We start from the raw sequence: 57,671 nt of genomic DNA on the forward strand, positions 1-57,671 counted from the left end.
GCCGTCGGTGTTGCGCCACGGCCTGCCCGCCCAACTCGACGCCGTGGTGGCCAAAGGGATGGCCAAAAACCCCGACGACCGCTACGACACCACCAAGGAATTGACCGCCGCAGCCCGCGCGGCCATCACCGGCCCTCCTACCGGACCGCAACCCGTGATGACTCCGCAACCGATTCCGCCCGGGCCGGGCGGGGTGGATCCGAGATTCGCCCCCGCTGCCGGGCCGTGGCACGGCGCCCCCGCGGCCGCGCCGTGGCCACCACCCGGGCCCCGACAGCAACCCGTGGCGTTCGCCGCCGGCGGTCAGGTTGGTCGGTGGCAGCGGCACGCGGTCGCTGTCACCGCGGGTTGCGCCGTTGTCGCCGTCGCGATCGCGGTGCCGATCATCTTCGTGGCCACCGGGTCCTCCGAAGCGGCGGGACCGGCGTTGCTGTCGGTGCAGCAGGTCAACAACGTCATGGGTGAAAAGAACTATCGGCTCATCGACTCGGCACGCAAACTCACCGAGCCCGGCTTCACCGTCACGCCGCAACAGTGCGGAGCAATTCAGTCGATCGATATGAAAGCGGCATTCGCTGCCGTCGGCATCAACACGGCCGATTCCCAGACGTTGCACGCCACCGGAAACGACATCCGGGGCAGCGTGGATCAATATCTGGCGAACGCGCCATCGGTGTCGGCGGCGAATCGCTTTCTGCAACAACGACTGCAGGCCTGGCGCAGCTGCAACAACCTCGATTACTCGGCCGGTGGCGTCAAGATGAAAGCGACGATCGTCGCGGACGGACGCACCAAAATATCCGCGCAATACCATTTCGTCGACGACAGCAGCTTCCTGTGTCAACAGAACGTGGCCACGTCCGACACCGCCATTGCGACCGTCATCGTCTGTGACAACCGGGCCGGCGTCGAGTCGAAGGCAGACACCCTCGTTTCCAAAATCCTGGCGGCATCATGAATCGCAAACTGCTGACATGCGCGCTGATCGCGGTCGCCGCTGTCGCGATCATCGTCACCACCGTCGTCCTGCGGGCCGGTAACAGCCGGGCCAAGCCATCGACCGAGCAACCGTTGGCCCCGGCGCTCACCGTCTCAACGCTGACCGAGGCAGAGATCCGGTCGGCGGTCGGCGACAACTCGTTCGTGACCTCGAGTCGGTTCAGCCGGCTGTCGAAGGATCCGGTCCGGGTGAATCCCGCCACCTGTATCGGAATTTCCATGATCGTGCCGCCCGATTCCCTGACCGGCATCGACTGGGTGGCGCTCAGGGGCGCGGTGGGATCGTCCCCGCAAGGTGAACGGACGCATTACGTCGCGCAGGGAATGGTCGCCCTCGGCACCGAAGACAAGGCCAAGACATATCTCCGGACGGCGACGCAGTCGTGGCAGAAATGCAACGGCCAGTCATACACCGTCGACGCCAGCGGCACCGTCGGCCATTGGCTGATGAAGTCGATGAAACAGACCGACACCACCCTGACCGCGGCCATTTCGCAGGAGAATTCGCGATACACCTGCCAGCACGTGCTGACATACCAAACGCAGTATGTCGTCGACGTGGTGGCGTGCGGTTACGACACCGTCGACCAGGCTCAGGTTGTCGCCAACCGCATCACGAGCAAATTGAGCAGCAATCTCGCCAACCCGTGACGGCTAGCGGTTCTGGAATTGCGGCTTGCGCTTCTCGGCGAATGCGCGCGGGCCCTCTTTCGCGTCGTCGGAGAGAAACACCGAGACCCCGATCTGGGTGTCGATCTTGAAGGCTTCGTTTTCGTGCATGCCTTCGGTTTCGCGAATGGTGCGCAGGATTGCCTGGACCGCCAGCGGCCCGTTGTTCTCGATGATCTCGGCGAGTTCGAGGGCCTTGGTCAGCGCCTGGCCGTCCGGGACGACATGCCCGATCAGCCCCATCTCCCTGGCCTCGGCGGCGGTGATGTGCCGACCGGTCAGCAGCAGGTCGCAGGCCACCGTGTAGGGAATCTGGCGCACCAGTCGCACGGCCGAACCGCCCATCGGGTACAGACTCCACTTCGCCTCGGAGATGCCGAACTTCGCGCTCTCGCCGGCGATACGTATATCGGTGCCCTGCAAGATCTCGGTGCCGCCGGCGATCGCGGGTCCTTCGACGGCGGCGATCAACGGTTTGGTGAGTCGGCGCCCCTTGAGTAGCGCATCGATGCGCGACGGGTCGTAGCTGCCGTCCTTGAACGAATCCCCCGGCGGCTTCTGCGTCGCCGTTTTGAGGTCCATGCCTGCGCAGAAGTAGCCACCGGCGCCGGTCAGGATGGCGCACCGAATGTCGGGGTCGTTGTCCACCCGGTCCCAGGCCTCGACCATGATCCGCATCATTTCGGTGCTCAGAGCGTTGCGACGGGCCGGCCGATTCATCGTGACGATCAGCGTGTGACCGCGCTGCTCGACCAGCGCGTCGGCTTCCGAAGAACCGGATTCGTTTGCTGGGCTCTCGCTCACCGGGACCGCCTTTCGCGCGACATCGGGCATCAGCTTGTCAAGAAATGTAACACGTTCTAATTTGGTGGCCGTGGCCCTGAATATTGCTGACCTCGCCGAGCACGCCATCGACGCTGTGCCGGACCGCGTAGCGCTCATCTCCGGTGACGAGCAGTTGACCTACGCCGAACTGGAAGAGAAGGCCAACCGCCTCGGGCACTACCTGATCGACCAGGGTGTGCAGAAGGGCGACAAGGTGGGCCTGTACTGCCGCAACCGCATCGAGATCGTCATCGCGATGCTGGGCATCATCAAGGCGGGCGCGATCCTGGTCAACGTCAACTTCCGCTATGTCGAGGGCGAACTACGCTACCTGTTCGAGAACTCCGACATGGTGGCGCTGGTGCACGAGCGGCAGTACGCCGACCGGGTCGCCAACGTGCTGCCCGACACCCCCGACGTCAAGACGATCCTGGTGGTCGAGGACGGCTCCGACAACGACTATCAGCGCTACGGCGGCGTCGAGTTCTACGCCGCGCTGGAGCAGGGGTCCCCCGAGCGCGACTTCGACGAGCGCAGCGCCGACGACATCTACCTGCTCTACACCGGCGGCACCACCGGCTTCCCCAAGGGCGTGATGTGGCGGCACGAGGACATCTACCGCGTGCTGTTCGGCGGCACCGACTTCGCCACCGGCGAATTCATCAAGGACGAGTACGACCTGGCCAAAGCGGCCGCCGCGAACCCGCCGATGGTCCGCTACCCGATCCCGCCGATGATTCACGGCGCCACCCAGTCGGCCACCTGGATGTCGCTGTTCTCGGGCCAAACCACCGTGCTGGCACCGGAATTCAACGCCGACGAGGTATGGCGGACGATCCACCAGCACAAAGTCAACCTGCTGTTCTTCACCGGTGACGCGATGGCGCGCCCGTTGCTCGACGCGCTGTTGGCACACCAGGACGCCGGCAACGAGTACGACCTGTCGTCGCTGTTCCTGCTCGCGTCGACGGCCGCGCTGTTCTCACCGAGCATCAAGGAGAAGTTCCTCGAGCTGCTGCCCAATCGCGTCATCACCGACTCCATCGGGTCGTCGGAGACCGGTTTCGGCGGCACCAGCATCGTCGCCAAGGACGCGCCGCACAGCGGCGGTCCCCGGGTCACCATCGACCACCGCACGGTGGTCCTGGACGAGGACGGCAACGAGGTCAAGCCCGGCTCGGGCGTGCGCGGCTTCCTCGCCAAGAGAGGCAACATCCCGCTCGGCTACTACAAGGACGAGAAGAAGACCGCCGAGACGTTCCGGACCATCAACGGGGTCCGCTACGCGATCCCCGGCGACTGGGCGCTGGTCGAGGAGGACGGCAGCGTCACCATGCTGGGACGCGGTTCGGTGTCGATCAACAGTGGCGGGGAGAAGATCTACCCCGAGGAGGTCGAGGCCGCCTTGAAAGGCCACCCCGACGTGTTCGACGCGCTGGTGGTCGGGGTGCCCGACCCGCGCTACGGCCAGCACGTCGCCGCCGTGGTGCAGGCCCGGCAGGGGGCGCGGCCGACCCTGGCGGAGCTGGACAGCTTCGTGCGGTCGGAGATCGCGGGATACAAAGTGCCGCGCAGCCTTTGGTTCGTCGACGAGGTGAAGCGCTCGCCCGCGGGCAAGCCGGACTACCGCTGGGCCAAGGAGCAGACCGAGGCCCGGCCGGCCGACGACGTGCATGCCGCGCACGTAACCGCCTGACCAGCCGGCGATCAGCCCGGGGCGCCCACCGTGCCCCGGGGGCCGGTGTTCCCGGCGTCGCCGTCGATGCCGTCGACTCCCGGCGCACCCAGATGAGCAGGATTGGCGGCGGTGCCCGGGGCATTGCCCGCGCCGCCGTCCCCGCCCGCTCCGCCGAGCCCACCGAAGCCGGCGCCGCCGCCCGAGCCGCCGGCGGCCTGACCGTTGGGACCGATTCCGCCGGCCCCGCCCTGCCCGCCGTTCCCGCCCCGGCCGCCGTCGGCGCCGTTTCCGCCATCGCCGCCGTTTCCGCCGTTGCCGCTGTAGGCATTGGATGCGGCGGGACCACCCTTGCCGCCGTCACCGCCGGCGCCACCGGCCGCGCCTACTCCTCCGGTGCCGCCGTCGCCGCCCAGGCCGCCGACGCCACCGACCGCGCCGGTGAGATCGCCGACGGTGCCGGCGTTGCCCCCGGTGCCGCCCGCGCCGCCGTCGCCGCCGGTGCCGCCGGTGCTGGTCAGTCCGCCGGCGTCGCCGCCGCGGCCACCGGTTCCGCCGTTACCGCCGGGCTCGTAGGCGCTGTAGCTGAGCCCGCCGTTTCCACCGTTTCCGCCGCGTCCGCCCGTCCCCCCGGCGCCACCGTCGCCGCCGTCGCCCGCGTGGTAGTAGAAGTCGATATCCCAGGCGTTCGGACTGAGGACTTCTCCGCCGTCGCCGCCGTTTCCACCGTTTCCGCCGGCACCGCCCCGGCCGCCGTCGCCGCCCTGGCCGCCCTGGCTGGGAAAGTTGTTGTTGACGGTACGGTCGGCGTCGCCGCCGCGCCCGCCGTTTCCGCCGTTCGCGCCGGTGCCGCCGTCGCCGCCGTTGCCGCCGTCGCCACCGACGGCAACGATCATGTTGCCACTGGTGCCGGTGCCGCCACTGCCACCGTTGCCGCCTTGCTGGCCGGTCGTCACGCCGTTTGCGCCACTCTCACCGTTCGCCCCCCAGGGGATGCCGTCGGCACCGTCGGCACCGTCGGCGGCGTTGTCGATGTGTATCGGCGGGGGATTGGTGCCCTCACCGCCGGTACCGCCCGACCCGCCCTGGCCGCCGGCCCCGCCGTTGCCGACGGTGCCGGCCTTGCCTTCGACGCCGCCGCCGGCGCCGCCCGCGCCGGCCAAGCCACCGTTGCCGCCGTCCCCGCCGATCCCGCCGCGGCCGCCGTCACCGCCGGTGACGTGCACCGCCGCTCCGGTGCTGGTTCCGCCGGTGCCGCCGGTGCCGCCATCGCCGGCCTTGCCGCCGTTGCCTCCGGTGCCGCCACCCACACCGCCGACACCGTCGCCACCGTCGCCGCCATCACCACCGTTACCGCCCTGGCCGCCGGTGCCACCGGTGCCGCCGGTGCCGCCGTCAGTGCTGTCGGTACCGCGGTAGCCGACAGCGCCCCGACCCCCGTTTCCGCCGTTTCCGCCGAGACCACCCTTGCCAACAGCCCCGGCGGTGCCGTCCGGGCCTGCGTCACCGCCGGCGCCGGCGTCGCCGCCGCGGCCGCCGTCGCCACCGTCGCCGCCGTGCGCGCCGTCGGTGGTGCCGGCCCCGGCCCGGGCGCCTGCACCGCCCTTGCCACCCGAACCGCCCTCCCCGCCGCGGCCGCCGCCGGAGCCGGCAGCGCCGCCCTTGCCAGCGTTGCCACCGTCACCCCCGTCGCCGCCGTCGCCGCCGGGCTGACCGCCGGCGCCGCCGTTGTTGCCGCCGACACCGTCACCGCCTTGGCCGCCGTTGCCGCCGGCCCCGCCGTTGCCGCCGCCCGCGCCACCCCGGCCGCCGGTTCCGCCGTCGCCCCCGGCAAACCCGGAGGCACCCGCTGCGCCCGGCGTGCTGGTCGACGTGCCGCCGAGGCCGCCGCCGCCGCCGTCGCCACCCCTGCCGCCGTCGGCGCCGCCGCCTCGTAGTCCGTGTTCGCCGGTGTCGCCGCCGGTTCCGCCGCTGCCGACTGTGCCGCCGCTCCCGCCGTCGCCCGCATCGCCGCCTGCGCCCCCGTTGCCGGCGTCACCCCCGATGCCCGTGTCGTTGGCGACGCCCGACCCGCCGTTGCCGCCATAGCCGCCGTTGCCGCCCTGACCGCCTTTACCGCCGCTGCCGTTCGTACCCCCGGCGCCCGAGTTGCCGCCCTGGCCACCTCCACCGCCCTTGCCGCCGGCGAAGCCGTCGGTGCCGTCTGCGCCGGTATTCGACGCCGCGCTGATGCCGTTGCCGCCGGTCCCGCCCGTGCCCCCGGTCCCGCCGGTACCACCGGTGCCGGCATCGCCTCGGGCGCCGTCGGCACCCCCGTGCCCGCCGCTGCCCGCGCCACCGCCTGCACCGCCTTGACCAGCGTCTCCGCCGGTGCCACCGGTGCCACCCTGGTGGCCGACCCCGCTGGAGTTGTCGGCGCCCGATCCGCCCTGTCCACCGGTGCCGCCCTGCCCGCCGGTGCCGCCCTGGCCGCCGCTGCCGTTGGTTCCGCCCGCGCCGGTCTTACCGCCTGCCCCGCCCTCACCACCGGTACCGCCGACGAAACCGGTGTCGCCCGTGGCGCCGCTGCCCGCAGCCGCGTCGGCACCCTTGCTGCCGGTGCCGCCGTCCCCGCCCCGACCACCGGTGCCGCCGGTGCCGGCGTTGCCGGCCACCCCGCCCTGCCCGCCGGTTCCCGCCGCACCACCGAGCCCGGCATCGCCGCCCGCCCCGCCCTTTCCTCCGGTGGCGCCGTCGTTGCCGGCGACGGTCGCACCACCGGTGCCACCCTTGCCACCCGTGCCACCGTTTCCGCCGACGCCACCCGAACCGTTGATTCCGCCGTCGACCGCGTTGCCACCCTGGCCACCGTCGCCCCCGGGGCCCCCGGCGAACCCGTCGCCGCCGGTGAGCCCGGCGGCGGATTTGGTACCGGCTAAGCCGCTGCCACCAGCACCCCCGGCGCCTCCGGTGCCACCGGTGCCGGTGCTGCCTGCGTGGCCGGCCACACCGAACAATCCGCCTGCCTCCCCGCCGGCACCGCCGTGACCGGACACCCCGCCCACACCGCCCTGGCCTCCGGTGCCCCCGATGCCACCCAGACCGGCGACCGCGCCGTCCGCACCAGTTCCGCCGGCGCCCCCGGTGCCGCCCGCTCCGGCCGCCCCGCCGGTACCGCCCGGGCCCAGCAGCAGGGCGCCGTGACCGCCGGCGCCGCCGTCTCCGCCGATACCACCGGTGCCGCCGACCGCTGCGGTGGCGCCGGCACCGCCGGTGCCACCCACACCTCCAGCACCGCCGGCACCACCGCGGGCCAGCAGTCCGCCCGCACCGCCGACTCCACCACGCCCGCCGTCGCCACCGGTACCACCACCCTCGGATCCCGGGTCGCCCGCGCCGCCGGTCCCGCCGGCCCCGCCGGCGCCGAACAGCCATTCCGCGCGCCCGCCTGCCCCGCCCGTGCCGCCACCGGAACCACCGGTGCCACCGGCGCCGCCACCACCCCACAGCAGTCCGCCGTTGCCGCCGGCGCCACCCGTGCCACCGCCGGATCCACCGGTGCCGCCGGCACCTCCGACGCCGAGCAGCCAGCCCCCGCTGCCACCGGCGCCGCCGTGGCTGCCGGCACCGCCGGTACCGCCCGTACCGCCCCGGCCCAGTAGTCCAGCCGACCCGCCGTTGCCGCCGGCCTGCCCGGCGGCCCCGGCCGCACCGTTACCGCCGTCACCGAACAACCAGCCGCCGTCGCCGCCGCTGCCACCGGGCGTGGTGGCGTCGGCCCCGTTGCCGAACAGCGGCCGGCCGAAGATGGCCGGCGGGGTGATCGCGGCAGCCGATGCGGACTCGGTGCCCGAGTAGGCCACGGCCGCCGCGCTGAGCGCACCGGCGAATTCCTGCTGGAACGCGGCCACCTGCGTGCTGACCGCCTGGTAGGCGGTGCCGTGCGCACCGAACAACGCACCGATCTGCGCCGACACCTCGTCGGCCGCCGCTGCGGCCAGCTGGGTGGTGGCCTGCGCGGCGGCAGCGTTCGCGTGCTGCAGGGCCGACCGGATCTCGGCCAAGTTTTCTGTCGCAGTGGCGATCAGATCGGGTGCGGCGGAAAGGAACGTCATCACGCGACTCCGGCATTGTGCACGACTATTCGAGAATCGACGTTTCCGTCAATTGTCTCGGAAATCTATCGCGATTTCGCCGGGCACGTAGTGGTTTCGGCGAGAGAACCAGTTCGTCGGACTCAACTCCGGGCCGGTGTCTACAGTCGCGTCGTGAGCGACTTCGTCAAGAGCCGGGTGGGCGCGCCGGACCGTTTCTTCGCGTGGGAGGCCGCCGGTCTGGGTTGGCTCGCCGACGTCGACGGCGGCGTGCCGTGCGCGCGGGTGGTGTCCGTGGACGCGACCAGCCTCACCCTGCAACGACTCGAATCGGTGCGGCCCAGCGGCGCGGCGGCGCGGGAGTTCGGCAGCAGGCTGGCCGTCACCCACGACGCCGGAGCGGCGGCCTTCGGCGTCGGGCCCGACGGCTGGGACGGCCCGGGATTTTTCGGGCCACTGTCCCAGCCGCTGCCGATGTCGCTGCGCGGGCACCGCAGTTGGGGTCTTTGCTACGCCGACGAACGGCTGGCCCCGATGGCCGAGCTGGCCGGCGGCCAACTCGATGGCAGCACCCGTGACGCCGTCGATGCGGTCGTGCGGCGTTGTCGTGCAGGCGACTTCGACGACGACGACCCGCCCGCCCGGCTGCACGGCGATCTGTGGAGTGGCAACGTGATGTGGACACCGGCCGGTGTGGTGTTGATCGACCCCGCCGCGCACGGCGGCCACCGTGAGACCGACCTGGCGATGCTTGCGCTGTTCGGCTGTCCGCATCTGGACGCGGTGATCGCCGGGTACCAGCACGTGCGACCGCTGCGACCCGGATGGCGCAGTCGAGTGCGGCTGCATCAACTGTTCCCGCTGCTGGCGCACGTGGTGCTGTTCGGCGGCGGTTATCTGAGTCAAACGCACGCGGCTGCACGCGAGGCGTTGCAGGCGTGACCTGTTGCCGCTCCGCGGCCGGCATCGTCAGCGAGTTAGAGTCAACGCGCGATGGCGATCGACGTGTGGATGCAGCATCCGACTCAGCGGTTCCTGCGCAACGAGATGCTGGCCTCGCTGCGACGCTGGACCGGGGGGTCGATCCCAGATGCCGAGATACCCATCGCGGCCACGGTGGCCTCGATGGACGCCGGCGGCGTGCAGCTCGGCCTGCTGAGCGCGTGGACCGGACCGGGTGGGTTAGATCTGGTCTCCAATGACGAGGTAGCCCAATGGGTTTCGCTGTACCCGGATAGGCTGGCCGGGTTGGCGGCGGTGGACCTGGACCGTCCGATGCGGGCCGTACGAGAACTGCGTCGCCGCGTCGCCGACGGCTTCGTCGGGCTGCGGGTGGTGCCGTGGCTGTGGAACGCACCGCCCACCGACCGGCGCTACTATCCACTGTTCGCCCAGTGCGTCGAGTCCGGCGTGCCGTTCTGCACCCAGGTCGGACACACGGGTCCGTTGCAGCCGTCGGAGACCGGTCGACCCATTCCATATGTCGACCAGGTGGCACTGGACTTCCCGGAACTGGTCATCGTGTGCGGCCACGTCGGCTATCCGTGGACCGAGGAAATGGTCGCCGTGGCCCGCAAGCACGAGAACGTCTACATCGACACCTCCGCCTACACGGTGCGTCGCCTTCCCGACGAACTCGTCCGATTCATGAAAACCGGTACGGGGCAACGCAAAGTGTTGTTCGGCACCAACTATCCGATGATCTCCCATTCGCACGCCCTCGCCGGCATCGACCAACTCGGACTCAGCGACGAGGCGCGGCGCGACTTCCTGCACGGCAATGCCGAGCGGGTCTTCAGGCTGCAACGAAAGGCGGACAGATGAACGGAGCCCAGGCACTGATCAACACCCTGGTCGACGGTGGCGTCGACGTGTGCTTCTCGAACCCGGGCACCTCGGAGATGCACTTCGTCGCCGCCCTGGACACCGTGGACCGAATGCGGGGCGTACTAACCCTTTTCGAGGGTGTGGCCACCGGCGCCGCCGACGGTTACGCGCGCATCACCGGTCGGCCCGCCGCCGTACTGCTGCATCTGGGACCCGGACTGGGCAACGGGTTGGCCAACCTGCACAACGCGCGGCGCGCCCGCGTCCCGATGGTGGTGGTCGTCGGCGACCACGCCACGTACCACAAGAAGTACGACGCCCCACTGGAATCCGACATCGACGCCGTCGCCGGCACCGTCTCGGGCTGGGTGCGCCGCACCACCGACGTCGCCGAAGTGGGGGCCGACACCGCCGATGCCATCGCCGCCTGCGTGTCCGGCTCGATGTCCTCGGCGCTGATCCTGCCCGCCGACGTGTCCTGGTCCGACGGCGGCCGGCCGGCCAAGACGGTCGCTTCCTCGTTCTCCGGCGGGCACGTCGACAACGGTTCGGTGGCTGAGGTTCTGCGCTCGGATGAACCCACCACCATCCTGATCGGCGGCGACGCCACCCGCGGGCCGGGGCTGGCCGCGGCCGCGCGGATCGCCGCAGCCACCGGTGCCCGCCTGCTGTGCGAGACCTTCCCCACGCGGCTCGAACGCGGTGCCGGCGTTCCGGCCGTCGAACGTCTGGGGTACTTCGCCGAAGCCGCGGCCGCCCAACTCGAGGGCAGCAAGCATCTGATACTGGCCGGGGCCAGGTCGCCGGTCTCGTTCTTCGCTTACCCGGACCTGCCCAGCGACCTCGTGCCGCCGGGTTGTCAAGTCCATCGGCTCGCTGAATTCGGTTGCGCTGGAATAGCTTTGGTTGCCCTGGCCGAGGAGTTGGCGCCGGGAACCGAGGTGCCGGTGGCGGTGGCGTCGCGTCCGGAGCTACCGTGCGGGCCGTTGACGGCGGCATCGGCGGCCGACGTGATCGGAGCGCTGCTGCCCGAGCGCGCGATCGTCGTCGACGAATCCAACACCTCAGGTCTGTTGCTGCCCGCCGCCACCGCCGGCGCCCCGGCGCATGACTGGCTCACACTGACCGGCGGCGCGATCGGCTACGGCATCCCGACCGCGGTGGGCGCCGCCGTCGCGGCACCGGACCGTCCGGTGCTGTGTCTGGAGTCGGATGGTTCTGCGATGTACACGATTTCGGGATTGTGGACCCAGGCCCGGGAGAACCTCGACGTCACCACCGTCATCTACAACAACGGCAAGTACGACATCCTGCGCCTGGAACTGCAACGTGTCGGCGCCGGGTCGGCGCCCGGCCCCAAAGCCCTCGACCTGCTCGACATATCACGTCCCACAATGGATTTCGTGCAGATCGCGCAAGGCATGGGCGTGCCGGCGCGACGGGCCGGCACCGCCGAAGAACTGGCTGACGCGCTGCGCGACGCCTTCGCCGAACCCGGGCCACACCTGATCGACGCCGTGGTGCCGTCGCTGCTGGGATAGCCGTGCTCAGGTGACCTGACCGTCCTGGCCCGGGTTGCCGGGCGACCCGCCCGAGCCGTTGATGTTGCCACCGCTGATACCGCCGTCGCCACCCTCGCCGCCGTCGCCACCGTTGCCGCCGGGCGAGCCGACGCCGTTGCCGCCGTCGCCCCCTCTGCCGCCGTCGCCGCCGTCGCCGCCTCGGTCGTACTGCGAACCACCGCCCTCGCCGCCCTCGCCGCCGGTGCCACCGGGGCCTCCCCTTCCGCCGGTGCCGCCCGGGCTGGGGTTGCCGCCGTTTCCACCCCGGCCGCCCTGGCCGCCCGTGCCCCCGTCGCCACCGTCATACCCATTCGCCCCGTAGCCGCCCGTGCCACCGGTCCCACCGAGGCCGCCTTTACCCGCGTCGCCACCATCGCCGGGCGCCCCGCTGCCCAGGCCGGCGTCACCGCCGTCGCCGCCATCGCCGCCGTAGCCGCCGGGCGAGGCTGATCCACCCGTGCCATCGGCACCTGGGAAGCCGATCCCACCGGTCCCGCCTGCACCGCCTACCCCACCGTTGCCGTTGGTGCCGCCCAGCGCGGCCGATCCCCCGCCGCCGCCGTCTCCACCGCGACCACCCACGTCGGCGTCATGACCGTTGCCGCCTCTACCTCCGGTCCCGCCTTCTCCGCCGACACCGGCGTTGCCGTTGGTGCCGCCGGTATTGGCCAGCCCGCCGGCACCGGCGTCGCCGCCTTCGCCGCCCCGACCACCCGCGGCAGCCACGCCGGCACCCGCGTCACCGCCGCGGCCGCCTTCCCCGCCCTTGCCACCGTTGCCACCGAGACCGCTGGCCGCGCTACCCTGCGCGCCGGTGTTCAGGCCACCGATGCCGCCATTCCCGCCGCCACCGCCGTCGCCACCGACTCCGCCCGGAATGGTCGGGAAGCCGTTACTGCCGCGACCGCCGTCGCCACCGTCACCGCCAGTGCCCGCGCCGCCACCGAGAGCGGCCGCACCGACGCCGGTACCGGCATTGCCGCCCTGGCCACCTTCCCCGCCGCTCCCACCGTTTCCGCCGGGAACACCGATCGGGGCCTCCGGCGCGTCACCCCCGTCGCCTCCGTCACCGCCGCGCCCGCCCTCGCCGCCGTTACCGTTGGCGCCGCCGATACCGGCCCGGCCGCCGTCGCCGCCGCGCCCCCCGGTACCGCCGTTCTGGCCGCCGTCACCGTTGCCGTCGGCTGCGTTCGCTCCGTTGCCGCCGTCGCCGCCGCGGCCGCCGTCACCGGCGGTTCCGTCGTAACCCTGCGCTCCGCCGACATTGGCGTCCCCGCCCGCTCCCGCATTCCCGCCGGTCCCGCCCGTGCCACCGGACCCGGCGGCACCCAGGGGCCCCGATCCGCCCTTGCCACCGGTACCGCCCAGGCCACCGTCGCCGCCGTTGCCACTGTTGACACTGCTGACACCGTCGGTGTTGAGGCCGCCTCGACCGCCCTGGCCGCCGTCGCCGCCGTTGCCGCCGAAGCCACCTTCGGAGTAGGCGTCTCCGGCTCCGCCCCGGGCGCCGCCACCACCGTTGCCGCCCTCGCCGCCTAGTCCGCCGCTGCCGCTGGCGCCGTTGCCGGTGCCGGCGTTCCCGCCGTCGCCACCATTGCCGCCGTTGCCGCCATACCCTCCGACGCCGCCCGAAGTGACGACTCCATCCGCGCCGATTCTGCCGTCGCCGCCGTCGCCGCCATGGCCACCGGCGCCGCCGTCGCCGTTGGTGCCGCCGACGCCGGCGTTGCCGCCGTTGCCGCCCAGGCCGCCGTTCCCGCCGTAAAAGCCGCTCTGGCCCAGGTTGGGACCGTCGTTGCCTTCTCCGCCCTTCCCCCCGCTGCCTCCGTTGCCTCCCGTGCCGGCGTTACCCTCAGTACCGCCGAGGTTGGCGACGCCGCCCGCGCCTGCGTCGCCGCCATACCCGCCATCACCACCCGAACCCCCGTTAGTGGTGCTGCCGGCCCCACCCGTGCCGCCGTCACCGCCGCGGCCACCGTTACCGCCGGTTCCGCTTGCGACACTGGTCGGGCTGCCGGACGCGGGGTTGTTCAAGCCGCCGACTCCACCTCGGCCGCCCTGACCGCCGTTGCCGCCCAACCCGCCGGATTGAGTCGGGGCACCGTTGCCACCCCGGCCACCCTCGCCACCGTCGCCGCCGGTTCCGGCTGCGCCGCCACTGGCGACCGCGCCGAGTCCCGAGCCGGCATTTCCGCCGTAGCCCCCTTCTCCGCCGTTGCCACCCTGACCGCCGGTACCGCTGAATCCGTTGGCAGCCGCTTTGCCGGCACCACCGTGGCCGCCGTCGCCGCCGCTGCCGCCGGCACCATTGGTACCGCCTGCGCCGGCATAACCGCCATTACCCCCCAGGCCGCCGCCACCGCCCCCGTAGCCCGCCTGGCCCGCAGCAGAGCCCGCAGCACCGACTCCACCATCGCCACCGTCGCCACCCTTGCCCCCGATCCCGGCGCTGCCTTCGGCACCGCCGACATTGGCGAAGCCGCCCTGCCCGGCGTCACCGCCGTTACCGCCGGTTCCACCCAACCCCGCGGTGTCGAGGGTGCCGGTGCCGCCGGTACCGCCCTCGCCGCCTTGACCGCCGTTCCCACCGGTTCCGCTGCCGGTGCTGCTGAGGGCACCGGTGTCGAGGCCGCCCCGGCCGCCCTGACCGCCCTGGCCGCCGTCGCCGCCTTGGCCGCCACCCTGGTTGAGGCTGCCGTTACCACCGCGGCCGCCACCGCCACCGTTGCCGCCGGTGCCGGCCGCGCCGCCGACCGCCCCTGCACCCACTCCGTCGCCACCGTCGCCACCGTCGCCGCCGGCACCGCCGTCGCCGCCTTCGCCGCCCTGTCCGCCGAAGCCGGCGGCTGCGGCCTTCCCGGCACCGCCATTACCGCCGGTGCCGCCGGTGCCGCCAACTCCATTGGTGCCACCGGCACCCGCAGCACCGCCGTCGCCACCCCGGCCGCCCTCTCCGCCCTGGTAGCCGGCCTGACCGGCACCGCTGCCGCCGACTCCGACGCCACCGTTACCGCCGCCGCCGCCTTTGCCGCCGGTCCCTGCTTTGCCCTCGATGCCGCCGACGTTGGCCGCACCGCCCGCGCCGGCGTCGCCACCCTCGCCACCGACGCCGCCCGAGCCCGCGGTGCCGATGGTGCCGGTCCCGCCGGTCCCACCGTCTCCGCCCTGTCCGCCGGTGCCGCCGGTTCCGCTGACGGCGCTGCTGGCAGAGCCGGTATCCAGGCCACCGGTGCCACCCTGTCCGCCGCGGCCGCCCGCGCCACCCTGGCCGCCACCCTGGTTGAGGCTGCCGTTACCACCGCGGCCACCTTCGCCGGCGTCGCCGCCGGCACCTGCCGCGCCCCCGCGTGCGGCCGCGCCGGTGCCGTCACCCGCGTTCCCGCCATCGCCTCCGTCACCGCCGTCGCCCCCTTGGCCGCCGGTGCCGCCGAACCCGTTGGGGGCAGCCTTCCCAGCACCGCCTCCTCCGCCGCGACCGCCTTCTCCGCCGGCGCCGTTGACACCGCCCGCGCCCGCCGCGCCGCCGTCCCCGCCCTGTCCACCTTCGCCGCCGGTGAAGCCGCCCTGACTGGCGCCGAGGCCTGCGGCGCCGGCACCGCCGTCACCACCCCGACCGCCCTTGCCGCCGGTGCCGTCGTTGCCGACGGTGCCACCCGTGCCGCCGGATCCGGCGTTACCGCCTGCACCTGCATCACCACCGTCACCACCGGTGCCACCATCGCCACCGATCGTGGTCAAGCTGGCCGCGCCCTTGCCCCCCGTGCCGCCGGTACCACCGGTACCGCCCTTGCCGCCGGAACCATTGACGCCGCCCGGGCCGGAATCGCCGCCCACACCGCCGGCGCCACCCGCACCACCGGCAAAGCCCGCGACACCGTTGGCGCCGGTGCCCGCAACCGCGGACGCGCCGGTGCTGCCGTCGCCGCCGTTGCCGCCCTCGCCACCCAGACCACCGACACCGGCGGCACCTGCTGCACCCGAGGCACTGAACAACTGGCCGGCACCACCGGCCCCGCCCTGGCCGGCGTTTCCGCCGGTCCCGCCGGTCCCGCCGGTGCCGCCGATCCCGCCGAGACCGGCCACACTGCCGGCGCCCCCGTCACCGCCGTGCCCTCCGATACCACCGGAACCGCCGAGACCGCCGTGGCCACCCGCGCCGAGGAACAGCGCACCCTGGCCACCGGCGCCCCCGCTGCCGCCGGCGCCGCCGGTGCCACCGCTGTTCCCGACCGCCGCACCCGTGCTGCCCGCACCGCCGGCCCCACCGCTGCCGCCGTTGCCGCCGGCCCCACCGCCGGCGAACAGGCCACCGGCGCCGCCGGCACCGCCGGTGCCACCGGCGCCACCGCTGCCGCTGCCGGTCGCATCGGTGCCGGCACCACCGTCGCCGCCGGCTCCACCGGCACCCCACAGCAACTCGGCGCGGCCACCCGCCCCGCCGGTGCCGCCGCCGAACCCGCCGGTGCCGCCGGTGCCACCGCCACCCCAGATCCAGCCGCCGCTGCCGCCCGCTCCGCCGGTGCCACCCCCGCTGCCCCCGAGGCCACCCGCGCCGCCCACACCGAACAGCAGCCCGGCCGCGCCGCCGGCGCCACCGGTCGCGCCGCCCGCTCCGCCGGCACCCCCGACCCCGCCGTTGCCCCAGAGTCCCGCCGCGCCCCCGGCGCCGCCGGCCTGCCCGGCGGCCCCGGCCGCGCCGTTGCCACCGTTGCCGTAGAGGATCCCACCGGCGCCGCCGGACCCACCCGGCGTTGTGGCGTTGGCGCCGTTGCCGATCAACGACCGTCCCAGCAGGGTTTGGGTCGGTGAGTTGATGACTGCCCACACGGCTTGCTCGGCGTTGAACGTCTCGGCCGTCGCATAGCTCCCGGAGCCGGCGCTGAGCGCAGCGACGAATTGTGCGTGAAAGGCACCCAACTGGTCGCTGATCGCCAGGTAGTCCCGGCCGTAAGCGCCGAACAGCGCTGCGATGCGGGTGGACACCTCGTCGGTGGCCGCGGCCAGGATCTGCGTGGTGGACGACGCGGCCGCCAGGTTGGCGGCTTCGAGCGTGGACCCGACCTTGGTCAGTTCGCCGGCAGCCGCAGCCACCATGTCCGGCGCAATGGAGACGAATGGCATGCGGCGGTTCCCCTTGACTCGACGCGCCGCCAGCAACGCCTGGATACGGCGCACACATTTACGCGGGGGATGGTATTACGCGCCTGCCCAAAAAGGATGAAGTTCGGAACATTTGAAGTTCCAGTGGATTTGGAGCAGATGCTCAACGAAGCCGAATTGTCGAAAGTTATTTCGCACCGCATCACTACTCTGTTTCAGTAAACCCAGCCAGCGGCCGGCCGGCCAGGCCATTGCGGTGCGACTGCCGGGTGCGGGTCAAGCCGCCGAGCTCAGGTGCCCGCGCCATGGCACCGGAGCTCAGTGACGGATCGGGAAGACCGGATCGCCGCAGTCGACGCCCTCGGCCGAGAGCTGTCGTTTGAGCACCTTGAAGGTGACCGTGCCCGGCAACCCGGCGCTGATCCGCACGTACGACGGCCACTGCTTGGGTCCGAGGTCGGGTTGGTCGGCCAGGAAGGCGCGGAACGCGGCCGTGTCGAACTGTGCACCGTCGACCAGCACCAGCGCGGCCATCACCCGGTCGCCGACCACCGGATCGGGCACCGGGTACACCGCGGCTTCGCGTACCTGCGGGTGTCGCAGCAGGACCCGTTCGATCGGCGCGGTGCCCAGGTTTTCGCCGTCCACCCGCATCCAGTCGCCGAGTCGGCCGGCGAAGTAGGCGTAGCCGGCCTCGTCACGGTAGGCGAGGTCGCCGCTGTGGTAGATGCCGCCGGCCATCCGTTCGGCCTCGGCGGCCGCGTCGTTGTAGTAGCCCTCGAAGCGTCCCGGCCCGGCGGTGTTGACCACCTCGCCGACCACGCCCGGCGGGCACGGCTCGCCGGTCTCGGGATCGACGATCTCGATACCGGCCGGCAGCGGGCCCAGCGATCCGGCGGGGGTGTCGGGTGTCCGGGCGATCGCCACGCCACCCTCGGTGGAACCGAACCCGTCCTGCACCCGGCAACCGAACCGGGCGGCGAAGCGGTCGATGTCGGAGGGGACACCCTCGTTGCCGTACACCGCCCGCAACGGATTGTCGGCGTCGTCGGGTTGCTCGGGCGTGGCGAGCACGTAGGACAGGGGCTTGCCCACATAGTTGGCGTAGGTCGCGCCGTAGCGGCGGACGTCCGGCAGGAACTGCGACGCGGAGAACTTGCGCCGCAACGCCAGCGAGCCCCGGCAGGCCGCGGCCACCGCCCAGCCGACCAGCACCGCGTTGGAGTGGAACAACGGCATCGACACGTAGCAGACGTCGTCGCGGCCCAGGCCGAAGCGCTGCGCCATCGTCGAACCGGCAACCGCCACCTTGCCGTGGCTGCACTTCACCGCCTTTGGCTCGCCGCTGGTTCCCGAGGTGAAGATCAGCATGAAAAGGTCTGTGGGACAAGCAGATTGGAAATCAGACTGGGCGTCCCGGTGTGCGGCCAGCTCGGCGGCCCACGAATCGGAGTCGACGTCGACGTAATCGATGTCGTCGAGGGTGTGCGCCGATCCGGAGTCGGCCAGCACCAGCTGACAGTCGGCGTGGTCGATGTCGCGGGCCAGTGCGGCACCGCGGCGTACCGGGTTCAGTCCCACCGGGACGATGCCCGACATCCCCGCGGCCACCAGCATCGCGGAGAAGAACGGGGTGTTCTGCAGCAGCACACCGACGTGCGGCGGCCGGGCCGGATCCAGCCGGGCCCGCACCGCGGCCGCGATCGCCGCGCCGTGCCGCAGGTGATCGCGCCAACTGGTGAAGGAATCCTCGAAGTAGACGCCGCGGTCGCCGATCTCGGTCAGCGGCACCAGCAGGTCGGTGACGGTGGGATCGCTCACGGCACTAGGCCGGCGTCTCCGCCAGCTCACGGCCGATCAGACGCAGCTGCCCGGTCGCCCCACCCAGCGCGAACTCGGCCTCCTTGGCGGCCAGGAAGTAACGATGGACGGGGTGGTCGGTGTCCACCCCGACACCGCCGTGCACGTGCACGATGGTGTGCGCCACCCGGTGTCCGGCGTCGGCGGCCCAGAACGCGGCGGACGCCACGTCGATCTCGGCCGGAATGTCCTCGGCCACCTTCCACGCGGCCTGGGTCAACGTCAGTCGCAGTCCCTTGACGTCGATGTAACCGTCGGCCAGGCGCTGACCGACAGCCTGGAAGCTGCCGATCGGGCGGTCGAACTGCTCTCGGGTCCGGGCGTATTCGGCCGTCAGCTGCAGGCCGCGCTCCAGCACCCCGAGCTGGTAGGCGCTGCGGCCCAGGGCCGCGATGGTGCGCAACCAGGCCACCACGACACCGTCGCCCACTTTGCGGTCCGCCGGCACCTCGGTGCCGTCCAGGGACAGCTGCCCGACGCTGCCCAGGCCCGTGGTCTGCAACGGTGTCACCGTCACCCCCGGATCATCCGCGGCAACCAGGAATACCGCTGTGCCGGAATCGGTTTCGGCGGGCACCAGGAAGGCGTCGGCGACCGGCGCGAAACCGACCTGGGTGCGGGTGCCGGTCAATCGGTACCCCTCGCCGGACCCGGCGGCGCGCACCGGTCCCTCGCCCATCTCACCGGCCAGCGCCACCGTCAGGATCTTCTCGCCGCGCACCGCGGCAGCGCCCCAACTGCGCTGCAGCTCCTCGGAACCGAAGCGGGCCAGCGCACCGGACGCCAGCACGATCGAGTCCAGGTATGGCACGGCGGCCAGCTGGTGTCCGAGCGCGACCAGGATCGCGACCTGCTCGAGCACCCCGAACCCGTCGCCACCCACCTGGGTGGCGGCCGCGCTGGTCAGAATGTCGCTGTCGATCAGCTTGCGCCACAGCTCGCGGTCGAAGCGTTGCTCGAGGCCGTCGAGTTCCCGCTGACGTGCCGGCGTGCACACCGCGTCCACAATGCTGTCGACCAGGCCTCCGAGGTCCTGGGCCGCTTCGGTCGTCGAGAAATCCATGAAAAGGTCCGTCCTGTCAGAGGATTCAGCGGTTGGCCCGGGGCAGGCCGAGAGCGACCATGCCGATGATGTCGCGCTGGACTTCGTTGGTGCCGCCGCCGAAGGTCAGGATCAGGCAGGCCCGGTGCATGCGCTCGACTCGGCCCCGCAGCAGCGCTCCGGGGGAGTCCTGACGCAGGGTGGCCCCGGTGCCCAGCACCTCCATCAGCAGCCGGTAGGCCTCGGTCGCCAGCTCGGTCCCGTACACCTTGGCCGCCGACGCGTCCGCCGGATTCAGCGACTCGGCATCGGCCGAGGCCAGCTCCCAGTTGATCAGCTTGAGCACCTCGGCCTTGGCGTGCACCCGGGCCAGGTTGATCTGCACCCACTCCGAATCGATCAGCCGCGCGCCGCCGTCGTCCTTGGTGTTCTGCGCCCATTCACGAACCTCGCGCAGGGCCACGATGATCGGTTGTGCCGACACCAGTGCGACGCGCTCGTGATTGAGCTGATTGGTCACCAGCTTCCAGCCGGCGTTCTCCTCGCCGACCAGGTTGGTCACCGGCACCCGCACGTCGGTGTAGTAGGTGGCGCTGGTGTCGGGGCCGGCCATGGTGTGCACCGGCGTCCAGGAGAAACCCTCGGCTGTGGTCGGCACCACCACCATCGAGATGCCGCGGTGCTTCTTGGCTTCGGGATTGGTGCGCACCGCAAGCCAGACCCAGTCCGCGTAGGCGATCAGGCTGGTCCACATCTTTTGACCGTTGATCACGTAGTCGTCGCCGTCGCGCACCGCGGTGGTGCGCAGGTTGGCCAGGTCGGTGCCGGCGCCGGGCTCGGAGTAGCCGATCGAGAAGTGCAGCTCACCGGCGGCGATCTTGGGCAGGAAGAATTTCTTCTGCTCGTCGGTGCCGAACGCCATGATCGTCGGCGCCACGCTGTTGATCGTCAGGAACGGCACCGGGGCACCCGCGATGGCGGCTTCGTCGGTGAAGATCAACGAGTCCATCGGCGCGCGGTCCTGACCGCCGTACTCCCTGGGCCAGTTCAGCGTGAGCCAGCCGTCCTTGCCCATCTGCGCCACGGTCTCGCGGTACACATTGCCGGTGCCGTATTCGCCCTGCACCGAACTCAGTGCCTCGCGGCGCTCCGGGGTCATCAGCCCAGCGAAGTACGAGCGCAGCTCGCGACGCAGCTCCTCCTGTTCAGGGGTGTAACTGATCTGCATTCCCGCTGCCTCCGATCGAGCGACCGTGCCCAAAGAAAGTCTCAGTGCAGCCGCCGTCTTCGACACCAGCGGATACCCATCCGTCATCCCGGTTGTAACACGTTCTAGTCTGGGAATCCAGCGACCTTTCTGCAGATGTGCCGGGGCCTTATGGTGGTGCAAGATGAAGACCGAGTTCGGATTTACGCGTATTCCCTAACTCCCAGCCCAGGTTCAAGGAGGATGCCGTGCGAGTGAAAGTTGACCGTGACCGGTGCGAAGGTAATGCCGTGTGCTTAGGGATAGCACCGGACATCTTCGACCTGGACGACGAGGACTACGCCGTGGTGAAGACCGATCCCATCCCCGACGGCCAGGAGGATCTGGCCGAGCAGTCGATCGCCGAATGTCCGCGCGCCGCCCTGGTACGAGAAGACTAGAGGTATTCATAAATTGAGTAGCAGCACGAATGCGACCGATCTCTCCGGAAAGGTCGCGGTGGTCACCGGTGCCGCCGCCGGCCTGGGCCGCGCCGAGGCGATAGGTTTGGCTCGGTTGGGCGCCACCGTCGTCGTCAACGACATCGCCGCCGCCCTGGATGCCTCCGACGTCCTCGACGAGATCGGCACCGCCGGATCCAAGGCGGTGGCCGTAGCCGGTGACGTCAGTGCGCGCTCGACCGCCGACGAACTCGTCACCACCGCAGACGGACTGGGCGGGCTCGACATCGTCGTCAACAACGCCGGCATCACCCGCGACCGGATGCTGTTCAACATGACCGACGAGGATTGGGACCAGGTCATCGCCGTGCACCTGCGCGGCCACTTCCTGCTCACCCGCAACGCGGCCACCTACTGGCGGGCCAAGGCCAAGGAAGCGGGCGGCTCGGTCTACGGCCGGATCGTCAACACCTCCTCCGAGGCGGGCCTGGTCGGACCGGTCGGGCAGGCCAACTACGGCGCCGCCAAGGCGGGCATCATCGCGCTGACGTTGAGCGCGGCGCGCGCGCTGGGCCGCTACGGGGTGTGCGCCAACGCGATCGCCCCCCGCGCTCGCACCGCGATGACGGCCGACGTGTTCGGCGCGGCGCCCGACGACGGCGAGGTCGACCCTCTCTCACCCGACCACGTGGTGACCCTGGTCGGGTTCCTGTCGTCGCCGGCGGCCGCCGAAGTCAACGGCCAGGTCTTCATCGTCTACGGCCCGCGGGTGACGCTGGTCGCCGCCCCGACCGTCGAGCACCAGTTCGACGCCGGGGCCGACGCCTGGGATCCCGCCGAACTCAGTGCCGCGATGCAGGGCTACTTCTCCGGTCGTGACCCGGAACTCAACTTCGCCGCCACCGCGCTGATGGACTGACCACCGGTCATCTCCCGGCAACCGCGTGACGGGCCGTAGCCAGACGTCGAAATCACGCGTTTTCGCTGATGGAGGTGGAGTACCAGCTGTGCATCTTCGCCGCAAAATATTTGGGGGTTAATCGACACTCGGAACTTGTTCTAGTTAGTATGAGCCCGCTCACACCAGGCAACGAGTCATCCAACGGTGTGTTCCGGTCAAGAAAATGTCGCCGCGAGCCGCAGATTGGGGGACCCGTTTTTGTTGCAGCGAATTGCCGTACCAGCCCGGGCCGTCGGTGGCTTTTTCGAGATGTCGATAGAGACCGCACGGGCCGCCTTCCGGCGGCCGTTTCAGTTTCGGGAGTTCCTGGATCAGACCTGGATGGTCGCGCGCGTCTCCCTGGTGCCGACGTTGCTGGTGTCCATCCCGTTCACCGTGCTGGTCGCCTTCACCCTGAACATTCTGTTGCGTGAGATCGGCGCCGCCGACTTGTCCGGTGCCGGAACGGCTTTCGGCACCATCACCCAGCTGGGACCGGTCGTCACGGTGCTGGTGGTGGCGGGTGCCGGCGCCACCGCGATCTGCGCGGACCTGGGCGCACGCACCATCCGCGAAGAGATCGACGCGATGCGGGTGCTCGGCATCGACCCGATCCAGCGCCTCGTGGTTCCCCGGGTGTTGGCCTCGACGCTGGTTGCGCTGCTGCTCAACGGCCTGGTGTGCATCATCGGGCTGTCCGGCGGCTATGCCTTCTCCGTCTTCCTGCAGGGGGTCAATCCGGGCGCGTTCATCAATGGACTGACCGTGCTGACCGGCCTGCGCGAATTGATCCTGGCCGAAGTCAAAGCGTTGCTGTTCGGCGTGATGGCCGGGTTGGTCGGGTGCTATCGCGGCCTGACCGTCAAAGGCGGCCCCAAGGGCGTCGGCAACGCCGTCAACGAAACCGTCGTCTACGCATTCATCTGCCTGTTCGTCATCAACGTGGTCATGACGGCCATCGGTGTCCGAATCTCAGCGAAATAGGGACGAGGTAACGGTGGGGGTCAGGCGAGCGATGGTGAGTATGCGATGAGCTACGACGTCACCTTTCGCCTGCGCAATTTCTTCTCGAGGTTCGCCGAACCGGTCGACAACTTCGGCGAGCAGGCGTTGTTCTACGGCGAAACCTTCCGCTACGTGCCCAACGCGCTCACCCGCTACCGCAAGGAGACCATCCGCCTGGTCGCCGAGATGACGCTGGGGGCGGGCGCACTGGTGATGATCGGCGGCACGGTCGGCGTCGCGGCCTTCCTCACCCTGGCCTCCGGCGGGGTGATCGCGGTGCAGGGTTATTCATCGCTGGGCAACATCGGCATCGAGGCGCTCACCGGGTTCCTCTCGGCCTTCCTCAACGTGCGCGTCGTCGCGCCGGTCATCGCCGGAATCGCGCTGGCGGCCACCATCGGTGCCGGGGCGACGGCTCAACTCGGTGCCATGCGGGTGTCCGAGGAGATCGACGCCGTCGAGTGCATGGCGGTGCACTCGGTGTCCTACCTGGTGTCCACCCGGCTGATCGCCGGTCTGGTCGCGATCGTCCCGCTGTACTCGTTGTCGGTGCTGGCCGCGTTCTTCGCGGCCCGGTTCACCACGGTGTTCGTCAACGGCCAGTCCGCCGGCCTGTACGACCACTACTTCAATACCTTCCTGATCCCGTCCGACCTGCTGTGGTCGTTCCTGCAGGCGATCGTGATGTCGATCGCGGTGATGCTGGTGCACACCTATTACGGGTACAACGCCAGCGGCGGATCGGTCGGCGTCGGCATCGCCGTCGGGCAGGCGGTGCGTACCTCGCTGATCGTCGTCGTGGTGATCACCCTGTTCATCTCACTCGCCGTGTACGGTGCGTCCGGCAACTTCAATCTGTCGGGGTAACGGGCATGTCAGACACTGGATCGCGACGCACAGCCGGCCGGGTGGCCGCAGCGGTGCTGGGCGGGTTGCTGGTGGCCTCGGCGGTGTTGACCTATCTGTCCTATTCAGCCGCCTTCACCTCCACCGACACGGTCACCGTCTCGTCCAAGCGGGCCGGGCTGGTGATGGAGCCCGGGGCCAAGGTCAAGTTCCGCGGGATCCAGATCGGCAAGGTCGAGGACATCACCTACAGCGGTGAGCAGGCGCGGTTGAAGCTGGCCATCTACAGCGACGACATGCACTACATTCCGTCCAACTCGACGGTGCAGATCGCCGGCAACACGATCTTCGGCGCGAAGTCGGTGGAATTCATTCCGCCCGCCGGCGACAAAGCCGGGCCCCCGTTGCGCAACGGTGCGCAGGTGGAGGCCTCGGCGGTGCAGCTGGAAGTCAACACGCTGTTCCAATCGCTGCTCAACCTGCTGCGCAAGGTCGACCCGATCGAGTTGAACGGAACGTTGAGCGCGCTCTCCGAGGGCCTGCGCGGCCACGGCGATGACTTCGGGGCATTGCTCACCGGGCTCAACACCCTCACCCGCCAAGCGAATCCGAAACTGCCCGCATTGCAGGAGGATTTCCGCCAGGCGTCCGTCGCGCTGGGCTACTACGGTGACGCGGCACCCGACCTGGACACCGTCGTCGGCAACCTGCCGACGATCAACCGGACCGTGGTGGATCAGCAGCAAAACCTCAACACCACGTTGCTGGCCACGATCGGGCTGGCCAACAACGGCTACGACACGCTGGCCCCGGCCGAACAGAACCTGATCGACACGGTCAACCGGCTGCGCGCCCCGCTCAAAGTGGCCGCCGACTACTCGCCGGAGTTCGGCTGCCTGCTGGCCGGAATCGACCGCGGCATCAAGGAATTCGCACCGCTGATCGGGGTGCGTAAGGCGGGCCTGTTCACCTCGTCGAGCTTCGTGATCGGCGCCCCCGCTTACACGTACCCGGAGAGCCTGCCGCTGGTGAACGCCTCCGGCGGCCCGAACTGCCGCGGCCTGCCCAACATCCCGACCAAACAGACCGGCGGCTCGTTCTACCGGGCGCCGTTCCTGGTCACCGACAACGCGCTGATCCCCTACGAGCCCTACACCGAGTTCCAGTTCGACGCGCCCTCTACGCTGCAGTTCCTCTTCCACGGCGCCTTCGCGGAACGGGACGACTTCTGATGGCCAGCGGGGCAATGCCGTCGCACCGGTCGATGGTGATCAAGGTCAGCATCTTCACGGTGGTCATGTTGCTGGTCAGTGCGGCGCTGGTGGTGGTGTTCGGTGACTTCCGGTTCGGTTCGGAGAGCACGTATCACGCCACCTTCATCGACGCGTCGAAGCTCAAGGGTGGTCAGAAGGTCCGCATCGCCGGTGTTCCGGTCGGCGCGGTCTCGGGGGTCAAACTCAACCGCGACAACACCGTCGACGTGGAGTTCGGCGTCGACTCGCGCTACACGCTGTACTCGTCCAGCCGTGCGGTGATCCGGTACGAGAACCTGGTCGGCGACAGGTTCTTGGAGATCACCTCCGGGCCCGGCGAGCTGCGCAAGCTACCGGCCGGCGGAACCATCAACTCTGCGCACACCCAGCCCGCCCTGGATCTCGACGCACTGCTCGGCGGACTCAAGCCGGTGCTCAAAGGGTTGGACGCGGACAAGATCAACGCGATCAGCGGCGCGGTCATCGAACTGCTGCAGGGGCAGGGCGGAGCATTGTCCAGCGTGCTCGCCGACACCAGTGCCTTCTCTTCGACGCTGGGCAAGCGCGACCAGCTGATCGGCGACGTGATCACCAACCTGAACACCGTGCTGGGCACCATCGACCAGCGCAGCGCCCAGTTCTCGACCAGCGTCGACCAACTGCAGCAGCTGATCGACGGACTCGCCAAGAACCGGGACCCGATAGCCGGTGCGATCCCGCCGTTGTCGTCGACGGTGACGGATTTGACCGACCTGCTGCGGAATTCGCGCCGGCCGCTGCAGGGCGTACTGGAAAACGCCCGGCCGTTCGCCACCGAGTTGGACACCCGCAAAGCCGAAATCAACAACGACATCGAGCAATTGGGCGAGGACTACCTGCGGCTGGCCGCACTCGGCACGTACGGTTCGTTCTTCAACATCTATTTCTGCTCGGTCACCATCAAGATCAACGGGCCGGCCGGTTCGGACATCCGGCTCGGCCTGGGCGGCCAGGTCGATTCGAGCAAGGGGAGGTGCGCCTTTGCCAAGTAGCAAGCCGAGCAGCCAACGTGACCGTGATCCGCTGCGTACCGGCGTCATCGGCCTCACGGTGGTGATCTGCGTCGTCCTGATCGCCTTCGGCTACGCCGGGTTGCCCTTCTGGCCGCAAGGCAAGACCTACGCCGCTTATTTCAGCGACGCGGCCGGTATCACCTCAGGCAACAATGTGCTGGTTTCGGGCGTCAAGGTGGGCAAGGTCTCCGACGTCAGCCTGGCCGGGGACACCGCCAAGGTCACCTTCACCGTGGACCGGCACGTCGAAGTCGGCGACCAGTCGCTGGCCGCCATCCGCACCGACACCATCCTCGGTGAGCGGTCGATCTCGGTGAGCCCGGGCGGCCGCGGCCACGCGACGGTCATCCCGCTGAGCCGCACCACCACGCCCTACACGTTGGCCGGCGCGCTGGAGGATCTCGGCCAGAACGCCACCAATCTGAACAAGCCGCAGTTCGAGCACGCGTTGCAGGTGCTGACGAACACCCTGCACGACGCGACGCCGGGCCTGCGCGGCGCTCTGGACGGCGTCACCACGCTGTCCCGCACGCTGAATTCCCGCGACGAGGCGCTGCAAGGTTTGCTCACCCACGCCAAGTCGGTGACCGCGGTGCTGTCCGATCGCGCCGGGCAGGTCAGGCAGCTGGTCGACGACGGCAACCAACTGTTCGCGGCCCTCGACGAACGCCGTGCCGCGCTGGGTTCGCTGATCTCCGGTATCCAGGGCGTTTCCGCGCAGCTCTCCGGCTTCGTCAACGACAACCGCAGGGAGTTCGGCCCGGCGTTGTCCAAGATCAACGATGTGATGGCCAACCTCAACGAGCGGCGGGACTACATCACCGAGGCCCTCAAACGACTGCCCACCTACGCCACCACGCTGGGGGAGGTGGTGGGCTCCGGACCCGGCTTCAACGTCAACGTCTTCGGCGCGATCCCCGCGCCACTGGTCGCGGCGATGTTCGACTTCGTCTTCCAGCCGGGCAAGCTGCCCGACAGCCTCGCCGACTACCTGCGCGGCATGATCCAGGAGCGCTGGACGATCAGGCCGAAGTCGCCATGACCACCGCGAAGCGATTCGGCAGCAAAGGCCTGCGGACCGTCACCGTCGTGGCCCTGGTGGCGGCGCTGTTGGGCGGCGCCTACGTGCTGTTCTCTGCCGGCGGCGGTGGGCGCAAGCTGACCGCCCACTTCACCTCCGCCGTCGGGCTTTACCCCGGGGACCAGGTACGCATCCTGGGCGTTCCGGTCGGCGAGATCGAGTCGATCGAGCCGCGGGCCTCCGACGTGCTGATCACGATGACCGTCGGCGACGACGTCAAGATCCCCAAGGACGCCAAGGCCCTGATCATGTCGCCGAACCTGGTGGCGGCGCGGTTCATCCAGCTCACCCCGGCCTACACCGGCGGCGCGGTGCTGCCCGACGGCGCGAGCATCGACTTGTCGCGCACCGGGGTCCCGGTGGAGTGGGATGAGGTGAAGAAGTCGCTGACCGACCTGTCGGTGTCGCTCAGCCCGGCGGCGGGCGAAATGCAGGGCCCGCTGGGCGCGGCGATCAACCAGGCGGCCAACACCCTCGACGGCAACGGGCAGTCGTTCCACAGCGCGCTGCTCGAGCTCGCACAGGTGGCCGGGCGCCTGGGGGATTCGCGCAGCGACATCTTCGGCACCGTCAAGAACCTGCAGATCCTGGTCGACGCGCTCTCGCAGAGCAACGAGCAGATCGTGCAATTCGCCGGCCATGTGGCGTCGGTGTCGCAGGTGCTGGCTGACAGTACCCGCGATCTCGACCAGACCCTGGGCACTCTCAACCAGGCGCTCACCGACGTCCGCGGTTTCCTGCAGGAGAACAATTCGACACTGATCGAAACGGTCGATCAGCTCAAGGACTTCACCCAGACCCTGAACGACCAGAGCGACAACATCGAGCAGGTGCTGCACGTCGCGGGTCCCGGCATCACCAACTTCTACAACATCTACGACCCTGCGCAGGGCACCCTGAACGGGCTGCTCTCGCTGCCGAACTTCATGAACCCGGTGCAGTTCATCTGCGGTGGTTCCTTCGACACCGCGGGCGGCCCGTCGGCTCCCGACTACTACCGGCGCGCCGAGATCTGCCGCGAGCGGCTGGGACCGGTGCTTCGCCGGCTGACCGTCAACTACCCGCCGATCATGTTCCACCCGATCAATACCATCACCGCCTACAAGGGCCAGATGATCTACGACACCCCGGCGACGCAGGCTAAAGCCCAGATGCCGATTCCGGAGCTGACCTGGATTCCGGCCAAGGGTGCCGGGCAGCAACCCGCGCCCGGCAATACCACCGACCTGCAGGGCCTGTTCGTCCCGACGGCTCCGGGGCCGGCCTCGCCGCCGGGATACGGCCCGGCGCCGGGTCCCGCCACAGCGCCCGCCCCGGGTCCGTTGCCCGGTCCCGCCGGGCCGCTGCCCGCCGAGCAGGGAGCCGGCAGATGAGGCGAATCTGGTTGCGCGCGGGTGTTTGTGCGCTCGGTAGCACGCTGCTCGCCGGCTGTTCCTTCGGCGGACTGAACTCGCTGTCGATGCCCGGGACCGCGGGCCACGGCGGTGGTGCGTACTCCATTACCGTCGAACTCAAGGATGTGGCGACACTGCCGCAGAACTCGCCGGTGATGGTCGACGACGTCACCGTCGGCAGTGTGGCCGGCATCGCCGCCGAGCAACGTGCCGACGGATCCTTCTATGCCGCAGTGAAACTGGCGCTGGACAAGAACGTGGTGTTGCCCGCCAACGCCATTGCGCGGGTCTCCCAGACGTCGCTGCTGGGTTCGCTGCACATCGAACTCGCCCCGCCGGTCGGTAAGCCCGCCTCGCCGAACAAGCTGCGGGACGGGTCGCGCATCATCGAGGCCAACACCGGCCGCTTCCCCACCACCGAGGAGGTCTTCTCGGCGCTGGGCGTGGTGGTCAACAAGGGCAATGTGGGTGCGCTGGAAGAGATCACCGACGAGACGTATCAGGCGGTGGCCGGTCGGCAGGGACAGTTCGTCGACCTGGTGCCGCGCCTGGCCGAGTTGACGTCCGGGCTCAACCGGCAGGTCAACGACATCATCGGCGCCATGGAGGGGTTGGACCGGTTCTCGGCGATCCTGGCGCGCGACAAGGACAATCTGGGCCGGGCGCTGGACACGCTGCCCGAAGCGGTCCGGGTGCTCAACAAGAATCGCGACCACATCGTCGAAGCGTTCAGTTCGCTGCGTCGGCTGGCCAACGTCACCTCGCACGTGCTGTCCCAGACCAAGGTCGACTTCGCCGCCGACCTCAAGGATCTGTATTCGGCGCTCAAGGCGCTCAACGACAACCGCAAGAACTTCGTGACGTCGCTGCAGATCATGCTGACGTTCCCGTTCCCGAACTTCGGCATCAAGCAGGCGGTGCGCGGTGACTACCTCAACGTGTTCACCACGTTCGACCTGACCCTGCGCCGGCTGGGGGAGACGTTCTTCACCACCAGCTACGCGCTCGACCCGAACATGATGCACATGGACGAGGTGCTCACTCCGCCCGACTTCCTGATGGGCTCGCTGGCCAACCTGTCCGGACAGGCGGCCGACCCGTTCAAGATTCCGCCCGGCACGGCAGCACAGTAGAGGCGGGACGATGATAGACAGACTCACCAAGATCCAGCTGTCGATTTTCGCGATCATCACGGTCATCACCCTGGCCGTGATGGCGATCTTCTATCTGCGGTTGCCGGCCACCTTCGGCATCGGAACCTACCGTGTGAGTGCCGATTTCGTGGCCGGCGGGGGTCTGTACAAGAACGCCAACGTCACCTTCCGCGGCGTGGCGGTCGGCCGGGTCGAATCCGTCGGGCTGAACAAGAGTGGCGTCACCGCCCAGATGCGGCTCAACAGCGGAACCCCGATTCCGGCGAACGTCACCGCCACCGTGAAAAGCGTGTCGGCGATCGGCGAGCAGTACATCGACCTGGTGCCGCCGGCGAACCCGTCGCCGGGCAAGCTGCGCAACGGCGCCAAGATCGACCGGGCCAACACCCAGATCGGGCAGGACGTCGCCGATTTGCTGAAGCGGGCGGAGACACTGGTCAACAGCCTGGGTGACACCCGGTTGCGCGAAGTCCTGCACGAGGCGTTCGTGGCGACCAACGGCACCGGCCCGGAATTGGCCCGGTTGGTCGAGTCGGCACGGTTGCTGGTGGACGAGGCCAACGCCGACTACCCGCAGGTCTCGCAGCTGATCGACCAGGCCGGGCCGTTCCTGCAAGCCCAGGTCCGCGCCGGCGCCGACATCAGGACCCTGGCCGACGGGCTGGCACGGGTGACCTCCCAGGTGCGGGTCGCCGACCCTCGGCTGCGCGACACGCTGGCCACCGCCCCGGGCGCGATCGACCAGGCCAACGAGACGTTCAGCGGCATCCGCCCGTCGTTCCCGGCGCTGGCGGCCAACATGGCGAATCTCGGCCGGGTCGGCGTGATCTACCACAAGTCGATCGAGCAACTCCTGGTGGTCTTCCCGGCGCTGTTCGCGGCCATCACCACCGCGGCTGGTGGCGCGCCGCAGGACGAGGGCGCGAAGCTGGACTTCAAGCTCGACCTCAACGACCCGCCGCCGTGCAGCACCGGTTTCATCCCCGCGCCGCTGATGCGCACCCCGGCCGACGAGACGGTGCGCGAGGTCCCGCGCGACATGTACTGCAAGGCAGCGCAGAACGACCCCACCACCGTGCGCGGCGCCCGCAACTACCCGTGCCAGGAGTTCCCCGGCAAGCGGGCACCCACGGTCCAGTTGTGCCGTGACCCGCAAGGGTTCGTGCCGATCGGCAGCAACCCGTGGCGCGGCCCGCCGGTCCCGTACGGCACTCCGGTCACCAACGGGTTGAACATCCTGCCGCCCAACCACTTCCCGTACATTCCGCCGGGAGCGGACCCCGATCCGGGCATCCCGATCGCGGGCCCACCGCCGCCCGGGGTGGTGCCGGGCCCGGGTCCGGCTCCGCATCAGCCGGCGTTCAACCATCCGCCGCCCAATGACAGCGGGCCACCGCCGGGCAACCCGTCGTACATGCCGCCGGGTGTGCCGCCGGTGCCGCCGCAGCTGCCGTACCCGAAGTACCTCGAGCCGCCGGGTCCGCCGCTGGGCACCGGCCCGGCGCCCGGTCCCGAGCCGCAGGCCGCCGGTCCGGCGTACACGACGTACGACCCGGCTACCGGACGGTTCGCCGACCCGGCCGGTGGCACTGGTATCTTCGCGTCCGGCGTGAGCGGCACGTCCACCGCCGAGAATTGGGTGGACCTGATGCTGGCGCCCAAAGCGTTCTGACGAGCAAGATTCAGTGGTTCCGGTGGTGACAGAAACACAGTCGACGACCCCGCGCGTACGCCGCAAGGCGTCGCGGGCGGCGGGACCGCCCACGGCCGAAACGAACGGCAAGAGCCCCGCCCGAGCGATGCCGCGGTTGAGGCGACGACACCGCGGACGGTCCAACTCGACAAACGCACCGCAAAGGCCAGACCGCCGCGGCGACGGCAGCCGCACCGGCGGTTGGTCGGCTGGATTTCGCTGGCGGCCGCGATGGTGACAATCGCCGGGCTGACGGCGGTGGTCACCGTCCTGCTGCTCCAGCACCGGCACGCCGACGCACGTCAGGCCCGCGAGCAGCGTTTCGTCGACGCCGGCAAGCAGACCGTGGTCAACATGTACAGCTACACGCCGGACACCATCGACGAGTCGGTCAACCGGTTCGTCAACGGCACCAGCGGGCCGCTGCGCAGCAAATTCGGCACCGAGAGCATCGAGTTCCTCAAATCGCTGTACCGCAAGACCAACGCGACTTCGGAGGCCGTCGTCAACGGTGCCGCCCTGGAGGGCATCGACCCGGTCAGCAACAACGCGTCGGTGCTGGTGGCGGTGCGGGTGACGGTCGCCGACATCGACGGCGTGAACAAGCCGTCCGAGCCCTACCGGCTGCGGGTCATCGTGCACGAGGACGACGCCGGCCGGATGACCGGTTACGACCTGATGTACCCCAACGGGGGTAACTGATGCGCTGGTTGCGGTGGCTGTTCACCGCCGCCGCCAGCCTGGCGATCGCGCTGGTGGTGGGGCTGTCGGCGGCCGGGGGCTGGATGTACTGGGACCGGGTGGAGGCACGCGGCGAACAGGCGGCGCGCGATACCCTGCCGAAGCTGGCCGAGAAGGAGATCCCGCAGGTCTTCGGCTACGAATTTCAGACCGTCGAGCGCACCCTGACCGAAGCCTTTCCGCTGCTGACGCCCGCGTATTTGCAGGAGTTCCGCAAGGGCGTCAACGAGCAGATCATCCCCGAGGCCAAGAAACGCGAGGTCGTGGTACAGGCCAGCGTGTCCGGCGTGGGAGTGATGTCGGCCAACCGGAATTCGGCGGCGGTCATGGTCTACATGAACCGCATCGTGACCGACAAGACCCGCCAGCCCATCTACGAGGGCAGCCGGCTCCGGGTGGAATTCCAGCGCATCGACGGCAAGTGGCTGATCGCCAAGATCGCGCCTATCTGAGCTCGACTAGAAGCACATCGCGTATTCGTTGCAGTTCAACGGATACCGCTCGACCGGGCTGGGCGGCGGGCCGATCAAGGCCAGGGAGAACGGCTGCTTGGTCATCCCCGGCTGCAGGCCGCACACCGCGTCGTTGAGGATGGTGTGGGTGCCCGACATCGTCTCGTCGCTGAACGCATAGGTTTCGTGGGTTTCGGCGAATCCACCGCCCGGACACGAAATGCCCTCTGATTTCTTGACATCCAGGGTCCACAGCATGCTGCTCATCCGGGCCCGGCCGCTGAAGTTCTGCAGATGTTCGGCCCGGGTGTTGTTGGCCGGGGTCGTGCTGACCACGTTCAGCGCGCAGTTCATGGCGAAGACGATCGGGTCCGAATAGTCGTTCATATTGCGGGTTCCCGACGGTTGAACGCACAACGCGCTGATGGCCCAGACGGCGCCGGACACACCGGCCTGGTTGAAGGCGTAGCTGCCGTCGGCCGGCGGTCCGATCGCATGGGCCGGCGTGTCGGAATCCAGCGCCATCCCCACAGCGACGGCCGTGCTCACGACGGCGCTGACGGCCAGTCCGCGACGGATCTTCACGAAACTCTCCCTATCGGTGCTCGTTCCCACGCCGAGCGCTGCACCTGAGTATCACAGCGTTTCGGCGGCAGCACCATGGTTCAGTCGGAGCCGTTCGGACGCCCATCGGCCAGCGCGTCCAAAAAGGCCCGCGCCCAACGGTCCACGTCATGGGCGAGCACCTGGCGGCGCAGCGCGCGCATCCGGCGCCGGCCCTCTTCGTCGGACTGGGTGAGCGCGGCCTCGATCGCATCCTTGACACCTTCGAGGTCGTGCGGGTTGACCTGGTAAGCCTGACGCAGTTCTGCTGCGGCGCCGGTGAATTCGGACAGCACCAGGGCCCCGCCCAGGTCGCCGCGGCAGGCGACGTACTCCTTGGCCACCAGATTCATGCCGTCGCGCAGCGGGGTGACCAGCATGACGTCGCTGGCCACGAAGTACGCGACGAGTTCGTCGCGCGGGACCGGCCGGTGCAGGTAGTGCACCACCGGGTGACCGACCTCGGCGTACTCGCCGTTGATGTGCCCGACCTGCCGCTCGATGTCGTTGCGCAGGATCTGGTAGCTCTCGACCCGCTCCCGGCTGGGGGTGGCCAGCTGGACCAGCACGGTGTCGTCCCGTTTGGCGCGCCCCTCGTCGAGCAGCTCGTTGAACGCTTTGAGCCGCACGTCGATGCCCTTGGTGTAGTCGAGGCGGTCGACACCGAGCAGGATCTTGCGCGGGTTGCCCAACTCGGCGCGGATCTCCCGGGCCCGGCGGCGGATGTTGCGGTCGCGGCCCGCCCGATCCAGCTCACTGGAGTCGATCGAGATGGGGAAGGCGCCCACCCGGACCTTGCGGTCGTCGAGCTGCACTTCGCCGAAGCGGGAGCGCACCCCCACGGCTCCCCGCGAGGTCTCGACACCGACCAGCCGCCGGGACAGGATCAGGAAGTTCTGGGCACCGCCGGCCAGGTGGAAGCCCACCAGGTCGGCCCCCAGCAACCCCTCGATGATCTCGGTACGCCACGGCAACTGCATGAAGAGCTCGACCGGCGGGAACGGGATGTGCAGGAAGAATCCGATGGTCAGGTCCGGCCGCAACTCGCGCAGCATCTTCGGCACCAGCTGCAGCTGGTAGTCCTGCACCCAGACGGTGCCACCCTGGGCGGCGGCGCGCGAAGCCGCCTCGGCGAACCGGCGGTTGACATCGACATACCGCTCCCACCACTCGCGGTGGTAGGCCGGCTTGACGATCACATCGTGATAGAGCGGCCACAGCGTGGCGTTGGAGAACCCTTCGTAGTACTGCGCGACATCCGCGGCGCTGAGCCGGACCGGATACAGCTGCAGGTCGTCCTGGGCGATCGGCGCGTCTTGCTGTGCGACGTCGTCGTCAACGACCCCGGGCCAGCCGATCCAGGCCCCGCGCCGCTTGCGCAGCAGCGGCTCCAGGGCCGTGACCAGGCCGCCGGGGCTGCGTTTCCAGTTGACGGTGCCGTCGGGGAGCCGTTCCTGATCGACCGGCAGACGGTTGGCGACGACGACGAAGTCAGAGTCCCCGCCACCCTTGGGAGCCATTAGTTGTCGAGTTTCGCCGGCCCGATACCCAGCATGGACAGAAAGACCCGGCACTCGTCGGCGTCGTTGGCGTATGCGGCGACAACGCGTCGAGCCTGGCTGGCCGTGCTGTCGGCCAGCGGTTCCACGTCGCCGATGTCACCGTGGTCGGTCTTGGTAGGCATTACTCAACTGTAAGGGAAGCCGGGTCGCCGGCGCTTTCTAGTCCGGCACCCGGGTCGGCGTGCTCACCGGGGCGCGCCGCCCCAGCTACGGCCCGCTTACAGACCGTCCGTAATGTGTAAAGACCTAGCCCGTGACAAGTGAGGTGGGCGCATGACACTCTCCGATCAGGACAGCGCCGAGGCGCAGGAGTACCAGGCCCCGGAAATGGTGGCCTACGAGACCCTCGACGAGGGTCGCATCGCACGCATCTGGTTGAACCGACCGGCCGAGCACAACGCCCAGAACCGCACCCTGCTGGTGCAGTTGGACGAGGCTTTCCGGCGCGCCGAGGCCGACGACACCGTCCGGGTGGTGATCCTGGCCGCCCGGGGCCGCAACTTCTCCGCCGGCCACGATCTGGGTTCGGAGGCCGCGCTGCTGGAGCGAAAGCCCGGCCCGGCCCAGCACCCGACGTTCCAGTCGCACGGCGCCACCTTGACGCCGATCGTGGAGAAGCTCTACCACCAGGAGTGGCACTTCTTCTTCGAGAACACCGCCCGCTGGCGCGATCTGCGCAAAATCACCATCGCGCAGGTGCAGGGCAACGCGATCTCGGCGGGGCTGATGCTGATCTGGGCCTGCGACCTGATCGTCGCGGCCGACAACGCGAAGTTCAGCGACGTGGTCGCGGTGCGGCTGGGCATGCCGGGCGTCGAATATTATGCGCATCCCTGGGAGTTCGGGGCGCGCAAGGCCAAAGAGCTGCTGTTGACCGGTGATTCGCTGGACGCCGACGAGGCCTACCGGTTGGGCATGGTGTCCAAGGTGTTCCCGGTGGACGAGCTGGAGGACAAGACGCTGGAGTTCGCGCGCCGCATCGCCGAGCGACCGACGATGGCCGCGCTGCTGGTCAAAGCTTCGGTGAACGCCGCGTCGGACGCGATGGGGTTCACCGAGGCGCTGCGGCACGCGTTCCACGTCCACGAGCTAGGGCACGCGCACTGGGCGGCCCACAACGAGAACAGATTCCCGGTCGGGCTGCCCCCGGACGTCGAGGACTGGCGTACCGCCAGGCCGACCAAGATCGCCCGTCGCGACGAGCCCTGACCGAGAGAGGGTCTTTCCGTGCAGCTTTCGTTTGACGACCGGACGTATCTGGTCACCGGTGGTGGTAGCGGGATCGGCAAGGCGGTGGCGACCGGGCTCGTCGACGCCGGCGCGTCGGTCATGATCGTGGGCCGCAGCTCCGACCGGCTGGCGCAGGCCGTCGAGGAGATCGAGGGGCTGCAGCTGCCCGGCTCGATCCGCTACGAACCCGTCGACGTCACCAACGAGGACGAGGTCACCCGAGCGGTCGACGCGACGACCGCCTGGCACGGCCGGTTGCACGGCGTCGTGCACAGTGCGGGGGGATCGCTGACCATCGGACCGCTCACCCACACCGACTCCGACGCCTGGCGGCGCACCGTCGACCTCAACGTCAACGGCACCATGTACGTGCTCAAGCACGCCGCCCGCGAACTGGTGCGCGGCGGCGGCGGGTCATTCGTGGCGATCTCCTCGATCGCGGCCAGCAACACCCACCGCTGGTTCGGGCCGTACGGGGTCACCAAGTCGGCCATCGACCACATGATGCAGCTGGCCGCCGACGAACTCGGGGCGTCGTGGGTGCGGGCCAACAGCATCCGTCCGGGTCTGATCCGCACCGACCTGGTCGACGCCAGCGTGATCCAGTCGCCGGAGATCAGCGGCGACTATGCGCTGTGCACGCCGCTGCCGCGGGTGGGTGAAGTCGAGGATGTGGCCAATCTGGCCATGTTCCTACTCAGCGATGCCGCCAGTTTCATCACCGGCCAGTGCATCAACGTCGACGGCGGCCACATGGTGCGCCGCGGCCCGGACTATTCGTCGATGATGGAGCAGATGTTCGGTGCCGACGCGCTGCGCGGCGTGGTCTGAGCAAGCCGTGCAGCGACTCGTTGGCCAGCGGATCCTGGTGACCGGCGCGGCGTCGGGGATCGGTCGGGCGACCGCGCTGCGCTTACTGGACGAAGGTGCCCGGGTGGTGGGGGCCGACGTTGCCGCCGACGCGTTGACCGCCGTCGGGGAACGGGCCGGTGACCGGTTCACCGCGCTGCCGATGGACGTGGCCGACGAGCAGGCGGTGATCGACGGGGTGCGGACGGCGGTCGGCACCCTCGGCGGCCTGGACTCCGTGGTGAACGCCGCCGGCATGCTGCGTGCCGCCCACACCCGGCAGACCAGCCTTCAGTTGTGGAATCAGATCATCACCGTGAACCTGACCGGCACCTTCCTGGTGGTCCGCGAAGCGTTGCCCGCGCTGCTGGACAACGCGCGCAGCACGGTGGTGAACTTCAGTTCCACTTCGGCGACCTTCGCGCATCCCTACATGGCGGCCTACGCCGCCAGCAAAGGCGGGGTGCAGGCGTTCACCCACTCGCTGGCGCTGGAGTACGCCGGCGCCGGTCTGCGGGCGGTATGCGTGGCGCCGGGCAGCATCAAGTCCGGAATCACCGACGCCACCGGCGGATACATCCCCAAAGACGCGAACTGGTCGCTGTTCGGCAGGCTGATGCCGATCCTGCCCACTACCGAAACGTCCAGCGGCACCGGGATGGCGGACCCGTCGGTGATCGCCGGTGTCATCGCGATGCTGGTCTCCGAGGACGGCGCGTTCATCACCGGGACCGAGATCCGCATCGACGGCGGAACCCACGCCTGACGCGGCTCAGTTGACGCAGGGCACGCCGCCGCCGTCGATCGGCTTGCCGCGATCGGGCGTGGGATACGGCGTGAAGTTGCCGTTGTAGTAATAGCCGCTGGTCGATGTCGTGGTCGTGGTGGTGCTGGTGCTCGTGGTGGTGGTTTCTTCGGCGGCGGGCAGCGAGAAGTTGGTGTCGACAGTCACCCGGATATGTCCGGCCGCAATGTTCGGGCTCGGCTGTAGCGGAGCGTCGACGCCGAGCAGCGTGGCCAGGTTCTGCGCGTCGGCTTCCGCACCCGGACCGTATTGGACCGTGGTGGACGTCGGGTCGCCTGACTCGCGGTCGCGGACCTGTCCCGCGGTGAAACCGCGCTTTTTCAGCGCGGCGGATAGTTGGCTGGCCATGCCGCCGATGCTGCCGGCGTTGACCACGTCGACGACGGTCGCCGGGTTCGGTTTGCTGCTGGTGGTGGTCGCCGGGGTCGGGGCGGCAACCGTTCCGAACGCCGCCGCGATCTCGGCCTTGATCGCGGCCGGATCGATGATGTTGACGTCCTGGCCGTCGATGTTGTCGTAACGCACCACCGGCAGCGTGCGGAACTCGACGTTCCCACCGGCGAGTTCGCCCATCCGGCGGAACAGGCCCTCGTCCCAGCCCGCCGACAGCACGACGTCTTTGCGGGCCACGGCCATCAGGCTGTTGAGGCGGTTCAGGTCGGTGAAGGTGCCCGTACTCTGCAGGTCCCGCATGACCGAGGACAAGAAGGCCTGTTGGCGGTGGGTGCGGTCCAGGTCGCCGTTCTCCAGACCGTGCCGTTGCCGGACGAACGACAGCGCCTGGGAGGCGTCCAGGCGCTGACGCCCGGCCGGGAAGTCGGCGCCGGAGTAGGAGTCATAGACGGGATGGTTCAGGCATACCTCGACGCCGCCCAGCGTTTGGGCCAGGTCATAGAAGCCGGCGAGGTTGATCTCGGCGAAGTAGTCGATCGGAACGCCGGTCAGGCTGCGCACCGCGCGCAGCGTGGCGGCCCGGCCGGCTTCGCGGCCCCGGGCTTCCAGCTCGCGCTGGGTGAGCGAGCCCTGATTGGCCAGCTGGTTGGCGATGTACTGCTTGGTGAGCCCGTACGCCTCTTTGATCTTGATGTGGTTGTAGCCCGGGACGCCGTTGAAGGGCACCCAGTCGTCTCGTGGGATCGAGAAGGCGACGACCTTACCGTCGGCGCCGACGTGCACGAGGATCAGCGTGTTGGTGTTGTAGCCGCCCTGGTCGGAGTCGCCGGCGTGCAGGTGCTTCAAGATCGACCAGGGCAGGTCGTTGCCCTCCTGGTCTTTGCGGGAGTCCAGCCCGATCAGCAGGATGTTCATGGTGTTTCCGCTGGACCGCGGGTCCTCGGCGGTCAACGCCTGCGAAATGGTGATGCCGCCGAGCGCGCCGTGCGCGACCCAGTAGCCGGCCCCGGTCATCCCGACCGCCACTGCCGAGGCCAGGGTCATGAAGACCCGCGACAGCCGCTTGGCCAGTCGCGACGGCCGCCGAGCAGCGCGGCGGTCTGATCGGAGGCGGTGGTTACCGCCGGAGCGCGCCACTACCGTCCTCGGCCAACCACCCACCAACCGGCCGGCGCCCGGCCGGCGGTTTGCGGTGCAGTCGTTTCAGGCATGACGTCCAGTATGCGACAGATTGCTGCGGAGCCCATGCTCCACGGGTAACGATGTGGGCAGACTCACCTGGTGAGCAGGTCAGACACCCTTTCGGGGGAGTTTCGCGCGATATCCCGGAGCTCAGCAGTACTGATAGTCGATGTGCCAGCGGCCGTTGACGTAGTCGGCCACGAAGTGACCGCCCAGGGCCGGGTTGGCGTCGTTGATCATGCCTGCGCCCCCGGCGTTGGGGGTGAATCCGGGCGGATCCCAGGTGACGGACCGCGGGTTGGCCGGTGCATCGGGGGTGCAGCCGGCCTGTTTGGCGACGTAGCCGTCGGTGATCCGGCGTTCCGCGGTGGCCTGGTCGCCACCGTCCGGCGCCGGATCGGCCAGGCACAGATAGTTGGCGCCGCAGTAGTTCTCGCTGACGTTCACCAGCGCCACATCGGTCACAGGTACCGCGGCGAGGGAGCCGCCGAGCATCATCGCCACTACGACCAGTCCCGCTATTCGAGCGTTCATCGGACCCTCTCGATCTCCTCACCGGAGCTGTAATACAACGGGATGTCCATACCCGTCACTATCTCGAATACCACTATCCCGAACGGTTCGACTTCGTAGTAGTAGTGCACGTCGCCGCGGGCGTCGACCGTGGTGGCGCAGGTCCGGTCCGGCGCACCGCAGCGCTGCTTGACCGGCATGGCCAGCGCCGCGACCACGACCACGGTGCAGATCCCGATCACCAACGGCGCTTTCATCGAAAAGTGCGTCTCATTTCGTCGTCCGTGCACTTCATCGGGAGTCTAGTGACTTGGGCGCGGGTAGGTTGCACTGCTATGAGCGCCCCCATACCGGTCGACGCGGCACCGGTACCCGGTACGTCACCCACCCGCGTCGAGGTGCTGGGCAACATCGGGCCCAACTGGTTCGCCTCGGTGATGGGCACCGGAATCGTGGCCATCGCGGGCGCCACGCTGCCGGTCCAGGTGCCGGGGCTGCGTGGTTTCACCCACGGCGTCTGGATACTGGCCGCGGCTCTGCTGGCAGTGCTGGTCGTCCTGGTGGGTGGCCATTGGCTGCGCAATCCCACCGTCGCCCGTACCCATGCCCGCAATCCGCAGATGGCGCATTTCTACGGTGCCGCGCCGATGGCGATGATGACGGTCGGCGCGGGTGCGGTGCTGGTGTCGGGGGATCTGCTCGGCGAACGCATCGCGGTGGACCTGGACTGGGTGCTGTGGACGGTCGGCACCGTCGGTGGGCTGTTCACCGCGGTGAGCATCCCGTTCCTGATGTTCACCCAGTTGCGCGTGGAACCTGACGCGGCGTTCGGGGGCTGGCTGATGCCGGTGGTGCCGCCGATGGTGTCGGCCGCGACGGGCGCGCTGCTGCTGCCGCACCTGCCGCCCGGAACAGGCCGCGAGACGATGCTGTTCGGCTGTTACGCCATGTTCGGTATGTCGTTGCTGGCCTCGCTGAACATCATCGCGATGATCTGGAGCAGGTTGGTGCTCTACGGCACCTCGGGTTCGGCGCGGGTGCCGACACTGTGGATCGTGCTGGGTCCGCTGGGGCAATCCATCACCGCGGCGGGCCTGCTCGCGTCGGCTGCTGAGACCGGCGCGGTGGATCATCGGCTGGCGGCAGCCATGACCGCGTTCGCCGTCATCTTCGGGGTCCCGGTGTGGGGTTTCGCGGTGCTGTGGATAGCGCTGGCCACCTCGCTCACCGTCCGCACGTTGCGGCGCGGCATGCCGTTCGCCCTGACCTGGTGGAGCCTGACCTTCCCCGTCGGCACGTTCGTCACGGGCACGGCACAGCTGGCGTCGCACACCCACCTGCCGGCGTTCACGGTGGCCGCAACCGTCGCCTACGCCGGCCTGCTGCTGACCTGGGTCCTGGTGACCGTCCGGACCGCGCGCGCCAGCCTGCGGGGCAATCTGCTCAAGCTGGCGCCCAGCGCGGACCCGGTCAAGGCCAGCAAGGACTGATCGCAGGCGTTGCCCGTCGGTGCGCCTCGGCGTTTGGTGAGTCACCCGGCACGGCTCAATGCGAAGATTGCTGCCCGTGACAGGAAATCTGGTTTCGTTGCTGACCAAGCTGATACCGCTGGCTCTGGTCATCGCGGTATCGCCGTTGACGATCATTCCTGCGGTGCTGGTGCTGCACGCACCGCGGCCCCGGCCGACGGCGATTGCGTTCCTGGCCGGGTGGGTGCTCGGGTTGGCCGCGCTGACCGGCATCTTCGTCGCCGGATCCGGTTTGTTCGCGGGCCTGCACCAGGCGACGCCGCAGTGGGCGTCCTGGTTGCGGGTGGTGTTGGGCACCGTGCTGATCCTGTTCGGCGGCTATCGGTGGCTGACCCGGCATCGGGAATCCGACACCCCGCGCTGGATGCGCGCTTTCGACACCATCACCCCTGGGCGCGCGGGCATCGTCGCGGTGGTGTTGACGGTGGTCCGCCTCGAGGTGTCGCTGTTGTGCCTGGCCGGCGGCTTGGCCATCGGAACCAGTGGGCTCGCCGCAGGCGGGAAGTTTTTGTTCGCCGCGATCTTCGTCGTCCTGTCGGCATCGACGGTCGCGATCCCGATCGTCGGTTATCTGAGCGCCGGGGACCGCCTCGACGACAAGCTCGACCGGCTCAAGGACTGGATGGAGAAAAACCACGCCGCCATGCTCGCCGTCGTGCTGCTGCTGATCGGCGCGATGGTGCTCCACAACGGAATCAGCGCCCTGTGATGTGACCCCCTGCGGCCCCGGCCGGGACCAGCTATCCCGCGTCCCACTTTTCGTGCTTAGCTAAGTGGCAAAGCCGGGCGTCGCCGCCCGCACGGCTCTAATCTTTTTCTTGAATAGCATCGATAACTTTCGCTTGAGGGGGCGGAGTGCAGGGCACGACCTTCGGCCGCTACCAGTTCATCGAGTTGCTGGGACGCGGCGGCATGGGTGAGGTGTGGCGCGCCTACGACACCGAGACCCAGCGTGTCGTCGCCGTGAAGGTACTGCCGGCCAACCTGGCCAACGACCCCACCTTCGAACAGCGGTTCCGCCGCGAGGCCCTGGCGGCGGCCGGCCTCAACGACCCGCACGTGGTGCCGATCCACCACTTCGGGGAGATCGAGGGCCGGCTCTATGTCGATATGCGTCTCGTGGTGGGCCGGGACCTGCAGGCGATCATCGCCGACGGCGCACTGGAGCCGGAACGCGCGGTCAACATCATCGAGCAGATCGCGTCGGCGTTGCGCTCGGCGCACCGCATCGGGTTGGTGCACCGCGACGTCAAGCCCTCCAACATCCTGGTCACCGAGGACGACTTCGCCTACCTGATCGACTTCGGCATCGCCCGTGCGGCGGGCGATTCGCACATGACCGGTACCGGCAACGTGATCGGCACCTGGGCCTATATGGCGCCGGAGCGGGTGACCAGCGGCCAGACCGACCCGCGCGGCGACACCTACGCCTTGGGATGTGTGCTGCACGAGTGCCTGACCGGCGAACAGCCGTTCCCCGGCGGCAGCCTCGAGCAGCAGATCGGCGGTCACCTGAGCCTGCCGCCGCCGCGGCCGTCGGCGCTGCGCCGCGGCATACCCGAGGAACTCGACAACGTCGTCGCGACGGCGATGGCGAAGAGCCCCGACCAGCGCTACCCGACGGTCACCGACATGGCCGCGGCCGCCCGGGAAGCGGTCACCGGCACCCGGCCCATTCCGATGCGCCGGCCCGAACCGGTTCAGCAACGCACCCAACTCGCGCCGCCGCCGAACCGGCCGCCGCAGCAGAAACCCCCGATGCGCCCCGGCTCCGGCTACCCGGACCAGGGGCAGCGGCGCCCGCCCCCGGACCCACGCCGGCCTCCCGGCGGGCCGGGCCAGTACCGGCCGAACGTCGACCTGAACCAGTACCGCGCGCCCGTCGAACCCAACCAGCAGCGGCCCCTACCCGACCGCAATGTGCAGCGCCCGACCACCGACCCGAACCTGCGTCGGCCCCTCACCGATCCCACCCAGCGCCGCCCGGCCGCCGATGTGAATCAGCAGTCGCCGTCAAGCGCCGACGAACCGACGCTGTACCGACCGGCCAGCGGCGATCCGCAAACTCCGGCGCCGTGGCCGGCGGCCGAGGAGAACACGCCCAAGCCGCCGGCGAAACGCCGCCGCAAGCCGCTGATCCTGGCGGGGGCGGGGGCACTGCTGACCGTCGTCGCGGTGGTCGCGGCGGTCGTGTTGACCAGCGGCGGTGGTGGCAGTAGCGGGAGCCGGCCGACCGCGGAGCACTCCAGCGGTGCGCAACCCGGCGAGCTGACCAACAGCGGGCCGTTCACCGGCACCTACACCGCCGACTTCGGCCCGAAAGTGTCGCTCGCGGGCAAAGAGGTGCCGAATTCCGAGCCGCCCGGCCAGGAGACCTGGTTGCTGCGCTCGGCATGCAACGGGTCGGGAACCGAGTGCGTCGCCACCGCGCAGCGCAGCGACGGCACCTACAACCACACACCGAAGCTGATTTTCGACGATGTCCGGGGACGCTGGATAGCCGTCGCGCTCGAGGGCGGCAAGTGCAACGACAAGAGCATCGAAAAATGGAACTACGTCTGGCTGCAGCCGCACGCCGACGGCACCATGGTCGGGGAATGGATCACCGACTCGCTGGATTGCTACAGCAAGCGCACCGTCACCTTCACCCGCAGCGGCGACGCGGATGTCGCCGGCCTGTCCGACCCCGCGGAGCAGCCCGCCCGGGTGTTGTCCCCCGCGCAGGCGCTGCACGGCTTTTACCATCTGCTGACGACCTACACCGGACCCAATGCGCCCAAGCCGCAAGAAGCCGACTACAACGTGGACACCATCTGCCTGCGCACCGGGGACCGGTGCAACAGTCGGTTCGTCCGCAACGGCAGCAGCGGGACCCAGCTCCTGCTGTTCGCCGACAACGTCTGGACCCGCGACGACGAGTACGACGCGGCCTGTCCGGCCGGGGGCACCTCGCACGTCAGGATCAAGGGCACCTTCCCGCTGCCCGAGCCGGCCCAGGATCCGATATCGGTGCTCACCGGCAGCGGCACCAAGGACGAATCCGGCAGTTCCTGCAAGGGCGGGCCGTATGACATGACGTTCACCCGCACCGGCGGCTGAGGGCCGCCGGTTTTGAAATTCCACCGGCGCGGGTAGGCCAATCGAGGCCGACAGAGGTATCCGCACGGGATGCCGTGAGGAGAGGCATTGATATGCGCGCTGAAGAAGGCGACGAATCAGTCAAGGACTACGCCATCGAGGGCGAGCAGACGCTGGACAAGATCAAAGACGCGCAGCGTGCGGGTGCCAACCCGCTGACCCGGATCGGGTTGTGGTTGCGCGACCGGTTGCCCGGGAGGCCGCGCACCTGACGCCTCGCCCGTTTCCGGGCACTGTCGGGCGGGTATGAGACCGCTGGTCTCGTTTCGAGACTGTCAGTCTTGTTTTGCTCCTGTCCAACAAAAGAAAGCGGGCCGATGACCGGTTTCGCAGTCCGGACCCGCAAACGGTCCGATCAGTCAGGGTCCGACACCTTCGCCGATGGATCCCGCGCTCGGCGCGGCTGGACGCTGTTCATCGCCTGTGCCGGTGTCGCCCTCGTGATCGCGTCCATGGTGTCGCTGAATACCGCGCTCAGTGACATAGCCATCGCCACCGCGGCGACGCAGACGCAGCTGACCTGGATCGTGGACAGCTACACGCTGCTGCTCGCTTGCCTGCTACTGCCGGCCGGGGCGATCGGCGACCGGTACGGACGCCGCAGTGCCCTGCTGGTGGGAGTGGCCATCTTCGCGATCGCATCGGCAGCGCCCCTGGTCTTCCACAGTCCCATGCAGATCATCGCCGCGCGCGGCCTCGCCGGTGCGGGGGCGGCGTTCGTGATGCCGGCGACGTTGTCGCTGTTGACGGTGGCCTACCCGCCCGAAGCTCGCACCAAAGCGGTCGGCATCTGGGCCGGCGTCGCCGGCTCCGCGGGTCTGTTCGGGTTGGTCGGGACCGGACTGCTGATCGAGTTCTTCGACTGGCGGTCGATCTTCTGGACGCTCGCGATCGGCGGACTGGTGGTTTTCGCGGCGACACTGACCATTGCGGAATCACGCGATGTCGATGCCCCGCGGCTCGACGTTCCCGGTGCGGTGACCATCGGGGCGGCGGTGGCGGTCTTCGTGTTCGGCATCCTGCAGGCGCCGGCACACGGGTGGAGCGACCCGCGCGTCTTCGGCTGTCTGATCGCAGGCTCGGTGCTTGCGGTGGTGTTCGGGTTCGTTGAATTACGGCGGCCGCAACCGCTGCTGGACATCCGGTTGTTCGGCAATCCCAACTTCGGCACCGGCGCCGCGGCCATCACGGTGGTGTTCATGGCCACTTTCGCGCTGTTCTTCCTGGTCGTCCAGTACCTACAGCAGGTCAAGGGATACTCGGCGCTGGTCGCGGCAATTGCGTTGAGCCCCATGGGTTTCCCGTTGCTGACGCTGTCCGCGTTATCGTCCTGGTACGTGCCCAAGCTCGGCCTGCGGGTGGTGGTGTTCGCGAGCATGGTGCTGGTCTCGGTCGGCTTCCTGTGCATGTGCACTCTGGACGTCGACTCGTCCTACGCCGAAGTGTGCTGGCCCCTGATGGTGATCGCCACTGGATTCGGATTGTGCACGGCGCCAACGACATCGGCGATCATGACGGCCGCACCCGATCAGAAGCAGGGGGTGGCATCGGCGGTCAACGACGCGACCCGCGAGGTCGGCGGGGCCTTGGGCATCGCGTTGGCCGGGTCCATCCTCGCCGGCAGTTACAGCCACCACATCGCCGCCGCCCTCGGCAACTATCCCGAGCCGGTGCGCGGACCCGTCACCGACTCGTTGTCCAAGGCGCTGGCTGTCGCGAATCATCTTGGGCCGCAAGGGATGCAGCTCGCCGAACGCAGCAAGGAAGCGTTCGTGACGGCATCCAGCGCGTCCTACGGGGTGATGGCGCTCATCGTCGCCATCGCCGCGGTCATCATTCCGCTGTTCGCGCCCGGGCGTGACGGCGAGCCGCTGGCGATCGTGCGGCGGCTGCGTGATCGCCGGGTCCGCGCTAGGCAGGAGCGTCCTACCATTCCGTGATGGCGACGGTAGCCGAACCTTTCAGCACCCGCGGACCGGGCGGCGTGCGGATCGTCTGGGACCGGCTGGGTGATCCGCAGGCGCGCGCGGTGGTGTTCCTGCACGGCGGTGGGCAGACCCGGCGCTCGTGGGGGCGGGCGGCGGCAGCGGTCGCCCAACGCGGGTTCCAGGCTGTCACGGTGGATCTGCGCGGTCACGGCGAATCGGATTGGTCCGACGACGGTGACTACCGCGTGGTCACCTTCGCCGCCGACGTCGCCGAAGTGTTGCGTGACCTACCGCCGGACCCGGTGCTGGTCGGGGCTTCGCTCGGCGGGTTCACCTCGATGCTGTTGGCAGGGGAGGTGTCGCCGGGTATCGCCAGCGCGGTGGTTCTGGTCGACATCGTGCCGAACATGGAGCAATCGGGCGCCGACCGGATCCACGCCTTCATGTCCGAGCGGGTGGAAACGGGCTTCGGGTCGCTCGAAGAGGTCGCCGATGCGATCGCCGAGTACAACCCGCACCGGCCTCGACCCACCGACCTGGACGGGTTGACCACCAATCTGCGCCGCCGCGGCGACCGGTGGTACTGGCACTGGGATCCGCAGTTCATCAGCGGCACCGCGGCGTTCCCGCCCTTCGAGGTGACCGACCCCGACCGGATGCACGCAGCCATCGAAGTGATTCTGCGAAATGGCCTGCCTGTCTTGCTTGTTCGAGGCCAGGTCAGCGATCTGGTCAGTCAGGAACGCGCCGCTGAATTCCTGGCGCGTTTCCCGCAGGTCGAGTTCACCGATGTCCGCGGCGCCGGTCATATGGTTGCCGGCGACCGGAACGACATCTTCGCCGACGCCGTGCTGGATTTCCTCGGCCGCCACGTCGGCCCTGGCTGAGGGCTGGTCGGCCAAATCTGTGCGCGGTATGAATTGGTTTGCGGAGGCGATCTGGCGGGTACCCGCGCGCAGCGCTTGGTTGGGGCCGACACCAGTGACAAGGAGAGCAGTGGTGAAGCGTCAGTTCTGGATCGGTGTGACGAGTGTGGCAGTCGTGATCGCGGCGGGTACCGGTTGTTCGAGCGACAAGGACAAGTCCACCGCCGGCCAGCCCAGTGGGGCGCAGTCGGCGCCGGCCGGCCCGGTGATCATCGTCGACGGCAAGAACCTGAACATCACCGGCGCCGTGACCTGCACAGTGGCCGGGCCCAACACCAACATCGGCATCGGCGATGCGTCCGCCGGGATCGGTGCGGTGGTCAGCAACGCCAACCCGCCGATCGTGCACGCGGTCGGACTGGGCAGCGTCGACGGGATCACGCTCGGCTTCTCCGACGCAGCGCCCAACCAGGCCACCAACGCGGGGGCGGCGAAGAAGGACAAGACCTACGCCATCAAAGGCACCGCGTCGGGCGTCGACATGACCAACCCGCAGCAACCGCAGCCGGTGACCAAGTCGTTCGAAATGAGCGTGACCTGCCCGTAGCGCGGGCGGACGAACCCAGGAGGGGACGCAGCTATGACTATCAAACGGGTCGTCGGCGCGGCGGCTGTCGCGACAGGTCTGGGGATATCCGCGATCATGCTGGACGCGGGGCTCGCCAACTCCGCCCCGGACACCCCGACGCCGGGAACCGGAACCAATACCCCGGCCCCGCAGACCACGGTGCCGCGGCCGCAGACCACGGCACCGCAAAGTCAGGCGCCGCAAACCTCCGCGACGGCTCCGGCGAGTAGCGCGCCGCCGACTGCCCAGACCACCACGGCGCCGGCCACCCCGACGACCACGCAGGCCACCACGCCGACGGTGACGACCACCTCGCCGAGCGCCGCCACCACCTCCACCACCCCGTCGACCACCACGTCCAGTTCGTCGACCAGTACGACGCCGAGCGGGCAGACGACCACGTCGAGCGGGCAGACGACCACGTCGAGCGGGCAGACCACCACGACTCCGGCCGGACAGTCCAGCACCCCGACGGCTCCCGGTCCGGGCATCACGATCGTCATCAACGCCCCGGCCACCCAGCCGCCGCACCCGCCGTTCATTCCGCGCGGACCGCTGGAGCAGCCCAACAACCAGGTGGGTGGTCCCATCAACACGCTGGCCGGCATCCTGTTCCCCGGCCGCGGCGCGCCACCTCCGCCGCCGCAACGCGGCTTCGGCTACAACAACGGCCCCCCGCCCGGCCAGCAGCCGCCCAACTGGCAGGGTCCGCCACCTCCCGGTGGATGGAATGGCCCGCCGCCCCCCGGTGGATGGAACCGGCCGTACGAGGGACCTCCGGCGCGTGACCTCGGCTACGGGCAGCGCGATTTCGGCCCGTTCGCGTACAACAACTTCACCGCGCTGCCGGTCTTCAACTGGCAGTACGGCGGCTGGGGTTACTGGTTCTTCGGGACCTGGATCCCGCTGTACTAGCCTCGGAGTTCGCGCAGCCCAATCCTGTTGTCCGGCAGGGCGGCTCGGGCGCGCCATTAAGCGCAGCCCGCTGATCTCGGAGCCTGCTGCCGCCGCAACCGGACGCCGCCGCGAAAAAGAGTCCGGGTCAACGGCACTCAAGTGGACTACGGTCACATGCGAGGAGCCTGATCACCAGGTGGTGCCGGCAAAGGAGAGCTATGAGCAGAACGGCCAGGCGGCTGGGTCCGCAAGACATGTTGTTCCTCTACGCCGAGACCCCGAGCACCATGATGCATGTCGGTGGGCTGATGCCCTTCACGCCGCCGCCGGATGCGCCGCGTGATTTCTTGCGGCAGTTGGTCGACGAGAGCAAGGCCAACGAGGTGGTGGAGCCGTGGAATCTGAAACTCAGCCATCCCGATCTGCTGCGCAGCCCGATCCAATCCTGGGTGTGCGACGAGAAGTTCGACCTGGACTACCACGTCCGGCGTTCGGCACTGGCCAGCCCGGGCGATGAACGCGAACTCGGAATCCTGGTGTCCCGCTTGCACAGTAACGCCCTGGACATGCGTCGGCCGCCGTGGGAGATGCACTTCATCGAGGGCCTCGAGGGCGGCCGGTTCGCGATCTACATCAAGATGCATCACGCGCTGATCGACGGGTACACCGGCCAGAAGATGCTGGCGCGCAGCCTGTCGACCGATCCCCATGACACCGAACATCCGTTGTTCTTCAATGTCGCCGCCCCCAAGCGGGTCTCCGCCGACAAGCCGGAAGGCGGCGGTGGGATCGCCACCAACGTGCTGGGCAGTATCGGGGGTGTGTTGAGCAGCCTGGGCGGCGTGGTCAGCGGCATGGGCAGCGCCATCGGCTCGGTCGCGGGTGCGGGCAGGTCCACGCTGGATCTGACCAAGGCGCTCGTCAACACCCAGATCCGCACCGACAACGAGTACCGCAACCTGATCGGCTCAGTGCAGGCGCCGCACTGCGTCCTGAACACCCGGATCAGCCGCAACCGCCGCTTCGCCACCCAGCACTATCAGTTGGACCGACTCAAATCCATTGGCGTCGCGAATGATGCGACGATCAACGACGTCGCGCTGGCACTCGTGGGCGCCAGCCTGCGGCGGTTTCTGGACGAGTTGGGCGAACTCCCCGCCAAGTCGTTGATCGCGATGCTGCCGGTCAATGTCCGGCCCAAGGACGACGAGGGTGGCGGCAATGCCGTCGCCGCCATCCTGGGGTCGCTGGGCACCGACGTGGCCGATCCCCTCGAGCGGCTGCAGGTGGTCAAGACCACGACCCGAATGGCCAAGGCGGAGTTGTCCAAAATGAACAAGGACGCCATCCTGGCCTACACGACAGCTTTGATGGCGCCGTTCACCATGCAGGTGGCCAGCTCGCTCGCCGGGGTGCGAACGCCGTTGCCGTACGCGTTCAACCTGTGCGTCAGCAACGTGCCCGGACCGCAGGACGTGCTGTATCTGCGCGGTAGCCGGATGGAGGCGTCCTTCCCCGTCTCGCTGGTGGCGCACAGTCAGGCGCTGAACGTCACGCTGCAGAGCTATGCGGGCACGTTGAACTTCGGATTCATCGGGTGTCGCGACACCCTGCCGCACCTGCAGCGGCTGGCGGTCTACACCGGCGAAGCGCTCGACGAATTGGAGGCCGCTTCCTAGGGCGGCGGATGACCACCATGGAGGGGCGATTCGTCCGGTTCGGCCGCGATGCCGGACTGGCGACCGTCGAACTGATCAACTCGAAACCGCTGAATATCATTGGCAGCGCGGCTAATTCAGAATTGGCCGACGTGTTCGACGTCATCGGTCAGGACGCTGAGGTGCGGGTGGTCGTGTTCCGCGGATCGGGGGACCGGGCGTTCATCGGCGGTGCCGATATCAACGAAATGGTCGCCCTCGAACCGGCCGGTGCCGAGGTGTTCATCCGTGGACTCGCGGGGCTGTGCGAAGCGATTCGGCGCTGCCCCGTCCCGGTCATCGCTCGGCTCTCGGGCTGGTGCCTGGGTGGGGGTCTGGAGGTCGCGATGTCGTGCGATCTACGAATTGCCGAGTCCGGCGCCAGATTCGGAATGCCAGAGGTTGCCGTCGGCATCCCGTCGGTGATTCACGCGGCGCTGATGCCGGCGCTGATCGGGGCGTCGCGCGCCGCGTGGTTGTTGCTGACCGGCGAGACCATCGATGCGGGCACGGCCGCGGACTGGGGCCTGGTACACGAAGTCGTCGCGCCCGACGCGCTGGACGCCCGCATCGGCGAGCTCGCGGCACGGCTCGTCGGATTTGGTCCACACGCGGTTCGCCAGCAGAAGCGGCTGCTCAACAAGTGGTTCGACATGACGGTGCACGAGGCGATCGAGGACAGCGTCGAACAGTTCGGTCACGCCTTCCTGACCGGCGAACCGCAGCAGCACATGCAGGCGTTCCTGTCCCGCAAGAGCGGAGAGCGCTGACCCGCCCACCAATTCTGGTGATAACGCCGTGATTGCCCGGCCTGCGCGCCATGATGATCACTACGCGATACCAATGGGGGTAGGGCGATGTCATTTGTGCTGGTTGCGCCGGGCATGCTGCAGACCGCGGCGACATCGACCGAGATCGCCGCGCCACCTACCCCCGTGCACGTGGCGGCGCTGCCGTCCACCGCGGTAGCCGCAGCAGCCGCCGACGAAGTCTCAACCGCCATCGCCGAGTTGTTCGGCACGCACGCCCGGCAATTCCAGGCGGCAGCGGCCCAAGCGGCGACCTATCACGAGCAGTTCGTCAGCGCGTTGAACGGTGCGGCTGCCGCCTATGCAGATGCTGAAGCGGCCATCGTCGTCACGTTGCGCGTGGCCGCGGCCGACGGGTTTCAGATCGCGATGTACGGGCCGATTCATGCGGCCGGTCAGGCGTGGATCGCCAGCCCCGTCGGTCAGGCGTTGGATCCGATCGTCAATGTCCCCAGCAGCATGCTGCTGGGGCGTCCGCTGATCGGCAATGGTGCGCCCGGAACGGCGACGGCGCCCACCGGGGGTGCGGGGGGTCTGCTGTTCGGTGACGGCGGCCCCGGCTTCAGTCCGGCCAGTGGCGCCGGAGGCAGCGGCGGCAACGCCGGGTTGATCGGCAACGGCGGTCCCGGCGGTACCGGCTCCGGTGGCGGACCGGGTGGTGCCGGCGGTTCCGGCGGCTGGCTGCTGGGCAATGGCGGCATGGGCGGTCCCGGCGGGACGGATGGTGCCGGCGGACAGGCGTTCTTCTTCGGCAACGGCGGCCCCGGCGCCACCACCGGTCGTGCGGGACTGTTCATCGGCACCGGTTCGTACGGCGATGCGGGTGGTGGCGGCCAGCAGATTGTCATCGATTTCGTCCGGCATGCCCAGTCGGTGGCCAACGCACAGGGCTGGATCGACACCGCCGTGCCTGGCGTGAACCTGACCCCTGCGGGCGTGCAGCAGGCGACCAACGTGGCAGGGGTGCTGTCGCCGAGTACGCAATACTCCGGGGTCTTCGCGTCGCAGCTACTCAGGGTGCAGCAGACTGCGACCGAACTGACCTCCGCCTACGGTGTATTGCCCGGGCTCAACGAGATCCACGCGGGAATCTTCGAAGGTTTGCCGCAGATCAGTCCCGCCGGTCTGCTCTACCTGGTCGGACCGATCGCCTGGACCCTGGGATTCCCGCTTTTCCCTACGCTGGCCCCCGGATCCACGGACTTCAACGGCATCGTTTTCAGTCGTAACTTCGACAGCTCGCTACAGGCGATCTACGGCGGTGCGCTGGCGAATCCGGTGCCGGGCGACACCTCCGTCGCGTATTCCAGCGCTTTCACCATCGGCGTCGGCACGCTGATGAACGTCGACAACCCCAATCCGCTACTCCTGCTGACACATTCGTTGCCCAACACCGCAATAGTGCAGGTGACCGGCAACCCGGCCGGCGGCTGGACCATGAACAGCTGGGACGGCATCCCGATCGGCCCGGCGAACTTACCCACCGCCTTGTTCGTCGACTGGCGCAACTTCATCACCGCCCCGCAATACGCGGTCTGGGACGTCGGGCTGTCGTTGCTTTCCGGGGATCCGGCGGCGGTTGTCACCGCGGTTCGCGACGGCATCGACGAGATCGCCACGGCCACCGTCCAATTCCCGGCCGCGGTGGCCGAGGACGTGATCGCCGCGCTGCGCGGTGACATCGTGGCCCTGCCCAGCCTGGCCCTCTGACCGACAGGTGTAACCGTTCCGCGGTTTCAGCTGGCTGCCGGTACCGACTGCAGGTGCCGGCGCGTGCGTCGCCGGCTGATGCGCTGCATCACGGCGCGAGAGCGCGGGCCGCCGCTGCGCGAGTCAGCCGATGCCGACCAGTCCGCGAGCGACACGGCCGCAGTCGTTGCAGCACCGGCGTATTCGCCGTCGGCGCCGATGAAGTCGTCGATCAGACTCGCCACCACGTCCGTTCGTTCGGTCTGCGGGTGGTGGTAGACGCCGTCGAGGATGTGCAGTCGGCTGTGTGGCATAGCCTGGTGGGCCGCGTAGGCGTGCGAGACGGGGATCACCCGATCTTTGTCGCCGCTGATGATCATCACCGGCACGTTCGCGTTGAGGTGCAACTTGTTCAGCGCGCACACGAACTGGCCGCGCCGGTCGACGACAGCGCGCAGGGTGCGCAGCAAAGCCCGCCGGTTCTCGGGGTTGGAGAGCGCCGCGTGGGCTTCCCAGTGCTCGTCCAGGCGAGTCTTGTGCTCGTCGTTGGACCCCAGGGCCGTCACGGCTTTGCGCACCGCGATCATCGGCCGCGACGCCGCCGCCTGCAACAGAATCTCGGACCCGGGCAGCGAAATCAGCCGCAACGTGCGGTTCACTTCGGCGCCGAGTCCACCGCTGCTGATCAGGATCAGCCGCTCGCAGTAGTCACGGTGCTGGTGGGTGAACTGCATTGCGATTCCACCGCCCAGGGAGTGGCCCACTACGGTCACGCGGGGGATGCCCAACGCGTCCAGGAAGTCCCGCAACCACACCGCGTACGCGCCCAAGGAGTAGTCGCCGCGTGGCTTGTCGGTCTGTCCGTGGCCCAGCAGGTCCGGCGCGATGACCCGGAATCGCTTGGACAACGCGGGAATGATGGCGCGCCAGTTGTTCGAGCTGCCGCCGATGCCGTGGATCAGCAGCAGCACCTCGCCAGCGCCTTCGTCGCGGTAGGCGACGCGGTCACCGTGTAGGTCGATCGTGCGAACTTCGCTCATTTTGGCCTGCTTGGTCACTTCGGTGTGAACGGACATGGATGGTGCTGATGAAGTGAGTCTGCGGAGCAGGCCTTGCAGGTTTCTTGGGAACTTCTAAACGCAACCCGATCTGGGGATTGACGCCTGATGCCGGGTCGGGGTCAATCCCGGATGCGGGTGAAGACCTGATCGTAGGGACCGCCCTTGCAGGCACTGCCCGACGCGTCTTCCATCCCGTGCCCGGACAGCGTGGGGATCGGATCGCCGGCCCCCTTCGGCAGCGGGAACACCCCCGTCACCCGGACGTGGCTGGTCCCACCGGCCGGACAGGGAACGTCTTCCTCGGAATTTTCCGTCCACGCGTTGTTGGCGAAGATGAACAGCTGATGGTCGGACAAATCCGTCAGCACGAACCGGCTCAGACAGCGGTCCCCGGCGCGCATGCAGAAGGTGTCCACGCTGAAGTCCTGGTCTGCGGGCCTGGCCTGGCCGGCCGCGGTGGTGAATTTCGAGCGGTAGAACCCGCGCAACCCCAGGGCCGGAGAATTCACCCGGGCCGGCAGGGCGGACGGGTCGGGCAGGCCGGAGACGTCGGCATCGCCGGTTCTGGTGAACGTCACACTTCTCTTGCTGTAGCACTTCACCGAGTCGTCGATCCACTCACCGGCCATGCTGCCGTCCGGGCGGGGTAGCAGATAGACCCAGTGCCACTCTTCGATGTCTTCGTTACCGCACCGTTCGGTGTCCAGTGCAACGGCGATCCAGCGTCCTTTGATGTCGTCGAACACCAGGCTCGTCGGGTGCTTGAAACTGCCGGAGCTTCGTGACCCGGTGGCCACGCACCCCTTGGCGCCGCAGACCGACCGCAGTTTCCACGTCTCATTGCCCGGCGGGTCCTGGCCGGCCTCAGGTTTGCCGTCCAGGCCGATGCTCTGACCGAAGGCCAGGGTGTAGGTGCCGGTCAGCGGGCCGCTGTTCGGTCCGCTCGCCGCGGTCGTGGTTCCGCTGCCGCCCTTGTCCCCGGAGCCACTCAGCGCGAAGGCTGCGACCAGCCCGATGACCAGGACAGCCGCTGCAATGCTGCCGATCAGCATCATGCGACGGCGTTTGGGATCGGCCTTCGCGCTCTGCCCGCCACCGGAGGCAGCCGGGCCGGAGGGCGGCACGGATGGGCTCGAAGGACCCGTCGGGCCACCGTGCCCGTACTGCCCGCCGGGCGCATCGGTGCCCCCGGTCGGGTATTGACGGTACTGGGTTGCGTCGGTGTTCGAGACGGCCCGGTTCTGAGCCGGCTGGTGGTAGTTGCGTGGCTGGTTCGGGGGTCCCTGCGGTATCGGCAGGCGCTGCGTTTCCGACTGACCGGGGTCGGTGTTGCGCGGGGCGGGGGGCAGCACCGTGGGCTGGGTGATCGCCGCCTTGGCCGCTGCGGCCATCTCGATCGGACTCGAATACCGCTGGTCGGGATTCTTGGCCATCCCGATCGCGATGACGCCGTCGAGCTGCAGCGGTAGACCTTGTCGCAGCGCAGACGGTCGCGGTGCCGGCAGGCCCAGGTGGCCGCCGATCTGCTGCTCGATGCTCGAGCCGGGATACGGCTGGCTGCCGGTGAGGCATTCATGCAGCACGCATGCCAGGGCGTAAGTGTCGCTGCGCGGGTCGGTCTGTCCTTGGCTCAGCCGTTCCGGCGCCATGTAGGCCCAGGTGCCGATCACGCTGCCGGTGTTGGTCATCCGCGATTCCCCGGCCGCGCTGGCGATGCCGAAGTCGATCAGATACGCGAAATCGTTCGGGGTGACCAGGATGTTGGACGGCTTGACGTCGCGATGCACCAGCCCGATCTGGTGTGCGTCGTACAGCGCCGAGGCGATCTGCTCGACGATCAGCACCGCCCGCGCCGGGTCCATCACCCCGTCGGCGATGATGCTCTGCAGGTCGCGGCCCTTGATCAGGCGCATGTCGACGTAGAGGCGACCGTCGATCTCGCCGAAGTGGTGAATCGGTATGACGTGCGGGTCGTTGAGCCCGGCGGCGGCCAACGCCTCCCGGCGGAACCGCTGCACGAAGGTCGGATCGGCGGCCAGGTTGTCGGACAGGACTTTGACGGCGACCACGCGCGAGGTCTCCGTGTCGTAGGCCCGCCAGACCTCACCCATCCCACCCCGGCCAATGAGCTCGATCAACCGATAGCGGCCGAACGGCGTCCCATCCTGGTCCACAAACCCCCCTATGCAGGTGTCGCCAAAACCGTTGACCCACTGATCTAACGGCAATGTCAAGCCCTGGACAGCGGGGCGATAGCGAACTCAAACAAAAATCATAGATTTTGCATACGCTAATCCGATTGCCAAACCCGCCGAAATGTGATCCACCGGCGGCTACGCGGTGCTGCCACCGAAGGGTTATCCAGGCTCGGGCGATGTTACCCAGTGGGATCGGGTCCAGGAAATCTTCTGCGCTAGCGGTGAATATGTATGCCACACATGTGCACATGGTGTACGTCCGGATTCGCCGCAGTGGCCCCGCTCGCGCGAGCGGAGACGGCAGAGCCCCCTGTCAGGATTGAACTGACGACCGCTCGCTTACAAGGCGAGTGCTCTACCACTGAGCTAAGGAGGCCGGTGAAGCCGGTCAAGCCTAACCGGTGACTAGTCGGGGTCGACGATTCGTGTGGTGCGCACCGACCGCGCTGACGAGCGCGGACGCCGACCCGGCAGCGGGATGCGGTCGGCGATGGTGCTCAATGGGTTGACCACCATCGTCAGCGAGATGACAGCCTCCTGCAGCGTCGCGATGGCCGGTTCCAGCGCTTCCATCCCGGGCGCGAGCCGGGCCAGGGTGTCGGCCACATCGGCCAGTTGCTCCAGCGGACCGTTCTTGGCGGTCAGCGTGTCGATGAGGCCGCCCTCGGCGAGCAGCTTGTCGGCCAGTCCGTCTTCGGCCAGCACCCGCTCGATCATTCCGTCCGCGCCCATCAGCTGGTCGGCCAGCCCGCCGGGTTGCAGCGCGCGGTGCAGTCCGCCGCCCTCGGCGGTCAGGCGGTCGATCAGCCCACCCTCCGAGGTCAGCAGGTCGACGACGCCGCCGGGTCGCAGCATCCGGTCCATCGGGCCGTTGGGCGCGATGGCGCGGCCCAGCGGCATGTCGTCGTCCAGCAACCGGGCCAGCCGGTTGGCTCGGGCCAGCGCATCGTCGATACCCAGCATGTTGGCCATCGCATTGGGCCCACCGGTGCTGCCGGTCTCGCCCAGCGCTTGCTTGGCAACGCCCACCGCGGCGCCGGCAAGCGTCAGGCTCGCCTCCGCGGCAGCCAGCCCGGCGCGGGCGGGGGCGGTCGCGATTCCCAACACGGCTTTGACGAGGTTCATCCTGCGAGTCTATTCGCGACGCGTGCTGATATCGCTGTGTGGGGGCTACGCGGAAACGCCATCTGCTGGCAGACTGCTA

General features: G+C 69.0%; 46 protein-coding genes, 1 tRNA gene and 1 pseudogene. 32 read left to right on the top strand and 16 right to left on the bottom strand.

Features of this window, described 5'->3' with window-relative positions:
* Together AC5Y3Z_RS22495 and AC5Y3Z_RS22500 are read left to right on the top strand one after the other, a co-directional pair.
* Positions 1 to 958: sensor domain-containing protein (locus AC5Y3Z_RS22495; RefSeq protein WP_499919080.1), on the top strand; the 958-nt coding region annotated here is incomplete at its 5' end.
* Positions 955 to 1,650, top strand: a complete 696-nt coding sequence (locus AC5Y3Z_RS22500; protein WP_473140156.1) for a sensor domain-containing protein — start codon at positions 955 to 957, stop codon at positions 1,648 to 1,650. The genes AC5Y3Z_RS22495 and AC5Y3Z_RS22500, both read left to right, overlap by 4 nt.
* A 3-nt stretch (positions 1,651 to 1,653) precedes the next feature.
* Here AC5Y3Z_RS22500 and AC5Y3Z_RS22505 read toward each other — a convergent pair whose 3' ends face one another.
* Positions 1,654 to 2,472: a crotonase/enoyl-CoA hydratase family protein gene (locus tag AC5Y3Z_RS22505; protein WP_463828370.1), complete on the bottom strand. Its 819-nt coding sequence runs from the start codon at positions 2,470 to 2,472 to the stop codon at positions 1,654 to 1,656.
* 64 nt (positions 2,473 to 2,536) lie between these two features.
* On the opposite strand from AC5Y3Z_RS22505, the gene AC5Y3Z_RS22510 reads away from it, so the two are divergent.
* Positions 2,537 to 4,189, top strand: a complete 1,653-nt coding sequence (locus AC5Y3Z_RS22510; RefSeq protein WP_473140157.1) for an acyl-CoA synthetase — start codon at positions 2,537 to 2,539, stop codon at positions 4,187 to 4,189.
* Positions 4,190 to 4,200: 11 nt separating this feature from the next.
* Here AC5Y3Z_RS22510 and AC5Y3Z_RS22515 read toward each other — a convergent pair whose 3' ends face one another.
* The gene (locus AC5Y3Z_RS22515) at positions 4,201 to 8,262 is read right to left on the bottom strand and encodes a PE family protein (protein ID WP_473140158.1); all 4,062 of its coding nucleotides are present in this window, start codon (positions 8,260 to 8,262) and stop codon (positions 4,201 to 4,203) included.
* Between the two features lie 153 nt (positions 8,263 to 8,415).
* Here AC5Y3Z_RS22515 and AC5Y3Z_RS22520 point away from each other — a divergent pair, with 153 nt between their 5' ends.
* From AC5Y3Z_RS22520 to AC5Y3Z_RS22530, 3 genes are read left to right on the top strand one after another with little or no spacing between them, the layout of a single operon-like run.
* Entirely contained in the window at positions 8,416 to 9,183 is a 768-nt protein-coding gene (locus AC5Y3Z_RS22520; protein ID WP_463828373.1) for a fructosamine kinase family protein, read from the top strand.
* Between the two features lie 51 nt (positions 9,184 to 9,234).
* Positions 9,235 to 10,065 carry an amidohydrolase family protein gene (locus AC5Y3Z_RS22525; RefSeq protein ID WP_473140159.1) on the top strand — a complete coding sequence of 277 codons (831 nt, stop codon included), beginning with the start codon at positions 9,235 to 9,237 and terminating at the stop codon, positions 10,063 to 10,065.
* Entirely contained in the window at positions 10,062 to 11,609 is a 1,548-nt protein-coding gene (locus AC5Y3Z_RS22530; protein WP_473140160.1) for an acetolactate synthase large subunit, read from the top strand. The genes AC5Y3Z_RS22525 and AC5Y3Z_RS22530 overlap by 4 nt, the downstream gene beginning before the upstream one ends.
* 6 nt (positions 11,610 to 11,615) lie before the next feature.
* Here the strand turns inward: AC5Y3Z_RS22530 and AC5Y3Z_RS22535 are convergent, their stop codons facing one another.
* From AC5Y3Z_RS22535 to AC5Y3Z_RS22550, 4 genes are all read right to left on the bottom strand, one after another.
* Positions 11,616 to 16,751 (bottom strand): PE family protein, encoded by a 5,136-nt coding sequence (locus tag AC5Y3Z_RS22535; protein WP_473140161.1) that lies wholly within the window; start codon positions 16,749 to 16,751, stop codon positions 11,616 to 11,618.
* 297 nt (positions 16,752 to 17,048) lie between these two features.
* Entirely contained in the window at positions 17,049 to 18,551 is a 1,503-nt protein-coding gene (gene fadD17, locus AC5Y3Z_RS22540; protein WP_499919076.1) for a long-chain-fatty-acid--CoA ligase FadD17, read from the bottom strand.
* Between the two features lie 4 nt (positions 18,552 to 18,555).
* A complete protein-coding gene (locus AC5Y3Z_RS22545) occupies positions 18,556 to 19,653 on the bottom strand; it encodes an acyl-CoA dehydrogenase family protein (protein ID WP_473140162.1) in 1,098 nt (365 codons plus the stop codon).
* Between the two features lie 25 nt (positions 19,654 to 19,678).
* Positions 19,679 to 20,860, bottom strand: a complete 1,182-nt coding sequence (locus AC5Y3Z_RS22550) for an acyl-CoA dehydrogenase (RefSeq protein ID WP_463828379.1) — start codon at positions 20,858 to 20,860, stop codon at positions 19,679 to 19,681.
* A gap of 227 nt (positions 20,861 to 21,087) precedes the next feature.
* On the opposite strand from AC5Y3Z_RS22550, the gene AC5Y3Z_RS22555 reads away from it, so the two are divergent.
* The 12 genes and pseudogenes from AC5Y3Z_RS22555 to AC5Y3Z_RS22610 all read left to right on the top strand — a co-directional run bounded on the left by AC5Y3Z_RS22555 (position 21,088) and on the right by AC5Y3Z_RS22610 (position 32,890).
* Complete coding sequence (locus AC5Y3Z_RS22555; RefSeq protein ID WP_463828380.1) at positions 21,088 to 21,279, top strand: ferredoxin; 192 nt, start codon at positions 21,088 to 21,090, stop codon at positions 21,277 to 21,279.
* Positions 21,280 to 21,292: 13 nt separating this feature from the next.
* Positions 21,293 to 22,198 carry a 3-oxoacyl-ACP reductase gene (locus AC5Y3Z_RS22560; protein WP_463828381.1) on the top strand — a complete coding sequence of 302 codons (906 nt, stop codon included), beginning with the start codon at positions 21,293 to 21,295 and terminating at the stop codon, positions 22,196 to 22,198.
* Between the two features lie 240 nt (positions 22,199 to 22,438).
* Positions 22,439 to 23,203: an MlaE family ABC transporter permease gene (locus AC5Y3Z_RS22565; RefSeq protein WP_463828382.1), complete on the top strand. Its 765-nt coding sequence runs from the start codon at positions 22,439 to 22,441 to the stop codon at positions 23,201 to 23,203.
* Between the two features lie 45 nt (positions 23,204 to 23,248).
* On the top strand, positions 23,249 to 24,091 hold the full coding sequence (locus AC5Y3Z_RS22570; RefSeq protein ID WP_463828383.1) for an MlaE family ABC transporter permease: 843 nt from the start codon (positions 23,249 to 23,251) through the stop codon (positions 24,089 to 24,091).
* 5 nt (positions 24,092 to 24,096) lie between these two features.
* Positions 24,097 to 25,302 (top strand): MCE family protein, encoded by a 1,206-nt coding sequence (locus AC5Y3Z_RS22575; protein ID WP_473140163.1) that lies wholly within the window; start codon positions 24,097 to 24,099, stop codon positions 25,300 to 25,302.
* Positions 25,302 to 26,354, top strand: coding sequence for an MCE family protein (locus tag AC5Y3Z_RS22580; protein ID WP_463828384.1), 1,053 nt, complete (start codon positions 25,302 to 25,304; stop codon positions 26,352 to 26,354). Before AC5Y3Z_RS22575 ends, AC5Y3Z_RS22580 begins: the two co-directional genes overlap by 1 nt.
* A complete protein-coding gene (locus tag AC5Y3Z_RS22585) occupies positions 26,344 to 27,417 on the top strand; it encodes a virulence factor Mce family protein (RefSeq protein WP_463828385.1) in 1,074 nt (357 codons plus the stop codon). The genes AC5Y3Z_RS22580 and AC5Y3Z_RS22585 overlap by 11 nt, the downstream gene beginning before the upstream one ends.
* A complete protein-coding gene (locus tag AC5Y3Z_RS22590) occupies positions 27,414 to 28,829 on the top strand; it encodes a virulence factor Mce family protein (RefSeq protein WP_463828386.1) in 1,416 nt (471 codons plus the stop codon). The genes AC5Y3Z_RS22585 and AC5Y3Z_RS22590 overlap by 4 nt, the downstream gene beginning before the upstream one ends.
* Complete coding sequence (locus AC5Y3Z_RS22595) at positions 28,826 to 29,983, top strand: MCE family protein (protein ID WP_463828387.1); 1,158 nt, start codon at positions 28,826 to 28,828, stop codon at positions 29,981 to 29,983. The genes AC5Y3Z_RS22590 and AC5Y3Z_RS22595 overlap by 4 nt, the downstream gene beginning before the upstream one ends.
* Positions 29,984 to 29,993: 10 nt before the next feature.
* Positions 29,994 to 31,676 carry a virulence factor Mce family protein gene (locus tag AC5Y3Z_RS22600; RefSeq protein WP_463828388.1) on the top strand — a complete coding sequence of 561 codons (1,683 nt, stop codon included), beginning with the start codon at positions 29,994 to 29,996 and terminating at the stop codon, positions 31,674 to 31,676.
* Positions 31,677 to 31,689: 13 nt separating this feature from the next.
* Positions 31,690 to 32,399 (top strand): annotated as a pseudogene (locus AC5Y3Z_RS22605) (Rv1363c family protein).
* Positions 32,399 to 32,890, top strand: coding sequence for a mammalian cell entry protein (locus AC5Y3Z_RS22610; protein WP_463828390.1), 492 nt, complete (start codon positions 32,399 to 32,401; stop codon positions 32,888 to 32,890). Before AC5Y3Z_RS22605 ends, AC5Y3Z_RS22610 begins: the two are co-directional and overlap by 1 nt.
* A gap of 6 nt (positions 32,891 to 32,896) precedes the next feature.
* Here AC5Y3Z_RS22610 and AC5Y3Z_RS22615 read toward each other — a convergent pair whose 3' ends face one another.
* The 3 genes from AC5Y3Z_RS22615 to AC5Y3Z_RS22625 all read right to left on the bottom strand — a co-directional run bounded on the left by AC5Y3Z_RS22615 (position 32,897) and on the right by AC5Y3Z_RS22625 (position 35,177).
* Positions 32,897 to 33,475 carry a hypothetical protein gene (locus tag AC5Y3Z_RS22615; protein WP_463828391.1) on the bottom strand — a complete coding sequence of 193 codons (579 nt, stop codon included), beginning with the start codon at positions 33,473 to 33,475 and terminating at the stop codon, positions 32,897 to 32,899.
* Between the two features lie 80 nt (positions 33,476 to 33,555).
* Positions 33,556 to 35,013: an alpha,alpha-trehalose-phosphate synthase (UDP-forming) gene (locus AC5Y3Z_RS22620; protein ID WP_473140164.1), complete on the bottom strand. Its 1,458-nt coding sequence runs from the start codon at positions 35,011 to 35,013 to the stop codon at positions 33,556 to 33,558.
* The gene (locus AC5Y3Z_RS22625; protein ID WP_463828393.1) at positions 35,013 to 35,177 is read right to left on the bottom strand and encodes a hypothetical protein; all 165 of its coding nucleotides are present in this window, start codon (positions 35,175 to 35,177) and stop codon (positions 35,013 to 35,015) included. The genes AC5Y3Z_RS22620 and AC5Y3Z_RS22625 overlap by 1 nt, the downstream gene beginning before the upstream one ends.
* A gap of 151 nt (positions 35,178 to 35,328) precedes the next feature.
* Between AC5Y3Z_RS22625 and AC5Y3Z_RS22630 the strand changes: the two genes are divergently transcribed.
* From AC5Y3Z_RS22630 to AC5Y3Z_RS22640, 3 genes are read left to right on the top strand one after another with little or no spacing between them, the layout of a single operon-like run.
* The gene (locus AC5Y3Z_RS22630) at positions 35,329 to 36,264 is read left to right on the top strand and encodes an enoyl-CoA hydratase (RefSeq protein ID WP_463828394.1); all 936 of its coding nucleotides are present in this window, start codon (positions 35,329 to 35,331) and stop codon (positions 36,262 to 36,264) included.
* A gap of 18 nt (positions 36,265 to 36,282) precedes the next feature.
* Positions 36,283 to 37,116: an SDR family oxidoreductase gene (locus tag AC5Y3Z_RS22635; protein WP_463828395.1), complete on the top strand. Its 834-nt coding sequence runs from the start codon at positions 36,283 to 36,285 to the stop codon at positions 37,114 to 37,116.
* 7 nt (positions 37,117 to 37,123) lie between these two features.
* The gene (locus AC5Y3Z_RS22640; protein WP_463828396.1) at positions 37,124 to 37,900 is read left to right on the top strand and encodes an SDR family NAD(P)-dependent oxidoreductase; all 777 of its coding nucleotides are present in this window, start codon (positions 37,124 to 37,126) and stop codon (positions 37,898 to 37,900) included.
* 6 nt (positions 37,901 to 37,906) lie between these two features.
* Here the strand turns inward: AC5Y3Z_RS22640 and AC5Y3Z_RS22645 are convergent, their stop codons facing one another.
* The 3 genes from AC5Y3Z_RS22645 to AC5Y3Z_RS22655 all read right to left on the bottom strand — a co-directional run bounded on the left by AC5Y3Z_RS22645 (position 37,907) and on the right by AC5Y3Z_RS22655 (position 40,284).
* Positions 37,907 to 39,469 carry an LCP family protein gene (locus AC5Y3Z_RS22645; protein ID WP_473140165.1) on the bottom strand — a complete coding sequence of 521 codons (1,563 nt, stop codon included), beginning with the start codon at positions 39,467 to 39,469 and terminating at the stop codon, positions 37,907 to 37,909.
* Between the two features lie 195 nt (positions 39,470 to 39,664).
* Positions 39,665 to 40,048, bottom strand: coding sequence for an integrase (locus AC5Y3Z_RS22650; protein WP_473140166.1), 384 nt, complete (start codon positions 40,046 to 40,048; stop codon positions 39,665 to 39,667).
* Positions 40,045 to 40,284 (bottom strand): hypothetical protein, encoded by a 240-nt coding sequence (locus tag AC5Y3Z_RS22655; RefSeq protein WP_473140167.1) that lies wholly within the window; start codon positions 40,282 to 40,284, stop codon positions 40,045 to 40,047. Before AC5Y3Z_RS22655 ends, AC5Y3Z_RS22650 begins: the two co-directional genes overlap by 4 nt.
* Before the next feature lie 78 nt (positions 40,285 to 40,362).
* Between AC5Y3Z_RS22655 and AC5Y3Z_RS22660 the strand changes: the two genes are divergently transcribed.
* The 11 genes from AC5Y3Z_RS22660 (at position 40,363) to AC5Y3Z_RS22710 (ending at position 53,229) form a co-directional block, all read left to right on the top strand.
* Positions 40,363 to 41,517: a TDT family transporter gene (locus AC5Y3Z_RS22660; protein ID WP_463828400.1), complete on the top strand. Its 1,155-nt coding sequence runs from the start codon at positions 40,363 to 40,365 to the stop codon at positions 41,515 to 41,517.
* A 58-nt stretch (positions 41,518 to 41,575) separates the two neighbouring features.
* On the top strand, positions 41,576 to 42,265 hold the full coding sequence (locus AC5Y3Z_RS22665; RefSeq protein WP_463828401.1) for a GAP family protein: 690 nt from the start codon (positions 41,576 to 41,578) through the stop codon (positions 42,263 to 42,265).
* A 203-nt stretch (positions 42,266 to 42,468) separates the two neighbouring features.
* Entirely contained in the window at positions 42,469 to 44,655 is a 2,187-nt protein-coding gene (locus AC5Y3Z_RS22670; protein WP_463828503.1) for a serine/threonine-protein kinase, read from the top strand.
* A 92-nt stretch (positions 44,656 to 44,747) separates the two neighbouring features.
* Positions 44,748 to 44,906, top strand: coding sequence for a hypothetical protein (locus AC5Y3Z_RS22675; RefSeq protein WP_463828402.1), 159 nt, complete (start codon positions 44,748 to 44,750; stop codon positions 44,904 to 44,906).
* Between the two features lie 105 nt (positions 44,907 to 45,011).
* Positions 45,012 to 46,634: an MFS transporter gene (locus tag AC5Y3Z_RS22680; protein ID WP_463828403.1), complete on the top strand. Its 1,623-nt coding sequence runs from the start codon at positions 45,012 to 45,014 to the stop codon at positions 46,632 to 46,634.
* On the top strand, positions 46,634 to 47,509 hold the full coding sequence (locus AC5Y3Z_RS22685) for an alpha/beta fold hydrolase (protein WP_463828404.1): 876 nt from the start codon (positions 46,634 to 46,636) through the stop codon (positions 47,507 to 47,509). The genes AC5Y3Z_RS22680 and AC5Y3Z_RS22685 overlap by 1 nt, the downstream gene beginning before the upstream one ends.
* 112 nt (positions 47,510 to 47,621) lie before the next feature.
* A complete protein-coding gene (locus AC5Y3Z_RS22690; RefSeq protein ID WP_463828405.1) occupies positions 47,622 to 48,095 on the top strand; it encodes a lipoprotein LpqH in 474 nt (157 codons plus the stop codon).
* Between the two features lie 96 nt (positions 48,096 to 48,191).
* Positions 48,192 to 49,031: an MAP_0585 family protein gene (locus AC5Y3Z_RS22695; RefSeq protein WP_463828504.1), complete on the top strand. Its 840-nt coding sequence runs from the start codon at positions 48,192 to 48,194 to the stop codon at positions 49,029 to 49,031.
* Positions 49,032 to 49,231: 200 nt separating this feature from the next.
* The gene (locus AC5Y3Z_RS22700; protein WP_463828406.1) at positions 49,232 to 50,692 is read left to right on the top strand and encodes a WS/DGAT/MGAT family O-acyltransferase; all 1,461 of its coding nucleotides are present in this window, start codon (positions 49,232 to 49,234) and stop codon (positions 50,690 to 50,692) included.
* 8 nt (positions 50,693 to 50,700) lie between these two features.
* Entirely contained in the window at positions 50,701 to 51,480 is a 780-nt protein-coding gene (locus AC5Y3Z_RS22705; protein ID WP_463828407.1) for an enoyl-CoA hydratase, read from the top strand.
* An 87-nt stretch (positions 51,481 to 51,567) separates the two neighbouring features.
* On the top strand, positions 51,568 to 53,229 hold the full coding sequence (locus AC5Y3Z_RS22710) for a PE domain-containing protein (protein ID WP_463828408.1): 1,662 nt from the start codon (positions 51,568 to 51,570) through the stop codon (positions 53,227 to 53,229).
* A 26-nt stretch (positions 53,230 to 53,255) separates the two neighbouring features.
* On the opposite strand, the gene AC5Y3Z_RS22715 is transcribed toward AC5Y3Z_RS22710, so the two are convergent.
* The 4 genes from AC5Y3Z_RS22715 to AC5Y3Z_RS22730 all read right to left on the bottom strand — a co-directional run bounded on the left by AC5Y3Z_RS22715 (position 53,256) and on the right by AC5Y3Z_RS22730 (position 57,592).
* Positions 53,256 to 54,248: an alpha/beta fold hydrolase gene (locus AC5Y3Z_RS22715; protein WP_463828409.1), complete on the bottom strand. Its 993-nt coding sequence runs from the start codon at positions 54,246 to 54,248 to the stop codon at positions 53,256 to 53,258.
* Between the two features lie 140 nt (positions 54,249 to 54,388).
* Positions 54,389 to 56,443: a serine/threonine-protein kinase gene (locus AC5Y3Z_RS22720; RefSeq protein WP_463828410.1), complete on the bottom strand. Its 2,055-nt coding sequence runs from the start codon at positions 56,441 to 56,443 to the stop codon at positions 54,389 to 54,391.
* 328 nt (positions 56,444 to 56,771) lie between these two features.
* Positions 56,772 to 56,843: transfer RNA gene (locus AC5Y3Z_RS22725), tRNA-Thr, on the bottom strand.
* Between the two features lie 29 nt (positions 56,844 to 56,872).
* Positions 56,873 to 57,592 carry a hypothetical protein gene (locus AC5Y3Z_RS22730; RefSeq protein WP_463828411.1) on the bottom strand — a complete coding sequence of 240 codons (720 nt, stop codon included), beginning with the start codon at positions 57,590 to 57,592 and terminating at the stop codon, positions 56,873 to 56,875.
* Between the last annotated feature and the right edge of the window lie 79 nt (positions 57,593 to 57,671).

The sequence above is a fragment of the Mycobacterium sp. NGS61 genome (genome assembly GCF_059812325.1).

What these genes read in the sequence shown, in the direction of transcription:
- AC5Y3Z_RS22500 (WP_473140156.1), top strand. Translation starts at nt 955, where the DNA reads ATGAATCGCAAACTGCTGACATGCGCGCTGATCGCGGTCGCCGCTGTC.
- AC5Y3Z_RS22515 (WP_473140158.1), bottom strand. Translation starts at nt 8,262, where the DNA reads ATGACGTTCCTTTCCGCCGCACCCGATCTGATCGCCACTGCGACAGAA.
- AC5Y3Z_RS22525 (WP_473140159.1), top strand. Translation starts at nt 9,235, where the DNA reads ATGGCGATCGACGTGTGGATGCAGCATCCGACTCAGCGGTTCCTGCGC.
- AC5Y3Z_RS22530 (WP_473140160.1), top strand. Translation starts at nt 10,062, where the DNA reads ATGAACGGAGCCCAGGCACTGATCAACACCCTGGTCGACGGTGGCGTC.
- AC5Y3Z_RS22535 (WP_473140161.1), bottom strand. Translation starts at nt 16,751, where the DNA reads ATGCCATTCGTCTCCATTGCGCCGGACATGGTGGCTGCGGCTGCCGGC.
- AC5Y3Z_RS22545 (WP_473140162.1), bottom strand. Translation starts at nt 19,653, where the DNA reads ATGGATTTCTCGACGACCGAAGCGGCCCAGGACCTCGGAGGCCTGGTC.
- AC5Y3Z_RS22550 (WP_463828379.1), bottom strand. Translation starts at nt 20,860, where the DNA reads ATGCAGATCAGTTACACCCCTGAACAGGAGGAGCTGCGTCGCGAGCTG.
- AC5Y3Z_RS22570 (WP_463828383.1), top strand. Translation starts at nt 23,249, where the DNA reads ATGAGCTACGACGTCACCTTTCGCCTGCGCAATTTCTTCTCGAGGTTC.
- AC5Y3Z_RS22575 (WP_473140163.1), top strand. Translation starts at nt 24,097, where the DNA reads ATGTCAGACACTGGATCGCGACGCACAGCCGGCCGGGTGGCCGCAGCG.
- AC5Y3Z_RS22580 (WP_463828384.1), top strand. Translation starts at nt 25,302, where the DNA reads ATGGCCAGCGGGGCAATGCCGTCGCACCGGTCGATGGTGATCAAGGTC.
- AC5Y3Z_RS22590 (WP_463828386.1), top strand. Translation starts at nt 27,414, where the DNA reads ATGACCACCGCGAAGCGATTCGGCAGCAAAGGCCTGCGGACCGTCACC.
- AC5Y3Z_RS22595 (WP_463828387.1), top strand. Translation starts at nt 28,826, where the DNA reads ATGAGGCGAATCTGGTTGCGCGCGGGTGTTTGTGCGCTCGGTAGCACG.
- AC5Y3Z_RS22600 (WP_463828388.1), top strand. Translation starts at nt 29,994, where the DNA reads ATGATAGACAGACTCACCAAGATCCAGCTGTCGATTTTCGCGATCATC.
- AC5Y3Z_RS22610 (WP_463828390.1), top strand. Translation starts at nt 32,399, where the DNA reads ATGCGCTGGTTGCGGTGGCTGTTCACCGCCGCCGCCAGCCTGGCGATC.
- AC5Y3Z_RS22620 (WP_473140164.1), bottom strand. Translation starts at nt 35,013, where the DNA reads ATGGCTCCCAAGGGTGGCGGGGACTCTGACTTCGTCGTCGTCGCCAAC.
- AC5Y3Z_RS22625 (WP_463828393.1), bottom strand. Translation starts at nt 35,177, where the DNA reads ATGCCTACCAAGACCGACCACGGTGACATCGGCGACGTGGAACCGCTG.
- AC5Y3Z_RS22630 (WP_463828394.1), top strand. Translation starts at nt 35,329, where the DNA reads ATGACACTCTCCGATCAGGACAGCGCCGAGGCGCAGGAGTACCAGGCC.
- AC5Y3Z_RS22650 (WP_473140166.1), bottom strand. Translation starts at nt 40,048, where the DNA reads ATGAACGCTCGAATAGCGGGACTGGTCGTAGTGGCGATGATGCTCGGC.
- AC5Y3Z_RS22655 (WP_473140167.1), bottom strand. Translation starts at nt 40,284, where the DNA reads ATGAAAGCGCCGTTGGTGATCGGGATCTGCACCGTGGTCGTGGTCGCG.
- AC5Y3Z_RS22660 (WP_463828400.1), top strand. Translation starts at nt 40,363, where the DNA reads ATGAGCGCCCCCATACCGGTCGACGCGGCACCGGTACCCGGTACGTCA.
- AC5Y3Z_RS22665 (WP_463828401.1), top strand. Translation starts at nt 41,576, where the DNA reads ATGCGAAGATTGCTGCCCGTGACAGGAAATCTGGTTTCGTTGCTGACC.
- AC5Y3Z_RS22670 (WP_463828503.1), top strand. Translation starts at nt 42,469, where the DNA reads ATGGGTGAGGTGTGGCGCGCCTACGACACCGAGACCCAGCGTGTCGTC.
- AC5Y3Z_RS22675 (WP_463828402.1), top strand. Translation starts at nt 44,748, where the DNA reads ATGCGCGCTGAAGAAGGCGACGAATCAGTCAAGGACTACGCCATCGAG.
- AC5Y3Z_RS22680 (WP_463828403.1), top strand. Translation starts at nt 45,012, where the DNA reads ATGACCGGTTTCGCAGTCCGGACCCGCAAACGGTCCGATCAGTCAGGG.
- AC5Y3Z_RS22685 (WP_463828404.1), top strand. Translation starts at nt 46,634, where the DNA reads ATGGCGACGGTAGCCGAACCTTTCAGCACCCGCGGACCGGGCGGCGTG.
- AC5Y3Z_RS22695 (WP_463828504.1), top strand. Translation starts at nt 48,192, where the DNA reads ATGCTGGACGCGGGGCTCGCCAACTCCGCCCCGGACACCCCGACGCCG.
- AC5Y3Z_RS22700 (WP_463828406.1), top strand. Translation starts at nt 49,232, where the DNA reads ATGAGCAGAACGGCCAGGCGGCTGGGTCCGCAAGACATGTTGTTCCTC.
- AC5Y3Z_RS22705 (WP_463828407.1), top strand. Translation starts at nt 50,701, where the DNA reads ATGACCACCATGGAGGGGCGATTCGTCCGGTTCGGCCGCGATGCCGGA.
- AC5Y3Z_RS22710 (WP_463828408.1), top strand. Translation starts at nt 51,568, where the DNA reads ATGTCATTTGTGCTGGTTGCGCCGGGCATGCTGCAGACCGCGGCGACA.
- AC5Y3Z_RS22715 (WP_463828409.1), bottom strand. Translation starts at nt 54,248, where the DNA reads ATGAGCGAAGTTCGCACGATCGACCTACACGGTGACCGCGTCGCCTAC.
- AC5Y3Z_RS22730 (WP_463828411.1), bottom strand. Translation starts at nt 57,592, where the DNA reads ATGAACCTCGTCAAAGCCGTGTTGGGAATCGCGACCGCCCCCGCCCGC.